This is a genomic window from Micromonospora sp. RHAY321 (assembly GCF_023896955.1).
Taxonomy (GTDB): Bacteria; Actinomycetota; Actinomycetes; order Mycobacteriales; family Micromonosporaceae; genus Micromonospora.
In genome coordinates, this window is sequence record NZ_JAMHIW010000023.1 from 1 (window position 1) to 57,671 (window position 57,671).

The window sequence follows — 57,671 nt, forward strand, 5'->3', positions numbered from 1 at the left end:
GAGCCGGCCCGCCGATCAGCCCGTCAGGGTGCCCCTCAGCAGGCTGTCGCCGGAGTGGGCAGGCTTGTTGTCGTACTGCTCGGCGGACACGTCGACCACCGAGTAGCTGCCCAGGTCGACGTTGGGGGGCAGGGGGAGCAGAGCGTCCGGACCGTCACCGAGGGTGCCGACCGAGAACATCTTCATCGTCGTCGGGTTGATGAGCCATACCTCGTAGTACCCCGCCACGCGCGGGAGATTCACCACATGCAGATGTAGTTGGCCGCCCTGGAACACCCGGGCGTCACCCGAGGCGTCCGGAGGCGTCGATCCGTACGCCGCCAGTGGCGCGCTGGCCACCACCGCCCGCGTCGGTGCGGGCGCCGGGTCGTCCGGCCGCAGCACGGCGACGGTGCCCACCACGCCGATCGCCGCGGCGGCGGCAGCGGTCGCCGCGGTGGCCGCCCAGCGGGACCAGCCACCGCGCCGGCGACCCCGGGACCGGCCCGTCGACCCCGGCCCGGTCGCCCCCGGGGCGGGCCGGACCGCGTCGTCGGTCGGCTCGGACGCCCGCTGCCGGACGGCCCCGGTCAGCGACGGCAGCTCCTCTGCCGCTCTGATCTGCGCCGTGATGCCCTGCCAGACGTGGTCCGGCGGGTCGGGCAGGTCACCCAGGCCCTGTGTCTCCACGCCGAGCCCGGCCACCTGCTGGAGGGTCTCCATCTCCAGCTGGCAGTGCGCGCAGGTGTCGAGGTGGGTGCTCTCCCCGTTGTCCGCCTCGCTCTCACCGAGCGCCAGAAAGACCAGCCTGTCGTGGTCCAGGTGCTGCACCGTCCACCTCCCATCTGCGTTTCAAGCTCGCCATGCCGCGCCGGATGTGACTCTTCACGGTGCCCAACGGCACGCCGGTCACCGTGGCTATCTGCTGGTGTGTCAGGTCGTCGTAGAAGGCCAGCTCCAGCATCCGTCGCTGGTCGTCGGGGAGGCGAGCCAGCTCGTCGGCGATCACCAGCCGGTCCACCACCCGGTCCGGGTCCGGACCGGTCTGCGCCGGCTCGGGCAGCTGCCGGACGGTCTCGACCGCCCGGGTCTCGCGGGCCGAGGCCCGCATCCGGTCGATCACCTTGCGTCGGCCGATGCCCAGCAGCCAGCCGACCAGCGACCCCTTGGCCGGGTCGAACGTGTCGCGCCCCAGCCAGGCGGCGACGAACGTCGCCTGGGTGACGTCCTCGGCGTCGCTGCGGTTGGCCAGCATGGAGGTCGCCAGGTGGAGCACGGCCCGACCGTACCGGTCGTACGCCTCGCGGAGCGCCACCTCGTCGCCGGCGCGGAACCGGGATGCGAGGTCGTCCACCGGTGGGTCCGGTTCCTGCGGTCTGGCCGTCATCGGGCGGATCGCCTTCGATGGGGCATGCCCGACTGTAGCTCCCACAGTCTCCGCCCCACTCTCCCCGGTCGATGTCATCTCACCAGCTCTTCGTTCCCCGGGCCCGTTCCGGATGCGGACCGCGGCGAAAAAGAAAGGTGGCGTCGGGGCGCATCCACCCGTCGCGGAGCCGGCGTAACCCGTTCTGCAAGCCAGCCTGACGAATCAGCACCAACCACCAGGAGGCAGACATGCAGCTCTCGTACTTCCGTCGGGTCGCGGCGGGCGGTGCCGTCGCCGCGCTGGCCTTCGCGGGCGTCGGCGCGCTCACCGCCACCCCGGCCTACGCCGCCACGTCGAAGGTCTCCGTCGTGCACGGGATCCCGGACACCCCGGTCGACGTCTACGTCAACGGCGAGAAGACGCTGGACAACTTCAAGCCCGGTGACGTGGCCGGTCCGCTGAACCTGGAGGAGGGCGAGTACGACATCGCGCTCACCAAGCCGGGCGAGCCGGTCGGCAGCGCGATCCTGAAGGTCGACAACGCCGCGGTGCCGGGCGGGGCGAACATCAGCATCGCCGCCCATCTCGACGCGGCCGGCCAGCCCAAGATCACTCCGTTCGTGAACGACGTGTCGAAGGTCGACGCCGGCAAGGCCCGGCTGATCGTCCGGCACACCGCCGCCGCCCCGGCGGTGGACGTGCGCGCCGGCGGCACCCCCGTGTTCGAGGAGCTGACCAACCCGAACGAGGCCAAGGGCGACGTCGACGCGGGCAGCGTGAAGGCCGACGTCGTGCTCGCCGGCACCGACACGGTGGCGATCGGCCCGGCCGACCTCGACCTCAGGGAGGGCACGGCGACGATCGTCTACGCCATCGGCTCCGCCGAGGGCAAGACCCTCGACGTGGTGGCCCAGACCATCACCGGCCTGCACTCCGCCCCGGGCGGCGTGCCGAGCGGTGACGGTGGTCAGGCCGGCACCGGCGTGGGCACCTGGTGGTACGTGCTCGCCGGCGCCGGCGTCCTGCTGCTGCTCGGCGGCGGGGCGCGGGTGGCCACCGCCCGGACTCCTCGCCGGTGACGGTGCGCAACCGCGGCGCGCTGGCGGCCATGGCCGCCGGCGCTGCCGCGCTCACCGTCGCCGCCCTGGTGGCGTGCGGCTCCCAGCCGGCCGGGAACGTCGGCGCGGAGGAGGCGAGCACACTGGCCAGCCCCACCTCGGCCCCACCGGCCGCCGCCCCGTCGGTCCCGGTGACCGCCGGGGAGCTGCCGGCCGGTGCCGAGATCGTCCCGCCGGTCCGGCTGGTGATCCCGGAGATCGACGTCACCGCCACGGTCAACGCCGTCGGCATCAACGAGCGGACCAACGAGTTCGAGGTGCCGCCGAGCGTCGACCAGATCGGCTGGTACCGGTACGGCCCCGGCCTGGAGGCGGGCGCCGGCTCGGTGGTGATCGCCGGCCACGTGGACAGCGCCACGCAGGGCAGGGGAGCGTTCTTCCGGCTGCGGGAGCTGGACCAGGGCGACACCCTGACCGCGACCGGCAGCGACGGCACGGCCAGGCGGTACCGGGTCGTCGCCCGGGAGGAGTACGCCAAGACCAGGATCCCGCTGGACCGGTACTTCGCCCGGGACGGCAAGCCGCGGCTGACCCTGATCACCTGCGGTGGGCCGTTCGATGCCAAGGCCCGCAGGTACCGCGACAACATCGTCGTCACGGCGGTGCCCGCCTGAGCCGCCGGGCTGGGCTCACCCAGGAGCGGGCGTCGGGCCGGGGTGGGAAGGGAGGCCTTCCCGCCCCGGCCGTTCACCGGGGTCCCCTCCGCCATCCGGCCCCCGATCAGTCGGCCGTACGCTGAACGGTGATGGCTTACCTGGATCACGCGGCGACCACTCCGATGCTCGACGAGGCACTGGAGGCGTACGTCGCCACCGCCCGCGAGGTTGGCAACGCGTCCTCTCTGCACGCGGCGGGTCGTCGTGCCCGCCGCCGGGTCGAGGAGTCCCGCGAGCGGGTGGCGGCCGTCCTGGGCGCCCGGCCGTCCGAGGTCATCTTCACCGGTGGTGGCACCGAGAGTGACAACCTCGCGGTCAAGGGCATCTTCTGGGCCCGCCGGGGAGCCGACGCCGACCGCCGGCGGGTGGTCTCCAGTGCCGTCGAGCACCACGCCGTGCTGGACGCGGTGGACTGGCTGGCCGAACACGAGGGCGCCGAGGTCGGGTGGCTGCCGGTGGACGCCGCCGGCCGGCTCGACCCGGAGGCCCTGCGCGCCGAACTGGCCGCGCACGCCGACCGGGTCGCCGTGGTCACCGCGATGTGGGCCAACAACGAGGTGGGCACCGTCCAACCGGTGGCCGAGCTGGCCGCCGTCGCCGCCGAGCACGGCGTGCCGTTCCACACCGACGCCATCCAGGCCGTCGGTCAGGTGCCGGTCGACTTCGGCGCCAGCGGGGTCGCCGCGCTGACCGTCACCGGGCACAAACTGGGCGGCCCGACCGGGGTGGGCGCGCTGCTGCTGGCCCGGGACGTGGCCGCGACGCCGCTGCTGCACGGCGGCGGCCAGGAACGCGACGTACGCTCCGGCACCCTGGACACCGCCGGCATCGTCGCCTTCGCGGTCGCCGTCGAGTCGGCGGTCAAGGGCCAGCAGGAGTACGCGGCCCGGGTGGCCGCGCTGCGCGACGACCTGATCGAGCGGGTCCGTCAGGCGGTGCCCGAGGTGATCTACAACGGTGACCCGGTCGACCGGTTGCCCGGCAACGCCCACTTCTCCTTCCCCGGATGTGAGGGCGACGCCCTGCTGCTCCTGCTGGACGCCCAGGGCATCGCCTGCTCGACGGGCTCGGCCTGCTCGGCAGGGGTGGCCCAACCCTCGCACGTGCTGCTGGCGATGGGCGCCGACGACGACCGCGCCCGCTCCTCGCTGCGTTTCACCCTCGGTCACAGCAGCACGCAGGCCGAGATCGACGCGCTCGTCGCCGCCCTCCCGGCGGCTGTCGACCGCGCCCGCCGAGCCGCCGCCCCCCGCACCCCCCGCTGAAACCCCGAGTCCCCACGCCCACCCCGCACCCGCGTAGACCGCAAGCCCTCACCCTCCTCGCGATCTTGCACTTTCGGTCTGCCATTCGCGGCTTTTGCGGCATACGTCGAGGCGGAAACTGCAAGATCGCGGCGGGCAGGGGCGGGCGGGGTGCGGGCGCGGGGGTTTGCGGGGTCGGGTGGATAGGGTGGTGTGGGGAAGGGAGTGGCTGGTGAGGGTGTTGGCGGCGATGTCGGGCGGGGTTGACTCGGCCGTGGCGGCGGCGCGGGCGGTGGCGGCCGGGCACGACGTGACCGGCGTGCACCTCGCGCTGGCCCGCAATCCACAGACCTACCGGACCGGGGCGCGCGGCTGCTGCACCCTGGAGGACTCCCGCGACGCCCGGCGGGCGGCCGACGTGATCGGCATCCCGTTCTACGTGTGGGACATGGCCGACCGGTTCCACGCCGACGTGGTGGACGACTTCGTCGCCGAGTACGCCGCCGGCCGTACGCCGAATCCGTGCCTGCGCTGCAACGAGAAGATCAAGTTCACCGCGGTGCTGGACCGGGCGGTGGCTCTGGGCTTCGACGCGGTCGTGACCGGCCACCACGCCCGGCTCGGCACCGACGGGCTGCTGCGGCGCAGCGTCGACGTGGCCAAGGACCAGTCGTACGTGCTGGCCGTGCTCACCCGTGAGCAGCTCGACCGGTCCATGTTCCCGCTCGGCGACTCCACCAAGGCGCAGGTCCGCGCGGAGGCCGCCGAGCGTGGCCTGGCGGTCGCCGACAAGCCCGACTCGCACGACATCTGCTTCATCGCCGACGGCGACACCCGTGGTTTCCTGGCCGGTCGGCTCGGTGCGGCACCGGGCGACGTGGTCGACGCGAGCACCGGCGCCGTCGTCGGCAGCCACACCGGCGCGTACGCGTACACGGTGGGCCAGCGTCGCGGGCTGCACCTGGACCGGCCCGCACCGGACGGACGGCCGCGCTACGTGCTCTCCATCACGCCGAAGACCAACACGGTGACGGTCGGCCCGGCCGAGGCGCTGGAGGTGTCCCAGGTGCACGCCGAGCGGCCGGTCTGGACCGGTGGCCCGCGCCCGGACGCGCCGGTCGAGTGCGACGTGCAGTTGCGGGCGCACGGCGAGGTCGTGCCGGCCACCGTGGCCCTCGACGGTGACCGGCTGCACGCCGAGCTGCGTCGGCCGGTGCGCGGCGTCGCCGCTGGTCAGGCCGTCGTGGCGTACCGGCCGGACCCGGCCGGTGACGTCGTCCTCGGCTCCGCCACCATCTCCGGCTGACCGGGCGGACGACCGGCTCGGCCGTCGCCGCCCGGGCGGTCGACGTACCGGATACCCTTCCGCCGTGACAGATCAGGCGTGGCCCTGGCCGGCCGGCGCGGCGACCGGCATCGGTTCGCTTCCCGGCACCGACATTGCCGAGGCGCAACGGGTGGTCCTCGGCGAGCTTCCCGCGCTGCCCCACCTACCCGAGCTGCCGGCCCGCGGCCCAGGGGCCGACCTCATCGGTCGCACCGCCGGGCTGCTGGTCGAGCTGCCCGTCGAGCTGTACACGGGTCGTTGGCGGGTCGCCCCACGGCCGGGCCGCGACCTGCGCCGCACCCGCGACCTGCTGGAACGCGACCTGGACCAACTCGCCGAGCAGGCCGAGGAGTACGCCGGCCCGATCAAGGTGCAGGCCGGCGGCCCGCTCACCCTGGCCGCCGCCCTGGAGCTGCCGATCGGCGGCCGGCTGCTGCGCGACCCCGGCGCGGTCCGTGACCTCACCGGCTCCCTCGCCGAAGGGCTGCGCGCGCACGTCGCGGCGGTCACCCGGCGACTGCCCCGCGCCTCGGTGCTGCTCCAACTGGACGAGCCGTCGCTGCCGACCGTGCTGGCCGGGCACGTGCCCACCGAGAGCGGGCTGGGCGCGTACCGGGCCATGGACTCGGTGGACGCCGCGGCGCTGCTGCGCACGGTGGTGGAGGCGGTCGGCGTACCGACCGTGGTGCACTGCTGCGCCCCCGACGTGCCGCTGGAGCTGATCCGCTCGACCGGCGCCGTCGCGGTCGCCCTCGACCTGGATCTGCTCACCGAACTGGACCCGCTGGGCGAGACGATCGACGCCGGCCTCGGGTTGCTGATCGGCGCCGCGCCGACCCGGCCGCCGTCGACCGGTCAGGCGCCGACCTCCGCACAGATCGCCGACCGGGTACGCCAGCTCTGGGACCGGCTCGGCTTCCCCCGTCGGCAGCTCGCCGAGCAGGTGGTCGTCACCCCGGCATGCGGCCTGGCCGGCGCCACCCCGGAGTACGCCCGGACGGTGCTGGCCGCCTGCCGCGACGCCGGCCGGCGCCTCGTCGAGGACTGACGTTTCCTGTCGTACCCGCTGGGCAGGATGACGGTCATGATTGGACAGCTACGTTCAGTGGTGATCGACTGCCCGGATCCGCGCGCGCTGGCGGCGTTCTACTCGGAGTTGCTCGGCGTGCCTCTGGTCGAGGGTGCCTCCGACGACGAGTGGGTGGTGCTCGGTGGCCCTCCCGGGCACCAGCCGCGGCTGGCGTTCCAGCGGGCACTCAACCTGCGTCCGCCGGCCTGGCCCGATCCGGAGCGCCCGCAGCAGTTCCACCTCGACGTGACGGTGGACGACATCGAGGCCGCCGAGAAGGCGGCACTCGCGCTCGGCGCCCGCCGGCTGCCGGGCGAGGGCGAGGGCTTCCGGGTCTACGCCGACCCCGTCGGCCACCCGTTCTGCCTCTGCTGGGACTGAGCTGGCGTGGATCACGGTGGCCGGGCACGATGGCCGCCGTGATCCACCACCCTCCACTGCGCGCGTCCGGCTCGCTCTTCGGTCTCGCCTACGGCGACGCGTTGGGCAAGCCGACCGAGTTCCTGTCCGTCTCGGAGATCGTGCGCCGGTACGGCCCGACCGGTCCGCGTGAGCTGTCCGGTCAGCCGGCGATGGTCACCGACGACACCCAGATGGCGTTGGCGGTGGGCTGGGCGCTGCACGAGGCGCCGTCGTTCACCCCGGAGGCTGTGGAGCCGCTGCTGCGGCGGCGCTTCCTGGCCTGGGCGGTCAGTCCGGACAACAACCGTGCCCCGGGCATGACCTGCCTGCGCGCCTGCGGGGAGCTGGGTCGCGGGCTCCGCTGGCAGGAGGCGACGGTGAGCGGGTCGAAGGGGTGCGGGGCCAACATGCGGGTGACGCCGGTCGGGTTGCTCGACGTGGACCTGGACACGCTGGCAGGGCTGGCCCAGTTGCAGGCCGGGTTGACCCACGGGCACCCGACCGGGCTGGCTGCCAGCGAGCTCACCGCGTACGCGGTCTTCGCACTGCGCGGGGGCGCGACGCTGGCCGAGCTTCCGGAGATTCTCACCGAGCGGGCGCAGGCCCAGCGCCGGGTGTACCGGGAGCAGTGGCTGGGTGACCTCTGGCAGCGCCCCGGGGCCCGCACCCCGGAGGACTTCATCGCCCAGGGATGGGACGAGTGCCTGACGGTGCTGGGCCGCCTGACGAACGCCCTGGGCCAGCCCGATGATGGCGGTGACCCGTGCCGGGTCACCGGCGAGGGCTGGGTGGCCGAGGAGGCGTTGGCCACAGCACTGCTCTGCGCGGTACGGCACGCCGACGACCCGGTCGCCGCGCTGGCGCGCGGTGCGACCACCGCGGGGGACTCCGACTCGATCGCCGCCCTGGCCGGCGCCTTCGTGGGTGCGGCCCTCGGCATGACCGCCTGGCCGTCGGGCTGGGTCGACCAGATCGAGTACGCCGACCAGCTCGCCGTGCTCGGCGTGGCCTGGGACTGATCGCACTGCCGGACCGGCAGGAGTGCGGACGGGCGCGGGCCGGTCAGGCGGTGGGCAGGTGGCGCAGGCTGCGGACCCGCCGCCACAGGTCGGCGTCGCACCTGCCGGCCCGGTCGGCGAAGGCCGCCGAGCTGATCCGGGTCGGTTCGGTGAGGCTCAGGTAGCTGTCGTGCTCGGCGTCGGGGTCCCATTCCCGGGTGGGGATGCGCACGTGGTCGTCCCGGTCGCTCTTGTCCTGGCTGGTGATCTTCAGGACGTCGGCGCCCCGGGAGTCGGCGCGCAGCACCAGACACGGCCGGACCTTGGACCCGCTGCCGTCGGCGTACGGCACGTCGGCCCACCAGATCTCGCCCGGTGCCGGCGTGCCCGTCGCACGGTCGGCGTCGCGCGGCCGCGGCTTGGCGGCCGGCCGGTCGCCGCCGCGCGGCCGGGGCGGTGCGGGCCTGCGGCCACCGGGGCGCGCCGTGGTGGCCCGACCCGGCCGACGGTTCGCCACCCGGTGCCGCCAGCTGTTCCACGCCCAGCCGGCGACCACCGCCAGCAGGATCGCCCCCGCCCAGAGCAGCACCTCGGGCATCGCGGACCTCCACCTCAGCGCGGCGCGCCGGCCGCACCGTCCGGCGATCCTCGCACGCCCGTCGCCGCGCCGCCCGCCGACCACACCGCAGCCCGGCCGGTCCTCGGCGAGGAGTCCCCTGATCACAGGGACGCGCGGGAGGCCGGCGCGGGTGGGCAGCGGATTGTCCGACCGGCCCGATACGGTGCCGGAGTAGCGTGATCAGGGGAGGTCGCAGGCGTGTCCGAAGGTGGCGGGGTGTCCGAGGAGCAGATCGGTCAGCAGGTCAGCCCGGCGCAGGAGGCGGCGGCCGGCGCCGAGCCGACGCCGCAGGCGCGTGAGCAGCACGCGACGCTGAGTCGCGAGTTGACCGAGCACCAGTACCGCTACTACGTGCTGGACGCGCCGATCATCGCCGACGCCGAGTTCGACCGGCAGTTGCGCGAGCTGGAGGCGCTGGAGGAGGAGTTCCCGGCGCTGCGTACGCCGGATTCGCCGACCCAACGGGTGGGTGGCACGTTCTCCACCGACTTCACCCCGGTCACGCACGCCGAGCGCATGCTCTCGCTGGACAATGCCTTCGCCGACGAGGAGCTGGCGGCCTGGGCCGAGCGGGTCGAGCGGGACGCCGGCGGCCCCGTGCCCTACCTCTGCGAGCTCAAGGTCGACGGGTTGGCGATCAACCTGACCTACGAGGCCGGTCGGCTGGTCCGGGCGGCCACCCGGGGTGACGGCCGCACCGGCGAGGACGTCATGGCCAACGTGCGCAGCATCCGCGACGTGCCCAGCCAGCTCACGCCGTCCGCCGAGTTCCCGGACATTCCCGAGCTGCTGGAGGTCCGGGGCGAGATCTACTTCCCGATCGCCGCGTTCGCCGACCTCAACGCCGGGCTAGTGGAGCAGGGCCGGGCTCCGTTCGCCAACCCGCGCAACGCCGCGGCCGGCAGTCTGCGGCAGAAGGACCCGAGGGTCACCGCCTCGCGGCCGCTGCGCCTGGTCGTGCACGGCATCGGTGCCCGCCGGGGGTTCCAGCCGGCGGCGCAGTCCGAGTCGTACACCGCGCTGAAGGCGTGGGGGCTGCCGACCAGCGACCGGTGGCGGGTGGTGCCGGATCTGGGCGGTGTGGCCGAGTACATCGCCTACTACGCCGAGCACCGGCACGACGTCGAGCACGAGATCGACGGCGTGGTGGTCAAGGTCGACCCGGTCTCGATCCAGGGCCGGCTCGGCTCGACCAGCCGCGCCCCGCGCTGGGCAATCGCCTTCAAGTACCCGCCGGAGGAGGTCACCACCAAGCTGCTCGACGTCGACGTCAACGTGGGCCGCACCGGCCGGGTCACCCCGTTCGCCGTTCTCGAACCGGTGCGGGTTGCCGGCTCCACCGTCGCGCTCGCCACCCTGCACAACGCCCGGGAGGTGGAGCGCAAGGGTGTGCTGATCGGCGACACGGTGGTGCTGCGCAAGGCCGGTGACGTGATTCCCGAGGTGCTCGGCCCGGTGGTCGAGCTGCGCCCGCCCGACGCCCGGCCGTTCGTCATGCCCACCACCTGCCCGGCGTGCGGCACCCCCCTCGCGCCGTCCAAGGAGGGCGACGTCGACATCCGTTGCCCCAACACCCGCAGCTGCCCGGCGCAGCTACGCGAGCGGGTGTTCCACCTCGCGGGTCGCGGCGCGTTCGACATCGAGGTGCTCGGCTACAAGGGTGCCGCGGCGTTGCTGGACGCGCAGATCATCACCGACGAGGGTGACCTGTTCCAGCTCGACGCCGAGCAGCTGTCCCGGTCCCCGTTCTTCGTCAACAAGGACGGCAGCCTCGGCTCCAACGCCACCAAGTTGCTGGACAATCTGGCGGTCGCCCGTGAGCGCGACCTGTGGCGGGTGCTGGTGGCGCTCTCCATCCGGCACGTCGGCCCCACGGCGGCCCAGGCGCTCGCCCGGCACTTCCGCTCCATGGAGGCCATCGACGCGGCCAGCGAGGAGGAACTCTCCTCGGTCGACGGGGTCGGGCCGACCATCGCGGCCAGCATCCGGGAGTGGTTCGCCGTGGACTGGCACCGCGAGGTGGTCCGCAAGTGGGCCGAGGCGGGCGTACGGATGGCGGAGGAGGCGGTCGACGAGGGGCCGCGCCCGTTGGAGGGGCTGACCGTGGTGGTGACCGGCACGCTCGCCGGTTTCTCCCGGGACCAGGCCGCCGAGGCGGTGCAGAGCCGGGGCGGCAAGGTGAGCGGGTCGGTGTCCAAGAAGACGAGTTTCGTCGTGGTGGGCGACAACCCGGGTTCCAAGGCCGACAAGGCGGCCGGCCTCAAGGTGCCGGTGCTCGACGAGGACGGGTTCCGGCTGCTGCTGGACGAGGGTCCGGACGCCGCGCGGGGGGCCGCCCGGGTGGAGGGCTGACCGCCACCGGTGGCCGGCGCGCCGGCTGCCCGCGTATACCAACTTAATTACGACTACGACCGATTCGTGACTGTCATACCGGGAAACCGGGGGCCGAGGGCGTTTCATAGGGTCACGGCGTGCGCACCGCACGCCGACCGTCGGTCGGGAGGTGTGATGGAGGTCGCCGACCCGCGCAACTTCGTCCCTCCCGGACGGGCGGCGCCGTTCGCCGGCTTCGTCATCGGCATCCTGGCGGTCGCCGCCCTGACCGCCGCCGGTCCACTCGCGACACTGCCCGGCGAGCTGTCCCGGCTGCCGGTGGCGTTCTGGACGATGGCCGCGCTCGCCGTGGTCTGCGACGCCCGTCCGTTCGTCCCGCCGGGGCGCCGACAGTCCTCCGCCGTCTTCCCGTCCACCTGCTTCACCTTCGCGATCCTGCTCGGGTGGGGGCTCGGTCCGGCCGTCGCCGTGCAGGCGGTGGGGGTGGTCGTGTCGGGCTGGCGGATGCGGCACGCCGCGTGGCGGACCGCGTTCAACGTCGGCCAGTACGCCTGCGCCCTCGCCGCCGCGTACGCGGTCATCCAGCTCGGGCCGGGCACCATCTTCTCGGGCGGCCGGTTGCACTGGACCGACGTGGCCGCCGTCGGCGGCGCCACGATGGCCTGGTTCGTGGTCAACTACGGGCTGGTGAGCTGGGCGGTGCGGCTGCGCTTCGGCGGTCGGTGGTGGCCCACCGTCCGGCAGGGCCTCGGCTTCGAACTGCTCTCCACCGGCTCGCTGCTGCTGCTCGCACCGGTGCTGGTCGCTGCCGCGCGTGTCAGCGCGGCCCTCATCCCGCTGGTGCTGGTGCCGCTCTTCGCCGTCTACCGGATGGCCCGGCTCACCGTGGAGCAGCAGCACCTCGCCGCCGCCGACCCGCTCACCGGGCTGCCCAACCGCAAGGCGCTGCTGACCGAGGTGGCGGAGCAGGTGCACCTGCACGCCGAGCGGACCGCGCGCGGCGAACCCGACGGGCACCTGGCGTTGCTGCTGATCGACCTGGACCGCTTCAAGAACGTCAACGACGCGCTCGGGCACGCCGTGGGCGACCGGCTGCTGGTCGAGGTCAGCGCCCGGCTCACCGACGTGGAACCCCGACCGCAGATGGTCGCCCGGCTCGGCGGGGACGAGTTCGCCATCGTGATGACCGGGCTGACCGACGCGAGTCAGGCGCGGGACCTGGCCGACCGCGTGGTCGCGGCGCTGGCCGAGCCGGTCCCGCTGGACGGGTTGCCCTTGGACGTGGGCGGTTCGATCGGGATCGCCCTCTTCCCCGAGCACGGCGAGGACTTCGCCACCCTGATGCGCCACGCCGACGTGGCGATGTACGACGCCAAGCACCGCAACGACACGGTGGCGCTGTACGCCCCGGAGTCCGACCACAACTCCGCCGAGCGGCTCGGCCTCCTCGCCGACCTGCGCCGCGTGCTGGAGTCCGGCCCGTCGGCCGACGAGCGACTCGACTCCGGGCCTGCGGGGCAGGCTCACCCGGCGGGGCAGGCCGACGGGAACGGGCCGGCTGAGCCGGAGCCGGCCGTCGACGTACCCCTTCCGGTGTTGGCGGAGGTGCGCGGCGGGGACGGTGCGGCCCTGCCCGACGGTGACCTGGCCGCCGAGGCCGCGCCGCACGCGGGTGCGGCCCCGGTGATCGCCGCCGCGCCGCGCGTCGGCGGCCGGTGGTGGGGTCGCCGGCCGCGGCCCGACGCCGGGTTGGTGCACGCTGACGAGCTGATCAACCGGATCGCCACCGGAGCGGACCCGATCCGTGGCCGCAACACCCGCGCCACGGTGGCCGGCGCCCGCACCGGTCCGGCCCGGGACCGGCACTCCGGGGGTGGGCGGGGGCGTCGTTCGCCGAACGGAAGCACGTTGCCGGCCCTCGTGCCGAGCGACGGAGGCCCCGGCCCCCGGCGTGACGTCGGGCCGGGCCTCGGGGGGCAACCGGTCGAGTCGACCGGGTGGGCGCACCACGGCGGCGAGCCGGCCGACGATGCCGGCGAGATCACCATGTACTACCAGCCGCAGATCGCCATCGCGACCGGCGAGGTGGTCGGCGTCGAGGCCCTGCTGCGGTGGCGGCACCCGCGCCGGGGCATGGTCGACCCGGAGGAGCTGATCCGGGTCGCCGAGCAGAGCGCGGTGATGCGGCTGCTCACCCGGCGGGTGGTCGACGACGTGGTGGAGCAGCTCGCCAAGTGGTCGGCGGCCGGCATCGGGCTGCGCGCGGCGTTGAACGTGAGCGTGCGCGACCTGCACACCGGTGAGATCGCCGACCAGATCGCCGACCGGCTGGCCCGCTACGGGGTGCCGGCCGAGCGACTGCAACTGGAGATCACCGAGGGTGCCCTGATGGCCGACCCGCGTCGGGTGCTGGCGACGATCTCCCGGCTGCACGGCATCGGGGTGGCCATCGCCCTGGACGACTTCGGCACCGGGTATTCCTCCCTGCAACACCTGCGTCGGCTACCGCTGTCGGAGGTGAAGGTGGACCGGTCGTTCGTACTCGGCATGGCCGACGACGCCGACGACGCGGCGATCGTCCGATCGATGATCGAGCTGGCCGGCGCGCTGGGCCTGCGGGTGGTCGCCGAGGGCGTCGAGGACGAGCGAACCTGGCGGATGCTGCACGCCGCGGGCTGCGACGCCGCGCAGGGCTGGTTCTACGCCCGACCGATGCCCGCCGAGGAACTGGTCACGTGGCTGGCCCGGTACCGGCCGGTCCGCCCTACCGGTGGCCCGGAACCGGACGGCGGCCGTCGTCCCACCCGTTGACCCGGCGGAGGGGGAGTCGGGGACGCGGCACGGGAGCGGAACAATAGACTCGCTCCGGTCACCGCGCGTCACGCTCCACCCGTCGCGCGGCCGGCACACCGCCCGACCAGCAGGACATCAGAAGGGGGCACGGATGGCCGCCATCTCCCGCGAGGAGGTCGCGCACCTGGCGCGCCTGTCGCGGCTCGCCGTCACCGAGGAGGAGCTGGACACCTTCGCCGGCCAGCTCGACGTGATCCTCCAGGCGGTCGCCCAGGTCGGCGAGGTCGCCGCGGCGGACATCCCGCCGACCTCGCACTCGGTGCCGCTGACCAACATCTTCCGCGAGGACGTGGTCACGCCGTGCCTGACCCCGGAGGAAGTGCTGTCGGGCGCGCCGGACGCCGAGGACCAGCGGTTCCGCGTACCGCGGATCCTGACCGAGGATGTGGCCTCATGAGCGAGCGCCAGCGAGCGAATCAGCGTTGCAGCGCGGTGGTGCCTCATGGCGTCACGGAGCGAAGCGGAGTGACGGCATGAGCGACTTGACCAGAATGACCGCGACGGAGATCGCCGCGCTGGTCGCCGGCGGTGAGACCTCCGCCGTCGAGGTGACCCGGGCACACCTGGACCGGATCGCCGCCGTGGACGACCGGGTGCACGCCTTCCTGCACGTCGACACCGACGGCGCGCTCGCCGCGGCCCGCTCGGTCGACGAGCGCCGGGCCGCCGGCGAGGAGCTGGGCCCGCTGGCCGGGGTGCCGGTCGCGGTGAAGGACGTGCTCGCCACCCGTGGCGTGCCGACCACCGTGGGGTCGAAGATCCTGGAGGGCTGGCGCCCGCCGTACGACGCGACGATCGTGCAGCGGTTGCGCGACGCCGGCACGGTGATGCTCGGCAAGACGAACATGGACGAGTTCGCCATGGGCTCCTCCACCGAGTACTCGGCCTACGGCCCCACGCACAACCCGTGGGACCTGAGCCGGATCCCGGGCGGCTCCGGTGGCGGCAGCGCCGCCGCGCTGGCCGCGTACGAGGCGCCGCTGGCCATCGGCTCGGACACCGGCGGCTCGATCCGCCAGCCCGGCGCGGTCACCGGCACCGTCGGCGTGAAGCCCACCTACGGCGGCACCTCCCGCTACGGGCTGGTCGCCTTCTCCTCGTCGCTGGACACTCCCGGCCCGTGCGCCCGTACGGTGCTCGACGCGGCCCTGCTGCACCAGGTGATCGGCGGGCACGACCCGCGCGACTCCACCTCGATCCCCCAGCCGGTGCCGGACGTGGTGGCGGCGGCGAAGCTCGGCGCGACCGGCGACCTGACCGGCGTACGGCTCGGCATCGTCAGCGAGTTCGTCGGCGAGGGTGCCGAGCCGGGCGTGATGGCGGCGTTCCGGGAGTCGGTGGACGCCCTCGCGAAGCTGGGTGCGGAGATCGTCGAGGTGTCCTGCCCGACGTTCGCCTACGCGCTGCCGGCGTACTACCTGATCGCGCCGAGCGAGTGCTCCTCCAACCTGGCCCGGTTCGACGGCGTCCGGTTCGGCCTGCGGGTCGGGGACGACGGAAACCGGTCGCTGGAGGAGGTCATGTCGCTGACCCGGGAGGCCGGTTTCGGCCCGGAGGTCAAGCGGCGCATCATGATCGGCACGTACGCGCTGTCCTCGGGTTACTACGACGCGTACTACGGGCAGGCGCAGAAGGTCCGGACGCTCATCACCCGGGACTTCACCACCGCCTTCGAGCGGGTCGACGCGCTGATCTCGCCGACCACCCCGTCGGTGGCGTTCCCGATGGGCGCGCGCACCGCCGACCCGTACCAGATGTACCTGGCCGACCTGTTCACCATCCCGACCAACCTGTACGGCGGGCCGGGCATCTCGGTGCCCTGCGGCCTCTCCGAGGGGCTGCCCGTCGGCCTGCAGGTGATGGCCCCGACGATGGCCGACGACCGGATGTACCGGGTCGCCGCCGCGCTGGAGTCCGCGGTCGGCACGTTCACCCCACCGGCACTGTGAGGCAGGAGCCCAGATGACGACGACGCTGCCCGCGTACGACGAGGTCGTCGCGCGCTACGAACCGGTGATCGGCTTGGAGACTCACGTCGAGCTGGGCACGAACACCAAGATGTTCTGCGGCTGCCCGACCGACTTCGGTGGCGAGCCCAACACCCGGGTCTGCCCGGTGTGCCTGGGCCTGCCCGGTTCGCTGCCGGTGGCCAACAAGGCGGCCATCGAGGCGATCATCCGGATCGGCCTGGCGCTGAACTGCTCGATCGCCGAGTGGTGCCGGTTCGCCCGGAAGAACTACTTCTACCCGGACATGCCGAAGAACTTCCAGATCAGCCAGTACGACGAGCCGATCTGCGTCGACGGCTACCTGGACGTCGAGGTCGGCGGCGAGACGGTGCGGATCGAGATCGAGCGGGTGCACCTGGAGGAGGACACCGGCAAGACGCTGCACGTCGGCGGCGCCACCGGGCGCATCCACGGTGCCACCGAGTCGCTGGTCGACTACAACCGGGCGGGCATCCCGCTGGTCGAGATCGTGACCAAGCCCATCGCGGGCACCGGCTCGCTCGCCCCCGACGTGGCCCGGGCGTACGTCGCCGAGCTGCGGGACGTGATCCGCACCCTCGGCGTCTCGGACGTGCGGATGGAGGAGGGTTCGCTGCGCTGCGACGTGAACACCTCGCTCAACCTGCCGGGGCAGGAGTGGGGCACCCGCACCGAGACCAAGAACGTCAACTCGCTGCGTTCGGTGGAGCGGGCGGTCCGCTCGGAGATGCTGCGCCAGGCCTCGGTGCTGGACGCCGGCGGCCGGATCACCCAGGAGACCCGGCACTTCCACGAGGACACCGGCGACACCACCCCGGGTCGCTCGAAGGAGACCGCCACCGACTACCGGTACTTCCCGGAGCCGGATCTGGTGCCGATCGCGCCGGACCCCGCCTGGGTGGCCGAGTTGAAGGCCGCCCTGCCGGAGCTGCCCCGGGTGCACCGGCGTCGGCTCCAGCAGCAGTGGGGGCTCTCCGACCTGGACATGCAGTCGGTGCTGAACGCCGGTGCCGTCGAGCTGATCGAGGCCACCGTCGCCGCCGGCACCACCCCGGCCGCCGCGCGCAAGTGGTGGCTGGGTGAGCTGTCCCGCCGGGCCAACGAGAGCGGCGTGGAGCTGGCCGACATCGGCGCCACCCCGAAGCAGGTCGCCGAGCTGCAGGGCCTGGTCGACGCCGGCAAGCTCAACGACAAGCTGGCCCGTGCGGTCCTGGAGGGCGTGGTCGACGGCGAGGGCTCGCCCACCGAGATCATGACCAACCGGGGCCTGGAGGTCGTGTCGGACACCGGCGCGCTCACCGCCGCAGTGGACGAGGCGATCGCCGCCAACCCCGGCATCGCCGACAAGATCCGCAGCGGCAAGGTCGCCGCCGCCGGCGCGCTGGTCGGCGCGGTCATGAAGACCACGCGCGGCCAGGCCGACGCGAAGACCGTCCGCGAACTGGTCCTGGAGCGCCTCGGCGTCCAGGGCTGAGACCCACCCGGAGCAGGCCGTCGCCGTGACCCGGCGGCGGCCTGCCACCCCTGTCGCGTACGCGGCCACCCCGCGTCCCCCTCGCGAGGGCGTCAACGGCGACGCCCGGATGGAGTCACCGTGAACCACCACGACCTCGACGTGCTCGACGAGATCCAGCGGCGGGTGCTCTGGCTCGCCACCCGGATCGTGGACGCCGCCAACCACGACCGGGCCACCGGTGACGGGGTGAAGGTCGGCGGTCACCAGGCGTCCAGCGCCTCGCTGGTCACGGCGATGACCGCGCTCTGGTTCGCGCACCTGGACGCCGAGGACCGGGTGGCCGTCAAGCCGCACGCCTCCCCGGTCTTCCACGCCATCCAGTACCTGCTGGGCAACCTGGACCGCTCGTACCTGCCCCGGTTGCGGGCCCGCGGTGGCCTCCAGTCGTACCCGTCACGCACCAAGGACCCCGACGAGGTGGACTTCTCCACCGGCTCGGTGGGTCTCGGCGCGGCGGCACCGCTCTTCGCCGCCGCCACCCGCCGCTACGTCGACGCGCACTTCGGCGCCCGGCCGCACTCCCGGTTCGTCGCGCTGATCGGCGACGCCGAGCTGGACGAGGGCAACATCTGGGAGGCGGTCGCCGACCCCGCCACCACCGGCCTGGGCAACGTCATGTGGCTGGTGGACTTCAACCGGCAGTCGCTGGACCGGGTGGTGCCGGGCATCCGGATCAACCAGTGGCGCGGCCAGTTCGAGGCGGCCGGCTGGCACGTCGTGGAGGTCAAGTACGGCCGCCGGCTCGCCGAGGCGTACGCCCGGCCGGGTGGCGCGGTGCTGCGCGACTGGATCGACGCGATGCCCAACGAGCAGTACCAGTCGCTGTTCGGGCTGGCCGGCCCGGCGCTGCGCAAGCAGTTCCTGGACGGCGCGCCGGCCGAGGTGGGCGCCTTCGTGGAGGGCGTCGACGACGAGGAGCTGGGGCCGCTCGTCACCGACCTCGGCGGGCACGACCTGCAGGCGATGCTCGACGCGTACGCCCAGTGCGACGCGGTCACCGACCGGCCCAGCGTCGTCTTCGCGTACACGGTCAAGGGGTGGGGGTTGCCCATCGCCGGCAACCCGCGCAACCACTCGGCGCTGCTCAGCACTGAGCAGGTCGACGCGTTGCGTGCCGCGCAGGGGTTGACCGCCGAGACCGAGTGGGACCGCCTCGACCCGGCGTCACCGGCCGGCATCCGGGCCGGCGCCCGCCGGGAGGCGCTGTCCCGCGCGCCCCGCGAGCGGGCGCTGGGGGTCACCGTCCCGGAGAGCACGGGAGTACGCGCCAACAAGCCGATCTCCACGCAGGAGGTCTTCGGCCGGGTGCTGGTGGACCTGGCCCGGGACCGGGAGGTCGGCCGCTACCTGGTCACCACCGCGCCGGACGTGGCCACCTCCACCAACCTGGCCGGGTTCATCAACAAGACCGGGGTTTTCGCCCCCACCGAGCAGCGTTCCTGGACCGAGGACCGGATGCTGCGCTGGACCGAGAGCCCCGCCGGGCAGCACATCGAGCTGGGCATCTCCGAGATGAACCTGTTCCTGCTGCTCGGCCAGCTCGGCCTGTCGTGGGACCTGTCGGGGCAGCCGCTGCTGCCGGTGGGCACCGTCTACGACCCGTTCGTGCTGCGGGGCCTGGACGCGTTCCTGTACGGCACCTACTCCGGCTCCCGGTTCGTGGTCGCGGGCACCCCGTCGGGCATCACCCTGGCCCCGGAGGGCGGCGCGCACCAGTCCACCATCACCGCCTCCGTCGGCCTGGAGCTGCCCGGGGTGACCTTCCTCGAACCGGCGTACGCGGCCAGCCTGGACTGGCTGCTCTGTGACGCGCTCGGGCAGATCGCCGGCGGTTCCGCCCCGGCCGCGACCGCCGCACCCACCGAGGACGGGGCGTACTACTTCCGGTTGAGCACCCGGCCGCTGGACCAGGCGCCGTTCGAGGCCGCCCGGGCCCGGCTCGGTGACGCGGTGCTGCGCCGGCAGGTGGTCGCCGGGGCGTACCGGTTGGTCGACGCGCATCAGGCGTACCCGCACCTGGCCGACGCCCCGGTGGTGCAGCTGGCCGCCTCCGGCGCGGTGCTGCCCGAGGTGCTGGCTGCCGCGGCCGAGTTGGCCGAGGAGGGCGTCGCCGCGCACGTGGTGGACGTGACCTCGCTGGACCGGCTCTACCGGGCGTGGCAGCGCACCCTGCGTCAGGGCGTGCGGACGGCCACGGTCCCCAGCGTGCCGGGCGCGCTGCGGTCCGCGTTCGCCGACCGGGTGCCGGTGGTGACCGTGCACGACGCCGCGTCGCACGCGATGGCCTGGCTCGGTTCGGCGCTGGGCGCGCCGGCGGTGCCGCTGGGGGTGGACGAGTTCGGCCAGTCCGGCAGCGTGGCCGAGCTGTACGAGCTGCACGACCTGCTGCCCGGCAGCATCGTCAACGCCGCTCTGGCCGCCCTCGCCCTGCGCTGACGTGCACGCTCCCGACGCCGCGACGTCAACCCTCGGGGCTCAGCGGGTCGGGGTGGGGGTGACCGAGGGGGACGGCCCGGCGGTCGGCCCCTCCACCACGTGCCGTTCCAGGTTCACCTGGGCCTGCCCGGTGCCGCCGACGGTGATGTCGTCGTACGCCTGGAGCATCTTCTGCTGGTCGAAGTAGAGCACGCTCATCGACAGCGGGGTCGGCTTCTCACCCTCCAGGCCGCGCAGCCCGGCACCGCCGGTGGAGCCCTCCACCATGAGCGTGGTGGGCTGCTGACCGGGTTCCTGGGGCAGCTTGGAGACCTGCCGGGAATGGGTGTGCCCGGCCAGCACCAGCGGGCACGTGCCGGCGAGCGGCCCCGCCGACGCCGGATCGTGCACTAGCGCGATGTTCACCGGCTGCGGCGAGCGGCGCACCGTGGTGGCGAGCTGCTCGCCGGCCCCGATCACCTGGTCGGCCACCTGCTGGGTCAGGCCGCTGCCCGCCGGAGAGGTGTTCTTGTCCGGGGTGAAGCGGGGGTCGCCGATGCCGGCGATGGTCAGTCCGGCCACCGTGGTCGTCGTGTTGTTCAGCACGATCGCGTTCGGCTGCCGGGCCACCGCAGCACCGGTGCGGCCCGAGTCGTGGTTGCCCCGGATGAAGACGTACGGCTTCTTCAGCAGGCCGATCGACCCGACGAAGGAGGCTTCCGGCTCGCTGCCCCAGTCGGTGATGTCCCCGGTGTCGATCACCACGTCGATGCCGAACTGCTCCACCACCGTCCGGATCAGCTGCCAGCCGGTCGGGTTGAGGTGCATGTCGGAGACGTGCAGCACCCGGGTCGTGCCCGGCGCCGGCTCGTACACCGGCAGCGCCGACACGGTCGTGTAGAGCTGGCTGACGTTGCCGACGATGCGTTGCAGCTGCTCGGCGTACTTGGTGTAGTCGTTGGCGATGCGCCGGGCGTCGCCCACGATCGCCGGGGCGTTGACCAGCAGCCCCTCGTAGCGCGGCTCCTCGATCGCCTGCGGTCGCAGGGTGGCCGCCGCCGTGCCGAGGCTGCCGGCGGTGACCAGCAGGGCGAGCCCACCCGCCCAGGCCGTCCGCCGGGTGTCGCGGAAGATCAGCCCGGCCAGGATCAGGGTGACCAGCACCGCCGAGGCCAGAGTCCGCAGGCCGAGTCGCATCACCCCGGACCGGACGTCCTCGACGGCGCTCTGGCTGGCCCGGCTGATGCTGGCCGGGTCGTCGAGCAGCGCCTCCGTGCGCCCCTGGTCCAGCGCGCCCAGCCGCACCGTGAGGTGCGTCGGCCCGTCGTGGCTGTCCAGCAGCAGGGCGCCGAGCGGAGGCACGTCGACGGTGGTGCCGCCGTCGCTGGCGGGGGAGAGGCTGAGGTTGGCCCGGAACGGCCCGATGTCGGTGGCCACCCGGCCGCCGGCCAGCACCCCGAGCACCGCCCCGGCCAGCGCCACGGCGACTACGGCGAGGATCACGCCGGTGCGGCGCACCGGACCCGGCCGGCCGCCACGAGCCGAGCGACGCGTCTCGCCACCGGTCACCGGGTCGTCCCGGTCACCGGCGTCGTCGTGCTGCTCGTCGTGCTGCCCGTCCATGCTGAGATTCTGACCTGCCCGTCGGAGGATCTTGGCAAACCTGAACGGATGGTGACGAAGGTCAGCTCCGGCCGCCGTCGCCGCCGGCGAATACCACCCGTAGGAGGCGGTCGTCGTCGGCCGCGGGGTTGCCGCGCCCGTCGTGGTTGGAGGTGCTCACCCAGAGCGATCCGTCCGGCGCGGCGGCCACCGCGCGCAGCCGGCCGTACCGGTTGGTGAGCAGCTCGCTGGGCTGACCGAGCAGCGTGCCCGTGTCGGTCAACTCCATCACCCACAGTCGCTTGCCACGCAGGCAGCCGGTGACCAGCAGCCGGTCCGTGGCGGCCAGCCCGGAGCAGGAGGCGTCCGAGGTCCCCCACTGGGTGATCGGGTCGCTGTACTTCCGGTCGCCGGCCCGCCCCTCGACCTGCGGCCAACCGTAGTTGCCGCCCTTGGTGATCTGGTTGATCTCGTCCCAGGTGTTCTGGCCGAACTCCACGGCGTACATCCGCTTGGCGGCGTCCCAGGTGAAGCCCTGCACGTTGCGGTGCCCCAGCGACCAGACCGGGGACCCGGGGTACGGGTTGCCGGCGGAGGGCTTGCCGTCCGGCGTGATCCGCAGGATCTTGCCGCCGAGGCTCTTCGCGTCCTGGGCGAGGGGGCGCTCGCCGGCGTCGCCCGTGCTCACGTAGAGCTGCCCGTCCGGCCCGAAGCCCAGCCCTCCGCCGTTGTGGACGTTCGCCTTGGGGATGCCGGTGAGGATCGGGGTGGGCTGCCCGCCGAGTTGCAGCCGGACGACCCGGTTGTCCTGCTCGGACGTGTAGTAGACGAAGAGCGTGCGGTCCTTGGCGTAGCCGGGGGAGACGGCGATGCCGAGCAGGCCGCCCTCGCCCGCCGCCGCCACGTCGGTGATCGTCTGCACCACCCGGACCCGTAGCCCGTCCGGCCCGGACTCCGGGCCGACCTGGAGGATCCGGCCGCTGTCCCGCTCGGTGACCAGCGCGCCGCCGTCGGGCAGGAAGCCGATCGCCCAGGGCACGCGCAGGCCCTTGGCGAGCACGGTCGCCACCGCCTGCTGGCCGGCGCCGCCAGCGCTTGCCGACGCCGACGGGGTGGGCAGGTTGGGCGGCTCACCGGCCGGGTCCGGCTCCGGCTCGCCGAAGCTGCAACCGGCGGCGAACAGCAGCGCCGCGCAGGACGCCGCGAGGGCCGCGCGGAGACGGCGGCTGCGGGAGTACGGGGGACGGGCGCTCACCCGGCCCAGGGTAGCCCGCCGGAGCACCCGGCCGTGCCCGACGCGATCCGACAGTCGCCGGTCGCAGCCACCGGGCGGCCCCGCTGGAGGACTCAGTGGGCCCGTACGGCCAGCAGCGCGGTGTCGTCCTCACGGTGTTGGATCGAGGCGAGCAGCAGGTCGCACAACTCGTCGAGGGGCAGCGTGTCGCTGCCGGCCAGCCGGCTCCGCAGCTCGGACAGGCCGTCGTCGATGGATTGGTCCCGCCGCTCGACCAGCCCGTCGGTGTAGAGCAGCAGGGTGTCGCCGACGGCCAGACCGGTCGAGTGGCTGGTCCGCCGTACCGGCCGGGCCAGGCCGAGCAACGCCTCCGGCGGCGCCTCGAGGCTCTCCACCGTGCCGCCGGCGCGGATCACCAGCGCCGGCGGGTGGCCGGCGTTGCACCAGGTCACCTCCCGGACGCCGGAGGACCGGGGACGGATGCGGACGAGCGTCGCGGTGGCCGCGATCGGGAGCCGCAGGCCGCGGATGGCGCCGTCCAGGTGCGTCATCAGCTCGCCGACCGCGTCCTGCCGGCCGAACGCGTTGCCGCGCACCAGGTTGCGCAGCTGGCCCATGGTCGCCGCCGCCTCGATGTCGTGCCCGGCCACGTCCCCGATCGCCGCGATCAGGTCACCGTCGGGCTGGACGAAGGCGTCGTACCAGTCGCCGCCCACCTCCACCCGGTCGGCCGCGGGCTGGTAGCGGGCCGCCAGCTCCAGCTCGGGTACGAGGGGCAGCCGCGGCAGCATGCTGTGTTGCAGGACCTCGGCGACGTGTCGTTGCTCGCCGTACATCGAGCTGTTGCCGATCGCCTGCCCGGCCCGGCGGCCGATGTCCACCGCCGTGAGCAGGTCGCGGTCGTCGAACTGCTGGCGCTGCGGGCCGTTGACCAGGGTGATCGCCCCCAACACGGTGCCACCGGCGGCCGACACCGGCACGCTGAGGTAGGAGGCGATGCCGAGGCGTCGGGCGATCGCTGCCATCTCCGGATCCGTGGTGCCCCGTGCCACGTCGGCCACCGACGCCACGCCACCGAGCCGGGGCTGGCCGGTCCGCAGCACCGCCCGGATGACCGAGTCGCTGCTCAGCCCGGTACGCAGCAGCTCGGCGAAGCGGTCCACGTCCGCCGTCCGGGCCGGGTCGCAGTGCACCGCGACCACCTCGCGGGGCAGGCCGGTCGGCCCGACCAGGGTGAGCAGGCACCAGTCGGCGAGCAGCGGCACCATCGTGGCGGCGAGCCGGCGCAGAGCGATGCCCACGTCCAGCGTGCCGCCCAGCGTCTCGCTCACCCCGGCGAGCAGTTCCAGTCGCTCGTGCGCCTGCACGGCACGTCGGCCCGCCTCCTGCGCCCCGTCCAGCGCGATCCGTAGCCGCAGCTCCGACGAGCAGGCGGCGGCGAGGTCGGCCAGCGTCCGCAGCTGCCCCGCACTCCAGGCCCGGGGCTTGCTGTCGATGGCGCAGAGCGCGCCGAGCACCCGGCCGGACAGGTCGGTCAGCGGCATCCCGGCGTACGCGACCACACCGAGGTCGGCGATGGCCAGGTTGTCGCGCACCCGGGGGTAGAGCCGGGCGTCCGGCAGCACCATCGGCACCTCGATGTCGACCACGTGCTGGCAGAACGAGTGGCTCAGCGGGGTCTGCCGGCGTTCCGCCCAGGGTTCGGGCAACCCGACCGCTCCGGGAAAGAACTGCCGGTCGGCGGAGACCAGGGAGACCAGCGCGACCGGCACGTCCAGCAGGTCGCTGACCAGGCGGGCGAACCGGTCGAACGCCTCGTCCGGGGCGGCGTCCAGCCCGGTGTCGGCGAGCGCCCGCAGCCGTGCGGGGTCGCCGAGCGCCGGGGGTGGGGCGGTCGCGCGTCGGGGGCGCGCGGTTGAGCCGTCGGTCATCAAGCACCTGTCTGCGGGAGCGGAGGCCGAGCGGCCGCCGACCCTTCGTTATACCTTCTCCGTGCCCGAGCCGAACCTCGGTGTGCCGAGTCTCGCCTGCCCCGACGCCGCGCGCCACCCGGCGGTTGCCGCCGTGCCCGCACCGGCCGTCACGTTGGGGGCTATCGTCGGCGGACGTGAAGGTATGGATCCCGCACCAGGCCGGCCTGGACCTCATCGGCGAACTGCCCCAGGACGTGACGGTGGAGGTCGTCGAGCACGCCGACCGGCTGCCCTCGCCGGTGGCCGGCGTGCGGTTCTGGGTACCGCCGTTCCTGGCCGGTTCGGACGCGACCGCACTGCTGCACGAGCTGCCCGACCTGGCGGCGGTGCAGCTGCTCTCCGCCGGCGCGGACGCCTGGGCGGGCCGGACACCGCCCGGTGTCACGTTGTGCGACGCCCGTGGCGTGCACGACCCGTCCACCGCCGAGTGGGTCGTCACCGCGATCCTCACCCAGCTGCGGGCGTTCCCGGCGTTCGTACGGGCTCAGGCCGACCGTCGGTGGGCGTTCGGCGAGTTCGCCCCGACCGACGAGTTGACCGGCAAGCGGGTGCTCATCGTCGGTGCCGGCTCGATCGGCACCGCGGTGCGGGACCGGCTCGCCCCGTTCGAGGTGAGCTTCACCCTGGTCGCCCGCACGGCCCGGCCGGAGCAGGGGGTGCACGGCGTCGAGGACCTGCCCCGGTTGCTGCCCGAGGCCGACGTGGTGGTGGTGCTGGTCCCGCTCACCGACGCGACGCGCGGCCTGATCGACAAGGAGTTCCTGGCCGCGATGCCGGACGGTGCGCTGCTGGTCAACGCGGCCCGGGGGCCGGTGGCCCGTACCGAGGCGCTCGTGGCCGAGCTGAGCACCGGGCGGATCTCGGCGGCGCTCGACGTCACCGACCCGGAGCCGCTGCCCGCGGACTCCCCGCTGTGGACGATGCCGAACGTGCTGCTCACTCCGCACGTGGCCGGGTCGGTGCGGGGTCTGCTGCCGCGCGCCTACCGGTTGGTCGGCGATCAGGTGCGGCGGTTCGCCGCCGGCCAGCCGTTGATCAACACGGTGGTCGACGGCTACTGATCGGGTGGCTCAGCCGGTCGCGCCGGGCAGCGTCTGGCCGGTGGCCGCGACGAGCCGGGGCAGGTCGGTCCCGCGTACCGCCGGCAGGACGACCTGCTGGCCGTCGTCGAGCCGGGCGACCGCCCGCCCGCGCGGGTCGGTGGCCAGCTCGACGACCTGGTCCCAGGCGATGCGGCGCTGCCCGGCCAGGGCCCGCAGGCGCAGCTCCCGGGCGTCGGCGTCGGTGCCGGCCCGCCAGGCCCACAGGCCGACGGCGAGCGGGATGAGCAGCACCGGCAGCAGGTACCCCCGGGCGTTGGCCAGCGGGAGGGCACCGATGAAGGCGATGACCGCCGCGGCCAGGATGGCTTGGTTGTACCGGAAGCGGACGGTGTCGGGCGTACTCACCCTCCGATGATCCCACCCCCGGCCTGTCCGGGTCGCGGCGGGCGGTGCCCGGTCGGCCCGGCACACCGTACAGTGACACGGGTCACTGCCTCCTCCGGGTGACCGGCGCGTAACCGATTTGGCCGCCGATCGTTCTCGACTGTTGGGCAGCGGACCCGCAACGTCCGATGCCCGCACCGCCGCACCGCCCCGTGCCCCCTCACGAAGGCGACCGCCGTGCTCCTCGCGTACCCGTTCCGCGTCCTCGTCCCCCGCCGAGCGGCGCCGGAGGCCGCCGTGTCCACGGCGGTGGCGCTGCTTGTCATCGCTGGCGCCGCCGATCTGGTCCCGACCTCGGTGGTGATCGCGCTGGCCGGTGGCGCGGGCGCCACCCTCGCCGGGTTACGGCTCTCCCGCCTGGCAACGCGGCGATCCACCGATCCGCCGCCCACCGATCCGCCGCCCACCGAGCCATCATCCGCCGATCCCTCGCCGCGTGCGGCGGGGGTGCTGCTCGACGCGGCGGTGGTGGCGGCCGGTCTCAGCGCCGCCGTGCTCCCGCTGGTCGACACCGGGCACCGGGTCGCCGCGCTGGTCGGGTCGCTCGTCGTGGCGGCACTGTCCGCGGCCGGGCTGCTCCAGCTCCCGGGCCGGACGGCACCACCGGCCCGAGCCACGGCGCGCTCGTTGGTCGAGGCGGCCGTCCCGGCGATCGGGCTGGCCCTCGCCGGCTGGCTGCTGCTGCCCCGCGACACGCTGCCGGTACCCGGCCGGCTGGTCGCCGCGCTGGTGCTGGGCGTGCTGGGCATGGCCGCGCTCAGCGCGTTCACCGGCCCGTACCGGCGTGCGCCCGGCGCAATCTGCCGGGGTGGCGTCCTGCTCACCCTGGTCGGGTTGGCGCTGCTGGCCACCCTGCCGCCCGCGCCGACCGGCCGGGCGGCCCTGCTGGCCGTGCCGCCGCTGGTGCTCGGCATGCTGCTCACCGCGCTCGGCGCGGGCGACGCGGTGGCCGGAGCCGGCGAGGAGCCGGGGCCGGTCGCCGCGGCCTGGCCCCGGGCGGTGCTCCCGGCAGCGGTGCTGCTGCTGGCGGCCGGCCTGCACCTGGGCGCCGGCCGGGCGCCGGACCGGACGAGCGTGCTGCTGGCTCTGGCGGCGGTGCCGCCACTGGCGCTGCGTGAGCTGCTGCGCGCCGGTGACGCGGCCGTCCCCGAACGGCGTGCCGCCCACCGGCGGTCCAGCGGCCGGGCGGTCCGGCACCGCCGAGCGGGCCAGCCACGCCGGCTCGGGGCGCCGACCGGCAGGACCGCCGACGCGCCGGCCAGCTCCGACGGCGTCGGCTCGAGCTGGCCGCCCGACAGCGGTGCGACCTGGTCGGGGCTCGGCGGCCGGCCCGCTCCGGTCGGTGGCGGCGTTCCCGGAGACCGGGCGGCCCTGCTGGACGCCCTCGCCGCGATCGGTGACGTGCCGGCGCCGACCGGCGCGCTGCTGCTCGTGGACCTGCACGGGGCCGACGGGGTCGGGCCGACGGGCCGCGAGGACGTGCTGGCCGAGGCGGTCCGCCGGACTCGCGCGGTCATCGCACCCGATGACCTGGTCACCGGGTGCACGAGTGCCGGCTTCGCCGTGGTCACGGCGGCGGGCCCGGTGGTGGCGTACGCGCTGGGCACCCGGCTGCTGACCGCGCTCGCCCCGCCGTACGACCTGGCCGGGGCTGTGCTGCGGGTGCAGTCGAGCATCGGGCTGGCCGAGGTCAGCGGCGCCGGGCCGGCCGACGTGCTCCGCCAGGCCGAGTTGGCCCGGCGGCGGGCCGTGCAACTGGGCCGGGACCGGGTCGAGTGGTACGACGCGTTCCTGGAGGAGCAGCTCGTCCGCCGGCTCGACCTGGAACGGGAACTGCCCGGAGCGGTGGCCCGCGGTGAGCTGGACCTCGTCTACCAGCCGGTGCTCGACCTGGCCGACCGGCAGCCGGTGGGCGCCGAGGCGCTGCTGCGCTGGCGCAGCCCGGTGCTCGGCACGGTGCTCCCGGCCGAGCTGCTGCCGGTCGCCGAGGACCTGGACCTGGTCGGCGAACTGGAGTGGTGGGTGCTGGACCGGTCCTGCCGCCAGTTGGCCGACTGGTCGGCGGGCAACCGGGAGTTGTGGATGGCGGTCAACGTCACCACCCGGGAGTTGACGACCCCCGACTTCGTGCAGCGTGCCGCGGCCGTGCTGGCCGCGTACGGGGTGTCGCCGGAGCGGCTGGTGGTGGAGGTGGCCGAGCCGAGGGTCGCCGCCGACCTGTCGACGGTGGTGGCCCGGTTGGCCGGCCTGCGGTCGCTGGGCGTCCGCACCGCCCTGGACGACTTCCGGGCCGAGCACGCCTCGCTGGCCCAGCTCCGACGGCTCCCGATCGACCTGCTCAAGGTCGGCCCGGAGCTGGTGGGCGCCCGGCCGGACGGGCAGCCGCCGCTGATCGACGTGGTGGTCAACGTCGGCGAGCGGCTGGGCGTGGAGATCGTCGCCGAGGAGTTGGAGTCAGCGGCTCAGGTCGAGGGGGCGCACCGGGCCGGCTGCCGGTACGGGCAGGGCTTCGCGCTGGCCCGGCCGGCGACGGCCGAGCGGGTCGAGGCGTACTTCGAGGAGTTTCCCTCGGCGTCCCGCTGACCCGCCCTCGGGGTGAACCGGTTCACCTGTTTCGGGGCGGCGCGGTGCTGCCGCGCGGGGTGAGGTGCGGCGTCTCGTCCTGCACGCGGGTCGCGGGCTGCCCGGCGATGACGGCGAGCAGTTGCCGGGCGGCGCGTGCGCCGTACGCCGGGATGTCACGGCCCAGCGCGGTCAGCGGTGGGTGCACCAGCCGGCAGAGCGGCGAGTCGTCCCAGGCCACGATGGACAGGTCCCCCGGCACGGTGAGCCCCATCTCCTGGGCGACGGAGAGCCCGGCGATGGCCATCACGTCGTTGTCGTAGATGACCGCGGTGGGCCGCTGCGCGGAGCTGAGCAGTCGCCGGGTGGCTCGGCCGCCCTCCTCGCCGGTGTAGTCCGACCAGACCGTGACCGCGTCGACCAGGCCGAGCCGCTGGCACACCGCCGCGAAGGCCTCGGTGCGGATCTCGGTGTGCCGCAGGTCGGGCAGGCCACCGACCCGGGCGATCCGCCGGTGCCCGAGCGCGACGAGGTACTCCACCGCCTCGGTGAGCGCGGCCGCGTCGTCGGACCAGAGGCTGGCCAGGTCGCCGGTGCCACCCGGCCCGCCGATCACCACCGCCGGCAGTTGAAGCTGTTCCAGCGCGGGGATGCGGCGATCGTCGGTGCGGAGGTCGCAGACGAGCACCCCGTCGACCCGGCGCTCGCCCCACCAGCGTCGGTAGACCGCGATCTCGGCGTCGTGGTCGGCCACCACCTGGAGGGTGAGCGCGTACGAGCGGGCGGAGAGTTCGGCCTCGACGCCGCTGATCAGCTCCATGAAGAACGGCTCGATGCCCAGTATCCGGGCGGGCCGGCAGAGGGCCAGGCCGACCGCCTCGGCGGTGGCGGCGGAGAGGGCGCGGGCGGCGCTGCTCGGGCTGAACCCGATCTCCTGGGCGATGGCCAGGATGCGCTGGCGGGTGGCCTCGGAGACGCCGGGTTGCCCGTTCAGCGCGTACGACACGGCGCCCTTGGACACCCCGGCGCGTCGGGCGACGTCGGCGATGGTCGGCCGCTTCACCGGCGTGCTCCTCCACTCTCCGCCCACGGGGGTCGGGTCGCTTCCCTGCCGCGGTCACGCGTGGTGCTTCGGCGGCCTCAACCTAGCGCAACCGACGCCGACGGCCACCGGCCGACCGTCCAGGGTCGACCTCGACCGGCGTACTTGCCCGGTTCAGCGTACCGGTGCGGGGTCGGTACCTGAGCGCCGCCAGGTGCGCGGAGCAGCGAGAGAAAGCGCTCCACCACGCCTGTTTGCGCTCCCACGGGCACCACCTTGGCGGTGGTCGTGCGCCTTCTTAACAGGCCGTTGACACTCCCGGAACCGGGCCGTACGGTGACGGCACTTATCCGGTTCAGTCAACGTCTCTCGATGTCGGGAGCGTTCCCACTTGCTCGGAGGATGCCATGAAACGCTCCTGGACCCGGTGGGCCCGCGCGGTCACCGTGGGCACGGTCGGTCTCGCCCTGGTCGCCGCGTGCAGCGGCAAGAGCGGGCAGGATTCCGGTGCGGCGGACGGACAGGTCACCCTGAAAATCAACTTCTGGGGCGACTTCGGCCTGCAGGACCTCAAGACGACGTACGAGGCGGCCAACCCCAACGTCAAGATCCAGCTGAACTCCGGGGAGTACAACGCCCAGCACGAGGACCTGCAGAAGAAGCTGGTCGCCGGCTCCGGCGCGCCGGACATCGCCGCCATCGACGAGGGCTTCATGGTGCAGTTCCGCAGTCAGTCGGACAAGTTCGTCAACCTGCTCGACAAGGGCGCCGGGGGCTACGAGAGCAAGTACCTGCCGTGGAAGTGGAAGCAGTCGCTGTCGGCCGATGGCAAGACCCAGATCGGCCTCGGCACCGATGTCGGCGGCCTGGCCATGTGCTACCGCACCGACCTGTTCAAGGCCGCCGGGCTGCCCACCGAGCCTGACCAGGTCTCCGCCCTCTGGCCCACCTGGGACCGGTTCATCGAGGTCGGCCAGGAGTACACCGGTAGGAGCAACAAGAAGTTCATCGACGCAGGCAGCAACCTGTTCAACCCGATCCTCGGCCAGCAGCCGGTCGGCTTCTACGACCAGCAGGACCAGCTCCGGATGGAGCAGGGCCCGAAGATCGCCTTCGACTACACGATCAAGGCGATCGAGGCCGGCCTCTCCGCCAACCTGGCCACCTTCCAGGCCGACTGGGACAAGGGCTTCACCAGCGGCTCCTTCGCGGTACTCGCCTGCCCGGCCTGGATGCTCGGGCACATCAAGGACACCGCTCCCGGCACCCAGGGCAAGTGGGACATCGCCGCGGTGCCCGGTGGGGGTGGCAACTGGGGTGGCTCCTTCCTGACGATTCCCAAGCAGAGCCGGCACGCCGACGAGGCGTACAAGCTGCTGGAGTGGCTGGTCCAGCCGGAGCAGCAGATCGAGATCTTCAAGAAGGTCGGCAACCTGCCGTCGCAGCCGGCCCTCTACAGCGACCCGGCCATCGCCGACTTCAAGAACCCGTTCTTCAGTGACGCGCCGGTCGGCCAGATCTTCCCGAAGATGGCGCAGGGGCTGACCCCGCAGTACCTGGGCAAGAAGAACGGCCCGACCCGGGTGGCCGTGGAGAACGTGCTGATCCGGGTGCAGAACAAGACGCTGAAGCCCGAGGCCGCCTGGGCCGAGGCGGTCAAGGAAGCCGAGAAGGCCAGCACCTCCTGAGCCCACCGACGCGGGGGCGGGCCGAACAGCGGGCCGCCCCCGCGCCGCCCGCGCGTACCCCCGTCTCTTCGGCCCTGGAGTGTCCCGATGTCCACCACCCGCGCCGCGCCCGCGTCGTCGGGCCGCCGTGCCGCCGCCGGGCGGCACGGCCCCGGCACCGACCCGGACGACCGCCGGCTCAGCTGGCGCGACCGGCTGTACCGGTTCGACATGCGCTACATGCCGTACGTGCTGATCGCGCCGTTCTTCCTGATCTTCCTGGTCTTCGGCCTGTTCCCGCTGGTCTTCAACGGCGTCGTCGCCCTGCGGAACTACCGGCTGGACGATCCGACGCTGACCGGCTGGGCCGGCCTGGCCAACTTCCGCCAGCTCTTCGGCGACGAGGACTTCTGGAACGCGCTCTACAACACCTTCGGCATCTTCCTGCTCTCCTCGGTGCCGCAGCTGCTGCTCGCGCTGATCGTGGCGTCGCTGCTCAACCGCCGGTTGCGGGCGCAGACCTGGTGGCGGGTGGGCGTCCTGCTGCCGTACGTCACCCCGATCGTCGCCTCGACCATGGTGTTCAGCGTCTTCTTCTCCCGCGACTTCGGGATGGCCAACTGGGTGCTCGGCCTGTTCGGCATCGGCGACGGCGAGCCGATCAACTGGCGGGCCGACAAGCTGCACGCCTGGATCGCGATCGCCACGATGGTCAACTGGAAGTGGATCGGCTACAACGCCCTGCTCTACCTCGCGGCCATGCAGTCGATCCCGCGCGACGTCTACGAGGCCGCCGCGGTCGACGGGGCCGGCCCGTGGCGTCAGCTCTGGCGGATCACCGTGCCGATGATCCAGCCGGTGATCGTGTTCACCGTCATCCTCTCCACCATCGGCGGGTTCCAGCTCTTCATCGAGCCGATGCTCTTCGACCTCAACGCCCAGGCCGCCACCGGGGGACCCGACGGCGAGTGGCAGACCATCGCCCAACTGATCTACAAGGTCGGCTGGAAGGACCTCAACCTCGGCTACGCGGCCGCGATGAGCTGGGCACTCTTCCTCATCATCCTGGTCGTGGCCGGGATCAACACGCTGCTGACCAACCGACTCTCCGGAGGGCGATCCAGGTGAGCGCCGTCGACACCGCACCGCCCCGGCCGGCGGCAACCAGGACCCGCCGCCGTCGGGCCGCCCTGATGGGCCGCGCCCCGCAGGACACCCCGGCCGGCATCGGGACGTACCTGCTGCTGGCCACCACCATGCTGTTCGCGGCGTTCCCGCTGTACTGGATGTTCGTCATCGCTACCAGCAACGACGAGGCACTGGCCCAGATCCCGCCGGCCGTCACCCCCGGCAACCGCTTCCTGGTCAACCTGGACGAGGTCTTCTCCCTCCAGGACGTCTACTTCGCCGCCTCGCTGATCAACAGCGTCATCGTGTCGACCGTGGTGACCGTCTCGATGCTGTTCTTCTGCTCGCTGGCCGGGTTCGCCTTCGCCAAGCTGCGCTTCGCCGGCAGCCGGTGGCTGATGCTGTTCGTGGTGCTCACCCTCACCGTGCCCAACCAGCTCGGCGTCGTCGCGCTGTACATCGTGATGGGCAAGCTGGGCTGGAACGGCACCCTGCTGGCGGTCATCGTGCCCGGCCTGGTCACCGCGTTCGGCGTCTTCTACATGCGGCAGTTCATCCTCAACACCGTCCCCGACGAGCTGATCGAGTCCGCCCGGATGGACGGCGCGACCACCATGCGGGTCTACCGGTCCATCGTCCTGCCGGCGATCCGGCCGGCCCTCGCGGTGCTCGGCCTGCTCACGTTCGTGGCGACCTGGAACGACTTCCAGTGGCCGCTGATCACGCTGGGCGGCACCGACTACCCGACCTCGATGGTGGCCATCTCCGACCTGGCCAGCGGCAACTACGTCATCTACCGTCGGGTGCTCGCCGGCGCGTTCGTGGCTACCATCCCCCTGCTGATCATGCTGTTCATCGGTGGACGCCAGATCGTCCGCGGAATCATGGAAGGTGCGGTGAAGTCTTGAGCCGACAGGCAATTCACGACGGCTGGACCCTGCGGGCGACGCCCGGGGCGCAGGTGCCGGCCGGGATCGCCGGGTTGGACGTGCCCGCCACCGTGCCCGGTTGCGTGCACACCGACCTGCTCGACGCCGGGCTGATCGGAGACCCCTACCTCGACGACAACGAGCTGGCACTGGCCTGGATCGGGCGCACCGACTGGAGCTACCGGACGAGCTTCCGGCGCCCGGCGGGCGATCACGACCGGGTCGACCTGGTCTGCGCCGGCCTGGACACCGTCGCCACGGTCACCGTCAACGGCGTCGAGGTCGGCCGCACCGAGAACATGCACCGTGGCTACCGGTTCGACGTCCGGTCGCTGCTGCGCGACGGCGACAACGACCTGGTTGTCACCTTCGACTCGGCCTACCGCTACGCCGAGGCGCAGCAGCAGCGGCTCGGTGACCGGCCCAACGCCTACCCGGAGCCGTTCCACTTCATCCGCAAGATGGCCTGCAACTTCGGCTGGGACTGGGGGCCCACGCTGGTCACCGCGGGCATCTGGCAGGAGATCGGCCTGCACGCCTGGTCCACGGCCCGGCTGGCCACCGTCCGCCCGCTGGTCACCCTGGCCGGCCGGGACGGGCAGGTGGAGCTGCACGTCGAGGTCGAGCGGGTCGCGGACGTCCCGATGACCGTCCGGGCCGCCGTCGCGGGCGCCGACGCCGAGGTGGTCGTCCCGGCCGGGCAGCGCACGGCCGTGCTGACCCTCACCGCCCGCGAGCCCGCACTGTGGTGGCCCCGGGGGTACGGCGAGCAGGCGCGCCACCTGATGGAGGTGACGCTGCACGCGCCGGACGGCGAAACCCTGGACAGCTGGTCCCGGCTCATCGGCTTCCGCTCGGTACGCCTGGACACCACCCCCGACGAGCACGGCACCCCCTTCGCGTTGTCGGTCAACGACGTCCCGGTCTTCGTGCGCGGGGTCAACTGGATCCCCGACGACGTGTTTCCCAACCGGGTCACCCGGGAGCGGCTGGCCGGGCGGTTCGACCAGGCCGCCGAGGCCAACATCAACCTGCTGCGGGTCTGGGGCGGTGGCCGGTACGAGTCGACCGACTTCTACGACCTCGCCGACGAGCGCGGGCTGCTGGTCCAGCAGGACTTCCTGTTCGCCTGCGCCGCGTACCCCGAGGAGGAGCCGTTCGGCAGCGAGGTGGCCGCCGAGGCCACCGAGCAGGTGACCCGGCTGGCGCCGCACCCGTCGCTGGTGCTCTGGACCGGCAACAACGAGAACATCTGGGGCTGGCACGACTGGGACTGGCAGGAGCCGCTGGCCGGGCGCACCTGGGGTCGCGGCTACTACCTGGACGTGCTGCCCCGCATCGTCGGCGAGCTGGACCCGACCCGCCCGTACTGGCCGGGCAGCCCCTGGTCGGGCACCGAGGACATCCACCCGAACGATCCGGCGCACGGCACCACGCACATCTGGGACGTCTGGAACACCGACGACTACACGAAGTACCGGGAGTACGTGCCCCGCTTCGTCGCCGAGTTCGGCTACCAGGGGCCGCCCGCGTACGCCACGCTGCGGCGGGCGCTGAGCGACGAACCCCTCGCCCACGACTCACCCGGCATGGCGCACCACCAGAAGGCGACCGGCGGCGACGCCAAGCTCCAGCGTGGACTGGACGCCCACCTGCCCGCCCCGGCGGACTTCGACGACTGGCACTACCTGACGCAACTCAACCAGGCCCGGGCCATCCAGCTCGGCGTGGAGCACTTCCGCTCGCACCGGAGCGTGTGCGCGGGCACCATCGTCTGGCAGCTCAACGACTGCTGGCCGGTCACCTCCTGGTCCGCCGTCGACGGCGACGGCCGGCGCAAGCCACTGTGGTACGCGCTGCGCCACGCGTACGCCGACCGGCTGCTCACCGTGCAGCCCCGCGACGGCGGCCTCGCCCTGGTCGCGGTGAACGACGGTGGCACGCCGTGGCGGGCGTCGGCGTCCGTGACGCGGCTGACCCTCGCCGGTGAACCTCGGGCGAAGACCACGATGGAGCTGGAGGTCCCCGCGTACTCGGCGGTGACGCTGGCGCTGCCGGCGGAGCTGGCGCGGCCGGACGAGGCCCGGCGGGAGCTGCTGGTCGCCGAGGCGGGGGAGAGCGCCGAGCGGGCACTGTGGTTCTTCGCCGAGGACCGCGACGTCGACTGGCCGGCGGCGGCCTGGGACGCGACGGTCGAGCCGGTCGACGGTGGGCAGCGGGTCCGGGTCACCGCCCGCACGGTGCTGCGTGACCTGACCCTCTACCCGGACCGGCTGGACCCGTCCGCCGAGGTGGACGAGGCACTGGTCACCCTGCTGCCCGGCGAGTCGGTGACCCTCACGGTGCGCGCCGACGCGGCGTTGGACCCGGCCCTGCTGACCGTCCGACCGGTGCTGCGCTGCGTGAACGACCTGGCGAAGAGTTAGCCCTCCGGGAACTCGCGGCCGCCGGCCGCCTCTGCCGGAGCACGCAGTCGGACGAGCGTGATACCTCAGCGGCATTTTTATACCTCTGAGGTATCACGCTCGAGCGGTCCGTCGATCACGTGCCACGACCGGGGCTCCGCAGGCCGCCGTTGTCGCATAGCGGATAGCAGAGGCCCTGCCGGCCGGGCACGAGCGGTTCAATGACAGGTATGCGGGGGATCAGCGGCACGGCGACGGCGAAGGCACTCATCCTGGCGGCCATCCCGGCGGGCGCCGGTGGCTTCCTCGTCAGCGGCCGGTGGGCGATCGTCGCGATCGCCGCCAACCTCGTGCTGCTCGCCGCCGGCGGTGGCCTGTGGTGGTTCGAGGTCCGCTGGGCACGGCGCTGGCCCCGCCTGAACCGGGTCGGCGTACCCGACGACGTCCCGGAGCCCGAGGGCGACGGTGCCTACCGCGGCGCCGTCGACCACGGGGATCCCGAGTCGGTGGTGTTGGCCTCGCGGCGGGTCCGCAGGCATCAGCTGACGGTGTCGCCGACCAGCCGGGTCCGCCGGGCGGGCCTGCGGCGGTCGGTCACGGAAGAGTCGGCCGGTGGCGCCGGGGACCTGACGATGGTGGCGAGCACGTTGAGCCAGGTTCAGAGCGTGATCCAGTCGGCGCAGCGGACCGCCCGGTGGGAGCAGCTGTGGTGGTTGGTCGCGGGGCTCGCGGCGTCCATTCCGATCGGTGTGGCCATCAACCTCGCCACCGGGTAGGTGGATCGGGCGCGCACCGGACCGGCCCGGCGACGGCGCGAGCGAGCGGTGGACCTGAAGGGACATTCCTCCAGGTCCACCGCTGGTCAGAAGCGCGGGATGTTCAGGCCCGGGCGGCGGCGAGCACCTGCCCGACCAGCGCCCCGGACGTGCCGGACCGCTCGTACTCGGGCCGGTGCAGGGTGCCGCCCATCAGCGGTGCCGGGTTGCGGTGCACCGCCGGGCTGTCCGAGCTGACGAGCGCCGCGAAGTGGTACTCGTCGGCGCCGGTCGCCTCAACGATCCGGGCGATGTTGCGGGGGGTGATGCCGCCGCCCGGCATGATGATGATCCGCCCGGCGGCCCGGCGGACCAGGTCGGCGATGAGCGGGGCACCCTCCAGCACGCTGACCTCCTGGCCCGAGGTGAGCACGCGGTGCACACCCAGCTCGACCAGTTGCTCCAGCGCCGCGTACGGGTCGCGCACCATGTCGAACGCGCGGTGGAAGGTGATGCTGGCGTCGCCGGCGGCGGCGATCAGCCGGCGGGTGGTCGGCACGTCGACGTCACCCTCGGCGGTCAGCGCGCCGATCACGATGCCGTGCGCGCCGGCGGCCACCGCGGCCCGTACGTCCCGCTCCATCGCCTCGATCTCCAGCGGCGAGTAGATGAAGTCGCCGGCACGCGGCCGGACGATCACGTGCACCCGGATCCGGGTGACGGTGCGCAGGGTCGTCTCGATGGTGCCCAGGCTGGGGGTCAACCCTCCGTCGAAGAGCGCGGAGCACAGCTCCACCCGGTCGGCGCCGGCCTCCTCGGCGGCGACGGCTCCCTCGACGCTGTCGATGCAGATCTCGAATGTGCTCATGATTCTTCCTTTTCGGTGCGAGACGGTGCCCTGGTCCAATCGATGGCGGCGGTGACGGCGCCGACCGGTTCGCCGCCACCGAGCACCGGCACCCGGCGCAGCGCGTCGGCCCCACCGACCGGTACGCCCACGGCATCCAGGGCGGCGAGCACGACGGCGGTGGTGGCTCGGGGCGAGCCGTCGACCACCTTCACGGCCACCGCGTGACCGTCCGGCGTGGCCACGGCGAGGACGCCCTCGGCCCCGCCCTTGGCGAGCACACCGGGCAGCGCCCGCATCAGGTCGGTGTTCGGGTGCCCGTGCCAGCCGCCCACGTACTCGGGGTGCTGGCGCATGGCCTGCGCGACCCGCTCCTCGTGGCTGCCGGCGGGCGCCGTGACCAGCGCCTGGAACGTGCGGGCCAGGCCGGTCAGCGGCAGACCGAACAGCGGTGCGCCGCAGCCGTCGACCGCCACGTGTGCGATGGGCGTGCCCGCCAGCCGGGCGACCGTGGCGGCGGTCTCCCGCTGGAGGGGGTGATCGGGGTCGAGGTAGTCGTGCGTGCTCCAGGACCGGGCCACGCAGGCGACGAGCATCGCGGCGTGCTTGCCGGAGCAGTTCATCCGGATCCGCTCGCGCTGCCCGCCGGCCCGGATCAGCCGGTCCCGGGTCGGCTCGTCCTCCGGCCAGTCCTCCGGGCAGCCGAGTGCGTCCTCGGTCAGGCCCGCGTCGGCGAGCATCGCCCGGACCACCTCGACGTGCCGGTCGTCACCGGTGTGGCTGCCGGCGGCGAGGGCCAGCGCCGGACCGGTCAGCCGGTCGCCGCCGCCGAGCCCTCCGGCCGCCGCGACGCTGCAGGCCAGCGCCTGCACCGGCTTGAGGGTGGAGCGGGGAAGCACCGGCTCGTCGGGCACACCGGCGGCGCGGGCGACCGTGCCGTCCGGGGCGAGCACCACGACGCTGCCGTAGTGCCGGCTCTCGACGAAGCCGTTGCGGACGACCCGGGCCAGTTCGGCGTAACGGGGAATGGTCACCGGATGGTGTTCCCTTCGATGAGCGGCGGCGGCAGATCCCTGGTTCGTCGTCCGCGCCGCCCGGTGAGCCGGCCGTTGCGGGCCTGGAGTACGCGGGCGAACTTCGACAGCGACGCGTTGACCACCAGGTAGATGAGCGCCACCACCAGGAATGTCTGGATCAGCAGATGGGTGTACGAGGAGAGCACCTGCCCGCTGTAGAGCAGCTCGGTGTAGCTGACCACGAAGCCGAGCGAGGTGTCCTTGAGCAGCCCGACCAGTTGGCTGACCAGGGACGGGGCGAGCTGGAGCAGCGCCTGCGGCAGAACCACCAGCGCCATGACCTGTCCCCGGCGCAGCCCGACCGCGAGGCCGGCCTCGGTCTGCCCCCGGTCCAGGGCCAGGATGCCGGCCCGGAAGATCTCCGCGAACGCCGCCGAGTTGGAGACCACCAGCGGCACCACGAGCTTCCAGAACAGCGGGAAGTTCAGTCCGTACTGCGGCAGCGCGAACAGCGTCACGTAGATGAGCAGAAGCGCGGGCACGGTGCGGAAGATCTCCACGTACGCGCCGGCCGCCCAGCGGAGCGGTCGGTGTACCGACAGCCGGCCGAGTGCCAGCAGCAACCCGAGGGCGGAGCTGAGTACGGCGGTCGCTGCGGCGGCGCGGACGGTGGCCCAGAGCCCGGTGAGCAGGTACCGCCAGATCGGCCAGGTGGTGAACGGCTGCCAGCGCTCGGCGGCGAGTTCACCGTGGCTGGCGAACTGGTGCACCGCCGCCACGATGGCGCCGACCAGGACGAGCGCGCCCAGCACGGTGGCGATCCGGATGCGCCGCCGAGCGCGGGGGCCCGGCTCGTCGAAGAGGATCTGTCGGGTCTGGTTCATCGGACGATCGCCAGCCTTCGCTCGAGCAGGCCGGTGACCTGACCGATGATCAACGCCAGCAGCATGTAGGCGAGGCCCGCGCCGGTGAAGACGGCGATCGGCTGGGCCTCGAGGAGGTTCACGTTGTTGGCGGCCTGGGTCAACTCGACCACCCCGACGGCGGCGGCCAGCGAGGTGTTCATCAGCAGCGCGATGCAGATGTTGCCGATCGGCTGGATCACCGCCCGCAGTCCCTGCGGCAGGATCACGTGCCGCAGGGACTGGCCGAAGGTGAGCCCGATGGCGCGTGCCGCCTCGGCCTGGCCCACGCCGACCGTGTTGATCCCGGCCCGGATCGCCTCGGCCAGGTACGCCCCCTCGTAGGCGGCGATGACGATGGCGGCGGAGGTGAACAGCGGGAACGAGATGCCGATGGTCGGCAGCGCGAAGACGAAGAGCACCAGCAGCGCCAGCAGTGGCAGGTTCTGGAGCACCTCCACGTACGCCGTGCCGATGGCGCGCAGCAGCGGTACGGGGGCGATCCGCAGGGTGGCCACGATGATGCCGAGCAGCATCGCCCCGACGGTGGTCACGACGGTCAGTTCGACCGTCGTGACCAGGCCGTGGCCGAGTTCGCTCAGGTGGGCGGTGAGGGCGTCCATCGGCGTGGGAGGCTGCTCAGGATCCGTCGGCGGAACCGAGGGCCGGCGGGGTGGGCGCCCCGCCCTCGACCACCGAGCCGAGGGTGCCCTCCCAGACCTTCGCCCAGGTGCCGTCGGCCTGGATCTTCTTCAGCCAGTTGTTGATGAACTCCTTGAACTGCGCGTCATCCCGGTTCAGGCCGATGCCGTACGACTCGGTGGTGAAGGGCTCCCCGACCACCTTCATGCCCGGGTTGGCCTTGGCGTTGGAGGCGAGCAGGGTGAAGTCCTGCACGTACGCCTCGCCGCGGTTCTGCAGCAGCGCCTGCACCGCCTGCGGGTCGGTGCCGAACGCGACCTGCTTGGAGCCGGGGGCGGCGCTGGGCAGCGCGGTGACGGCGGGGGTGTTCGCCCCGACGATGACCGTCTTGCCGGCGAGGTCCTTGACGCTCTTGATAGTGGTGTCGTCCTTGCGGACCGCGACCGCCAGACCGGAGGTCAGGTAGGGCCCGGCGAACGCGATCTGGGTGGCCCGCTGCGGGGTGATGGTGTACGTCTGGAAGACGACGTCCACCGACTTGGCCTGGAGCATCGCCTCCCGGGTCTGGGTGCCGATGGTCGTGGTCTTCACCTCGGGCTTGCCGGTGATGTACTTCGCCAGCAGCTTGGCCATGTCGGCGTCGAAGCCTTCGATGGTGCCGGTGACCGGGTTCTGCTGGGACAGCAGCGGGGCGTCCAGGGAGCCGCCGACGGTCAGGTAGCCGCGCTTGCGGATCGCGTCCATGGTGGAGCCGGCGGGGATGTCCGCGTCGGTTGCCACCGGAGCGGCGTCGTACACCGACTGGGCGACGACGCCGTCGCCTCCCAGGCCGGGGTTGCCGGGCAGGGCCGGTGCGCTGCCGCCGTCGCCGCCGCAACCGGCGGCGGCGAGGGCCACCGCCACCGCGGTGGCGCCCAGCGCGAGCGAGCGACGCCTGGTGAAGCTCGTCTTGAGGATTGACATGCCACCCTCCCGTTGGGGGCTAGTGCTGGAGGATCTTGGACAGGAAGTCGCGGGCCCGCTCGGTGCGGGGGGCTGCGAAGAAGTCGTCGGGTGCGCCGGATTCGACGATCCGGCCGTCGTCCATGAAGACGACCCGGTCGGCGGCGCGGCGGGCGAAGCCCATCTCGTGGGTGACCACGATCATGGTCATGCCCTCGGCGGCGAGGGAGACCATCACGTCGAGTACCTCGTTGACCATTTCCGGGTCGAGTGCCGAGGTCGGCTCGTCGAAGAGCAGCACCTTCGGTCGCATGGCCAGCGCCCGGGCGATGGCGGCGCGCTGCTGCTGCCCGCCGGAGAGCTGGGCCGGGTAGTGGTCCGCCTTGTCGGCGATGCCGACCCGCTCCAGCAACGTCATGGCCTGCTGGCGCGCCTCGGCGCGGGAGATCCGGCGGACCCGCGTGGGGCCGAGGGTGATGTTGTCCAGCACCGTCTTGTGACCGAAGAGGTTGAAGGACTGGAAGACCATGCCGACGTCGGCGCGCAGCCGGGCCAGCGCGCGGCCCTCGGCCGGTAGCGGCTGACCGTCGATCTCGACGCTGCCCTGGCCGATGGCCTCCAGCCGGTTGAGGCATCGGCACAGGGTCGACTTGCCGGAGCCGGACGGCCCGACCACGACGACCACCTCGCCGGCTGCCACCGTGAGGTCGATGTCCTTGAGCACGTGCAGCGGCCCGAACCATTTGTGCAGGCCACGGACCGACACCATCGGTCGGTCCGGTCCTGTCGACCCGGCTCGGCCGGCGAGGTCGGACGCCGTCGTCGCTGCCACCACACGCCTACTTTCTTCGACTACAAAAGTAAGTTTGCTTCGGATCGAAGCAACAGCGTCATCTAAAGGTAGACAGCAAACGAAGTCAACAGGTTGCCGGAACAAACTCCGGATGCTAAGAACCTGACGTGACGATTGACGACGCGCCGCGCGACGCCCTCCGGGGCGGCCCCCGGGAGCTGCTGCGGTGGGTGGCCAGCGGAGCGGCCGTCAGTCGTGCCGACCTGGCCCGGCTCTCCGGGCTGTCCCCCTCGACGGTCTCCCAGCGCGTGGAGGCCCTGATCAGCCAGGGTCTGCTGGAGGAGGCCGGCGCCGGCCGGTCCCGGGGCGGCCGACGACCGCGCCAGCTCGCGGTGCCGACCGGCGGTGCCGTGGTCGGCGCCATCGACCTGGGCGCCCATCACGCGCGGGTCGGCACGCTGGATCTCTCCGGCCGGGTGGTCCGGGCCCGCACCCTGCCGGTGCGCATCGAGGACGGTCCGGAGGAGGTGCTCGGCGCGCTGCTCGCCGAGGTCTCCGCGCTGGTGGCCGCGCACACGGGACCGGACCGCGAGGCGGTCGACGGCGCGCCGGCGGTGGCCGCCCTGCGCGGCATCGGCATCGGCATCCCCGGCCCGGTGCAGCACGCCACCGGCCGCATCGTCAGCCCGTCCCGGATGCCCGGCTGGAACGGCTTCGACGTCACCGCCTTCTGCGGCCAGCGGGTCGAGGTACCGGTCATCGTCGACAACGACGCCAACCTCATGGCACTCGGCGCGCACCGCACGGCACACCCCGACCTGGACCACGCCGTCTACATCAAGGCCGGCACCGGCATCGGCTCCGGCGTGATCTCCGACGGGCGGCTGCACCGAGGGGCGCAGGGATCGGCCGGGGACATCAGCCACTGCCGCGTGGTGGCTGATCCCGCACCGCCGTGCAGTTGCGGCAACGCCGGCTGCCTGGAGGCGGTGGCCAGCGGCGCGGCCCTGGTCACGGCGCTACGCGACCAGGGCGTACCGGTCGCCGACCTGACCGGCGTGATCCGCCTGATCGACGACGGCGACCGGCACGCCACCGCGCTCGCCCGGCAGGCCGGCCGCGCCATCGGCGAGATCCTGGCCGTGGTGGTCAACTTCTTCAACCCGCAGGTGGTGGCCATCGGCGGTCGGCTCGCCGACTGCGAACCGCTGCTGGCCAGCATGCGGGCCACCCTCTACGAGCGGTGCCTGCCGCTGGCCACGCAGACCCTGCTGATCGAACGGGTCACCGCTGGCCAGGACGTCGGCATCACGGGTGCCGCCCACCTGGTGATCGACCACGTCGTGGCAACCAGCTGACCCACCTGTCCGGCTTCTGGAATGGCACTGCCCGGCCGGTGATCACCTCGCCGACCGGGCAGCATCGCGGCTCTGGTCAGCTGCCGGCCGCCAGGCCCTTCAGCATCTCGGCGAAGTCGGCGGTCTCCGCCGGCGGCGGCGTCTCGATGGTCGCCGCCTTGCCGTAGTCGGTGTAGTCGACCACCATGTCGCCCATCTTGCCCATGACAATGCCCGCCCGGCGTGGCCGGTACTGCTCGTCGACCCACAGGTCGATCTTCAGCTCCTTGACGCCCTGCTTGGCCATCTCCTTCTCGACGCCCGCCCGCAGCTTGGCGTCGACCTGTCCGAGGTAGGTCGCCACGGGGGTGGTGACGGTGTAGTGGACGGTAGGCGCCCCGTTCACCGTCTCCTGCCCGACGACCGTCACACCCTCGGTGGCGAGCAGCGTCTTGACCTGCTTGATCGGGTCGACGTCCTCGAACTGCTTGGTGAAGTCCATGCCCGCCTGCTCGCCCAGGGCGGTCAGGTCCATCTTCATCCAGCGCTTCCCGCCCACGCTCCCGCGGTCCTCGGCCGGAACCTCGACGTAGACCACGGCGCCGATCATCCGGACGGTGGTCGTGGTGCCGTCCGGGTCCGCCGTCGTCATCTCGGCCTTGAGTGGGCTTCCCAGGTCGACGACACCCTGCATCGAGACCTTCTCGCCGCCCGCCGTGCCCTTCATCGTCACGGTCACCGATTCGGTCTTGTCGGTGGCCTCGACCGTCTTCTGCAGCGACCCCTTGAGATCACTGGCGAGCAGCTCCAGGACGCTGGGCTGCTTGGGCGCCTCGGACGAGCCGGACTTCGCACCGCAGGCGGAGACAGCGAGCGCGGTGAGCGCCGAGACCGCCACAACCGCGGTCTTCTTCCAAAGTGACACGTGAGCTTCTTTCCCGTGAGGATTCTGGGATCTCCCCAGATAGACCGACGACACGCTAGCGGACGCTGCCAGCCTGGGGGCACCCGTTTCCGCCGGCCTACCCTCTCCCCAGCCCGCGACGGCGCCACGGTCCACAAGGGATCGCTGATCTCGTGTTGATCACGCGAGCGCAGCCGCGGGACCGCTCAGGCAGGCCGGGCGGGACTCCGACGCTCACTCCGGGACGCGGCGGTAGGCGCCGTCGCTGGCCGAGGTGGCCATCGAGGCGTACGCGCGCAGCGCCGCCGACACCGGTCGCTGCCGATCGGTCGGGCTGTACGGCTTGTCGCGCTTCTCCTCGGCCACCCGGCGCGCCTCCAGCTCGTCGGAGGGCACGTTCAACTCGATCGAGCGGCTCGGGATGTCGATGACGATCTCGTCGCCGTCACGAACCAGGGCGATCAGGCCGCCGGAGGCCGCCTCGGGGGAGACGTGCCCGATGGAGAGTCCCGAGGTGCCGCCGGAGAAGCGACCATCGGTGAGCAGCGCACAGGAGCGGCCCAGCCCGCGACCCTTGAGGAACGAGGTGGGGTAGAGCATCTCCTGCATGCCGGGGCCGCCCTTGGGCCCCTCGTACCGGATCACCACGACGTCCCCGGCGACCACCTGCTTGGCGAGGATCGCGGTCACCGCGTCGTCCTGCGACTCGTAGACCTTCGCCGGGCCGCGGAAGGTCAGGCAGTCGTCCGGCACACCGGCGGTCTTCACCACACTGCCGTCCGGTGCCAGGTTTCCGTGCAGGATGGCCAGCCCGCCGTCGGCGGAGTACGCGTGCTCGCGGTCGCGGATGCAGCCGCCGGCCGCGTCGGTGTCCAGCGAGGACCAGCGGTTGGTGGTGGAGAACGGCTCGGTGGTGCGCACCCCGCCCGGCGCGGCGTGGAACAGCTCGACCGCCGTCGGTGTCGGCGAACCCCCGCGCACGTCCCAGTCGGTCAGCCACTGCGCCAGCGAGGGGGAGTGCACGGCGTGCACGTCCCGGTTGAGCTGCCCGGCCCGGTCCAGCTCGCCGAGGATCGCGGGGATGCCACCGGCCCGGTGCACGTCCTCCATGTGGTAGTTCGGCGAGTTCGGTGCGACCTTGGCCAGGCACGGCACCCGCCGGGAGATCGCGTCGATGTCGGCGACGCCGAAGTCCAGCTCCGCCTCGCGGGCGGCGGCGAGCAGGTGCAGCACCGTGTTGGTGGATCCGCCCATCGCCACGTCCAGGGCCACCGCGTTCTCGAACGCGGCCTTGGAGGCGACCGTGCGGGGCAGCACCGAGTCGTCGTCGCCGTCGTACCAGCGCTTGGAGATCTCCACGATGGTGCGGCCGGCCTCGACGAAGAGCGACCGGCGCGCGGCGTGGGTGGCCAGCGTCGAGCCGTTGCCGGGCAGTGCCAGCCCGATGGCCTCGGTGAGGCAGTTCATCGAGTTGGCGGTGAACATCCCGGAGCAGGAGCCGCAGGTGGGGCAGGCGGAGCGCTCGATCTCGCCGAGCTGCTCGTCGGTGACCGCCTCGTTCGAGGAGGCGATCATCGCGTCGATCAGGTCGATCTTGCTGTGCACGACGCCCTCGATCGCCATCGTCTTGCCGGCCTCCATCGGGCCGCCGGAGACGAAGACGGTCGGGATGTTGAGCCGCAGCGCGGCCAGCAGCATCCCCGGGGTGATCTTGTCGCAGTTGGAGATGCAGACCAGGGCGTCCGCGCAGTGCGCGTTGACCATGTACTCCACCGCGTCGGCGATCAGCTCGCGGCTGGGCAGCGAGTAGAGCATGCCGCCGTGGCCCATCGCGATGCCGTCGTCGACGGCGATGGTGTTGAACTCCCGACCCACCCCGCCGGCCTCGGCCACCGCGTCGGCCACCAGGCCGCCCATGTCCTTGAGGTGTACGTGACCCGGCACGAACTGGGTGAAACTGTTGGCGATGGCGACGATCGGCTTACCGAAATCGTCGTCGGTCATCCCGGTGGCCCGCCAGAGGGCCCGGGCGCCGGCCATCGTCCGACCGTGCGTGGAGGTCTTCGACCGCAGCTCAGGCATGCATACCAGCATGACACCGCCGGCGCGCCGGCCGTACGGAGTGTGCGCGTGTCCCAACAGATGCACATCCGGTCCCCCACGACGAGCGCTCATCCGGCACTCTTGAGGGCGTGCACTTCCCCCCGGGCATGGTGGCCGTCTCGGCGCTGAGCGGGCTCGTCGCCGCTGCGGCTGCCGTGCTGCTGGCCGTGGTCGCCCGCCGGCGCACCGGGGCGCACCGGCCGGCGCACGTGCTGCTCGCCGTGGCCGCCGGGGCCGCCCTGCTCAGCCTGTTGGGCGGGGTGGGGGCCGCACTCGCCGCGAACGAGCACTGGGCACACGAGCAGGGGCAACGCACCGGCTGGGCCACGCTGGTCGCGATCGGCACGGCGGTGAGCGGGCTGGCCTTCGCCGCCGGCCTGCTCCGGTTGCCCGGGGTGGCCGCCACGGCGGCGGGGACCACCCGGCTGGCCCTGGACGGCTCGATCATGGCCGCCGCGCTGTGGTTCGTCGGCTGGGTGCTCTTCTCCGAGCCGACCCGGTTGCTCGGCGCCGCCACCCCGATGGCCTGCCCGGCGATCCTGTTGGCCACGGTGGCCGCCGCGCTCGGTGCAGGGCTCGCCGTGATCGTCGTCTTCCGGGCCGTCGCCCCGCGCGGGCGGCTGGCCGCGCTCGGCGCCGGCATCAGCGCGGTGACCTTCGGTGGGCTGGGTCTGGCCGCCGGGCTCTGCCAGGCCGGGCCGACCATGGCGCTGACCGGCGCGGCGGTGCTCGCCGCCGGCCTGCTCACCGTCGCGCTCGCGATGTACCGGGCCGACCGGCCGGGGCAGGTCGAGCTGGACCTGATCGGTCGCGACGGCGAGTACGCCATCGCCCCGATGCTGGCCATGGCCGCCTCGGCGATGTACCACCTCCTCCAGGACGGCCGGTTCACCGCGGCCGGCATCGTGGCCGGCAGTGTGGAGGGCTTCGCCCTGGTGGCCCGGCAGTACCTCACCCTCAAGGACGTGCGCGACTACGCCGGTCGGCTGGCCGAGCGGGAGGCGCACTTCCGCGAGCTGGCACACACCGATCCGCTGACCACGCTGGCCAACCGGCGGGGCCTGCTGCGCGCGCTGCACGACGGCGCGGCGGCGGGCACCCCGTGTGTGCTGCTCGGTCTCGACCTGGACGGCTTCAAGAACGTCAACGACATGCGCGGCCACGACGTGGGCGACGCGGTGCTGGCCGAGGTGGGCCGTCGGCTGCGCGGCAACCTGCGCCCCGGCGATGTGGCGGCCCGGCTCGGCGGCGACGAGTTCGCCGTGCTCATGCCGGGCCGACCCGCCGACGCGGACCGGGTCGCCGAACGGCTGCTCGGCGTGCTCAACCGCCCGTACGACCAGCCCGAAGGGCCGGTCTTCCTGTCGGTGAGCATCGGGGTGGCCGGGTGGGCCGGCGAGCCGGACGTGGAGCTGCTGCTGCGCCACGCCGACCTGGCCCTGCGCTACGCCAAGCAGCGCGGCAAGAACCGGATCGAGCGCTACGACGCCACGTACGACCAGCTGCTGCGCCGGCGCACCACGCTGGAGCACGAGCTGCGCGGCGCCATCGAGCGCGACGAGCTGCGGTTGGCCTTCCAGCCGGTGGCGTCGCTGCCGTCGGTGCGGCCGGTCGGCGCCGAGGCGCTGCTCCGCTGGCACCACCCCGAGCTGGGCAACGTCCGTCCGGACGAGTTCATCCCGCTGGCCGAGGAGTGCGGCATGATCGCCACGCTCGGCGCCTGGGTGCTGCACCAGGCCTGCTACCAGCTCTCCCGCTGGCTGGCGGACGGGCACGACGTCTGGGTCTCGGTGAACGTGTCCCCGCGCGAGCTGCACGCCCCGGAGTACGTGGTCCAGGTCGCCGAGGCACTGCGCGCCCACCACGTGCCGCCGCAGCGGCTGGTGCTGGAGGTCACCGAGCACGCGGTCGCCACCGACCTCGACGAGCTGATCCGACGGCTGACCGCGCTGCGGCTGACCGGCGTACGGATCGCGCTGGACGACTTCGGCGCCGGCTACTCCTCGCTGGGGCAGCTGCGCCGGCTGCCGATCGACATCCTGAAGATCGACCACAGCCTGGTCGCCGAGCACGAGCCGGTCCGCCCGGTCGGCAAGGACGGCCCGGCGTTCGCGCCGATGGTCGACATCGTCATGCGCCTGGGCCACCAGCTCGGGCTGGAGGTGATCGCCGAGGGGGTGACCACGCCGACCGAGTTGGCCGCCGTGGTGGCGGCCGGCTGCCGCTTCGGTCAGGGCGCGCTCTTCGGCTGGGGTGTGCCGGCCGAGCACCTGGAGGCGATGTTGGAGGCAGCCACCTCACCGGGTGCGCGGCCCGCGCCACTGCCCGCGCCGCGCCGGGTTTCGGGTGGGTCCGGGCAGGTCATCCCGGTTGCCGAGGGCGCGTCGCAGGGCGACGCGCCGCAGTCCGTTAACCAACATGTGGGATCAGTTGACTCATCGCGTGAGATGCGTCAGGCTTAGCCCCATGTCGTCCCGGTCGCTGCGAGTACTTACCTGAGCGCACTCTCCCTCATCGAGAGTGCGCTGGCCCCGTGCATCTGCACGAGGGCCGTTTTTATTGCCATCGGAACCTGTCGGGGCGGGCCCCGCCCGCGTCGCAACGCTTGACAAGCCCCAGCCACTCCAGCCGAAGGCCAGAACCGCCATGACGAGACCCACGCCCGAGACCCTCGCCCACACCGCCCGGCGGGCCCGCGCGGCCACCGAGCCGGCCGCCGACGCCGCGCGTACCCCGGCCACCCCGGCCGTTCCGGCGGTACGGACACCCGCTCCGGCCCAGGTCTCCGGTGCTGGTTCGCTCGTGCGGTCCCTTGAGGCGCTCGGCGTCGACGTCGTCTTCGGCATCCCGGGCGGCGCCATCCTGCCGGCGTACGACCCGCTCTACGACTCCAGCGTCCGGCACATCCTGGTCCGGCACGAGCAGGGCGCCGGGCACGCGGCGACCGGGTACGCGCAGGCCACCGGCAAGGTCGGTGTCTGCATGGCCACCTCCGGCCCGGGTGCCACGAACCTGGTGACCCCGATCGCCGACGCGTACATGGACTCGGTGGCGATGGTGGCGATCACCGGTCAGGTGGCGCGCCCGTCGATCGGCACCGACGCCTTCCAGGAGGCGGACATCCAGGGCATCACCCTGCCGATCACCAAGCACAACTTCCTCGTGCAGTCTCCCGAGGAGATCCCGCAGGTGCTGGCCGAGGCGTTCCACCTGGCCAGCAGCGGCCGGCCCGGCCCGGTGCTGGTCGACATCCCCAAGGACGTGCTCCAGGCGTCGACCACCTTCACCTGGCCGCCGACCCTGGACCTGCCCGGCTACCGGCCGACCCTGCACCCGCACGGCAAGCAGATCCGGGAGGCGGCCCGGCTGATGGCCGCCGCCCGCCGGCCCGTGCTCTACGTGGGCGGCGGGGTGCTCAAGGCCGGTGCGACCGACGGGCTGCGCCGGTTGGCCGAGGAGACCGGCATCCCGGTGGTCACCACGCTGATGGCGCTCGGCGCGTTCCCCGACTCGCATCCGCAGCACCTGGGGATGCCGGGAATGCACGGCACCGTCGCCGCGGTCTACGGGTTGCAGAAGGCGGATCTGATCGTCGCCCTGGGCGCCCGGTTCGACGACCGGGTGACCGGCAAGCTGGACTCGTTCGCCCCGGACGCCACCGTGGTGCACGCCGACATCGACCCGGCCGAGATCGGCAAGAACCGGCACGCGGACGTGCCGATCGTGGGCGACGCCCGGCACGTCATCGACGAGCTGATCGCCGCGGTGACCGCCGAGCGGTCGGCCGGGCACAGCACCGACCTGGGCGACTGGTGGACCCAGCTGGACGACCTGCGCAACCGCTACCCGCTGGGCTACGACGAGCCGGCCGACGGCACGCTCTCACCGCAGTACGTGATCAAGCGGCTGGGTGAGATCGTCGGCCCGGACGGGATCTTCGTGGCCGGCGTGGGCCAGCACCAGATGTGGGCGTCCCAGTTCATCTCGTACGAGAAGCCGCACACCTGGCTGAACTCCGGTGGCCTCGGCACGATGGGCTACGCGGTGCCGGCGGCGATGGGCGCCAAGGTCGGCAGGCCGGACACGGTGGTCTGGGCGGTGGACGGCGACGGCTGCTTCCAGATGACCAACCAGGAGTTGGCCACCTGCGCGTTGGAGGGCATCCCGGTCAAGATCGCCGTGATCAACAACGGCAACCTCGGGATGGTCCGGCAGTGGCAGACGCTGTTCTACAACGAGCGGTACTCCAACACCGACCTCGGCACCCACAAGCACCGCATCCCCGACTTCGTCAAGCTCGCCGAGGCGCTGGGCTGCGTCGGGCTGCGCTGCGAGAACGCGGACGACGTCGACAAGACCATCGCCGCGGCCATGGAGATCAACGACGCCCCGGTGGTGATCGACTTCGTGGTCGGCAAGGACGCCATGGTCTGGCCGATGGTCGCCGCCGGCACCAGCAACGACGAGATCATGTTCGCCCGGGGCGTCCGCCCGGCCTTCGACGAGGATGACATCTGACATGACTATGCACACGCTTTCGGTGCTGGTGGAGAACAAGCCCGGCGTGCTCGCCCGGGTCTCCGGCCTCTTCTCGCGGCGCGGCTTCAACATCGACAGCCTCGCCGTGGGCGAGACCGAGAACCCGGACGTCTCCCGGATCACCATCGTGGTCAACGCGGAGTCGTCCCCGCTGGAACAGGTCACCAAGCAGCTCAACAAGCTGGTGAACGTGCTCAAGATCGTGGAACTGGACCCGCAGGTCTCGGTCGCCCGGGAGTTGCTGCTGGTGAAGGTGCGCGCCGACCGGTCCGCGCGGACCCAGGTGCTGGAGACGGTCAACCTGTTCCGCGCCCGGGTGGTCGACGTCGCGCCGGACACGCTGACCATCGAGGCCACCGGCACCCCGGACAAGCTCGACGCGCTGCTGCGCGACCTCGAGCCCTTCGGCATCAAGGAAATGGTCCAGTCCGGGCTGGTGGCGATCGGGCGCGGCTCGCGTTCGATCACCGCCGGTCCCTCGCTGCGGGCCGCCTGACCCATCCACAAAGACCACGACGGGCCGCCCCGGCCGTCGTACGAAAGGGAAGCTCCAATGAGTGTTGAGGTGTACTACGACGACGACGCCGACCTCGGCCTGATCCAGGCCAAGAAGGTCGCGGTGATCGGCTACGGCAGCCAGGGCCACGCGCACGCGCTGTCGCTGCGCGACTCCGGCGTCGACGTGGTGATCGGTCTGCCGGAGGGCTCGAAGAGCCGCCCCAAGGCCGAGGAGCAGGGCCTGCGGGTGGTCACGCCGGCACAGGCCGCGGCCGAGGCCGACGTGATCATGGTGCTCGCGCCGGACACCGCCCAGCGTGCTCTCTACACCGAGTCGATCGCGCCGCACCTCGCCCCGGGCAAGGCGATCTTCTTCGGTCACGGCTTCAACATCCGGTACGGGCTGATCAAGCCGCCGGCCGAGGTGGACGTGGCGATGGTCGCGCCGAAGGGCCCCGGCCACCTGGTGCGCCGCCAGTACGCCGACGGCAAGGGCGTGCCCTGCCTGGTCGCCGTCGAGCAGGACGCCAGCGGCAAAGCCCTCGCGCTCGCCCTCGCGTACGCCAAGGGGATCGGCGGCACCCGCGCCGGCGCGATCCGGACCACCTTCACCGAGGAGACCGAGACCGACCTCTTCGGCGAGCAGGCGGTGCTCTGCGGCGGCGCGGCGGCGCTGGTGCAGACCGGTTTCGAGGTGCTCACCGAGGCCGGCTACGCCCCGGAGGTCGCCTACTTCGAGTGCCTGCACGAGCTGAAGCTGATCGTCGACCTGATGTACGAGGGTGGCATCGCGAAGATGCGGTACAGCATCTCCGACACCGCCGAGTACGGCGACCTCTCCCGCGGCCCGCGAGTCATCGACTCCCGCGTCAAGGACGAGATGCGCAAGATCCTCTCCGAGATCCAGTCCGGCGAGTTCGCCCGCGAGTGGGTGGCCGAGGACGAGGCGGGCCGGCCCAACTTCACCAAGTGGCAGGCCGAGGGTGCGGCGCACCCGATCGAGGAGACCGGCCGGAAGCTGCGCGGCATGATGAGCTGGGTGGACCGTCCGATCACCGAGACCGCCTGACCGTACGACAGTCACCGACGGCCCTGGGCCGGCGCCCGCACCGGTGCCGGTCCCGGGCCGATCGGTGCATCCGTGGCCGGTGCCGGCCCGGCTGCGCGTTCCGGTCTGCGGCGCAGGGCCACCGCCGTACGCCCAGTCCCTGGGACCGGGTGACCAACGCCTCGGCCAGCGTTCACCGTGGTGTCGAACATCGAGCCCGGTCAGCCGGCGCAGCGGTGCGACGCGCGCGGCGAGCGGCACGTGAGGGTCCTCCCGCAGGGCTGCTGCCTCCGGTCACGGGTGACCGGAGCAACCATGTCGGGCAGGTGAACGGGCCATGTCCGTCGTCCGACCCGGCGTGTGAGGGCCCTCACCCCGAAGACCGGAACATGCCGGCCAACGAGGCCCCTACGATCGCGGGTAGGTGCGCAGCCGGCACCTGACGGCCACGGCACGGATCAGCGCAGGGCGCAGTGCGGCGCCTTGCCGCCCCCGGCCGATCGCAAACACGACCTCTACGAGGACCGATGAATCCTGTCGTACTGATCGCCGAAGAACTCGCCCCCGCCGCCATCGAGGTGCTCGCCCACGACTTCGACGTCCGTCACGTCGACGGCACCGACCGTCCGGCCCTGCTCTCGGCGCTCTCCGAGGCCGACGCCGTCATCGTGCGCAGCGCGACCCAGATCGACGCCGAGGCGGTCGCCGCCGCGCCGCGACTCAAGGTCGTCGCCCGGGCGGGCGTCGGGCTGGACAACGTCGAGGTGCCGGCCGCCACCGCGCGGGGCGTCATGGTCGTCAACGCCCCCACCTCGAACATCGTCTCCGCCGCCGAGCAGGCCGTCGCGCTGCTCCTCGCCGTGGCCCGCAACACCGCCAGCGCCAGCGCCGCGCTGAAGGCGGGGGAGTGGAAGCGGTCGAAGTACACCGGCGTCGAGGTACAGGGCAAGACCGTCGGCGTGGTCGGGCTCGGCCGCATCGGGGTGCTCTTCGCGTCCCGCATCGCGGCGTTCGGCACCCGGCTGATCGCGTACGACCCGTACATCCAGCCGGCCCGCGCGGCGCAGCTCGGCGTACGCCTGGTCGGGCTGGAGGAGCTGCTGCGGGAGAGCGACTTCATCTCCATCCACCTGCCGAAGACCCCGGAGACCGTGGGCCTGATCGGTGAGAAGGAGCTGGCGATCGTCAAGCCCGGCGTGCGGATCATCAACGCCGCCCGTGGTGGTCTCGTCGACGAGCAGGCCCTCGCGAACGCCATCGCCGAGGGTCGGGTCGCCGGTGCCGGCGTCGACGTGTACAGCAAGGAGCCCTGCACCTCCTCGCCGCTGTTCGCCTTCGACAACGTGGTGGCCACCCCGCACCTGGGTGCCTCCACGCACGAGGCGCAGGACAAGGCCGGCCTGGCGGTGGCCCGGAGCGTGAAGCTGGCGTTGCAGGGCGAGTTCGTCCCGGACGCGGTCAACGTGCAGGCCGGTGGCGTGGTCGCCGAGGACGTCCGGCCGCTGCTTCCGCTGGCCGAGAAGCTCGGCCGGGCCTTCACCGCGGTGGCCGGCGGGGTTGCCGCCAGCGTCACCGTCGAGGTCCGCGGCGAGATCGTCAGCCACGACGTGTCGGTGCTCAAGCTCGCCGCCACCAAGGGTCTGTTCAGCTCCGTGGTCGAGGAGCAGGTCACCTACGTCAACGCCCCGCACCTGGCCGCCGAGCGCGGCGTCGAGGTCACCCTGGCCAGCCTGGCCGAGACGGCTGAGCAGCCCACCCTGGTCACGGTGCGCGGTGCGCTGCCGGACGGCCGGACGGTCAGCGTCTCCGGCACGGTCACGCAGTCCGGTGCCCGCGACGTCCTGAAGCTCACCGAGGTGGACGGCTTCGACGTGGAGATCGGCGCGGAGGGCATTCTGCTCTTCCTGCGCTACGCCGACCGGCCCGGCGTCGTCGGCACCGTCGGCACCCTGCTCGGCGAGGCGGGCATCAACATCGCGGCCATGCAGGTGGCCCGGCGCGAGGCGGGCGGCGAGACGCTGATGACGCTCACCGTCGACCAGGCGCTCGGCGCCGACCTGCTCACGTCGGCGGCCGACTCGATCGGCGCGACGGCGGCCAGCGCGGCGGATCTGCGCGACGAGTAGTCGACGGCAGCATCACGGGGGGCCCGGCGACGCGCCGGGCCCCTCGTCGTTCCCGCCGTGGGTTGTCCTGCCGCCCGGTCAGCCGGGCAGCCGGGCCGGCGGCGGATAGACCGAGCCGTCCTGGGGGTCGAAGAGCATCAACCCGTGCTCGCCGGCCAGCCGCTCGATGTCCAGCAGCACCTGGTCCGCGCAGGTCGGGTGCAGGTTCAGCTCGACATGGTCGTGGGCGGCGTGCAGCGGCGCCACCGCCCACGGGCTGTCCGGGCCGGGGTGACGGTCCGGGTACGAGGCGGTGATCGCCCGGTAGAAGGCGACCACTCGCGGGTCCGGGTAACGGTCCACGTGCCGCCCCTGCCGGCAACCCTCGACCGCGCCCCGCACGTCCTCGGGCGTCGCCCCGTCCTCCAGGGCCCACACGCTCAGATCGAAACTCACGGCGGACAGCGTGCCATCCGTCGTTCACCATGTCGAAACTGCCTCGCCGCAGGCCAACCACTGATGTGCCAGAGTCCGCTCGCGACGGTCCGCTGTGGAGACTCTTGCGTCGAGTTGCGTCGATTCGCTAGCGTACCGACTGCGGTCACTGGCCGAGTTCGCGGCGCCGGCCCGTCTTCGGGTGGCGCGGTCGACGTCCGGCCCGACCGGTCCGCACCCCTCGATTGTGCGAGCCACGCGCACTCGTCGCTGACCGGCCCCCACGGCCGTTGCCGAGACCGTGGGGGCCGATCGCAGCCCGACCGGCCGGCCCGAGGGGCGGCCGAGGTGCGAATCGGGCTCCAGGAGACGCGCCGCAGCACCGCGGGGAGGCGGGCTCGGTGCGGCGACGTCCCGCTCAGCGACGGTGGGCGAAGAGCGCGCGGTAGTCGGAGCCGGCGCGGAACCAGGCCAGGCCGGTGGGGCCGGCGGCGTAGAGCGCGGTGGCGTAGGCGTCGGCGATCGCCAGGTCGGGGCCGACGACGGTGGCGGCGACAAGGTGGTTGGCCGGCTCACCGGTGTGCGGGTCCACCACGTGCCCCTGGCGCCCGGTCACCCCGGAGGTGCCGACCGCGCCGGCCGTCATCTCCAGCACCAGCGGTGCGCGTTCCGGTGCGGTGGGGTGGTGCACGGCCACCCGCCACGGCCCGCCGTGCGGCGCGCGGCCACGGACCACCAGGTCGGCGCCGGTGAGTACGGCGTAGTCATGGATGCCCGCCGCCCGCAACCGGGCGGCGGCCCGCTCGACCGCCCAACCGCCGAGCAGGCCGCCCGGATCGAAGCCGCCGGGCACCGCCCACGCGTCGAACCACCCGTCGGTGGCGGCCCGCATCGCCGTGCAGCGGTCGACCAGGTCGGCCAGCGGGGGGTACGAGTCGGGGCTGATCTCGCCTCGGCGCAGCCGGGAGACCAGGCTGTCCGGCCGGTTCGGGCCGTAGGTGAGGTCGATGGCCCGCAGCTCGGCGACGCTGTCCCGCAGTGCCTCGCCGACGCCCCGGCGGCCGAGCCACTCGGGCGCGTTGAGCAGCAGGGTGTATTCGGCGGTCGGGGTGCGCACCGTGTGCTGCACCGCGATCCGGCCCTCGGTGGCGCCGGCGGGGTCGATCCGCTGCCGCCGGCTGCCGAGCCGGAGGTCCGGCCGACGGTTCCGGAAGGCCGACGGGTCCGGCCAGCGGGTCCGCGGCTGCTCGTCGATGCGCATGGCACCTGCCCCCTCGCAGTTTGCGTCGCGTCGTCGGCGACCCCCGGTCGCGGGCCCCCGTTGACCCGCTGACCCCACGGTAGGCAGCGGAGATGACTGACTCATGGGTCCCACCTGAGAGGTGGCTGTGTATCGGCGTTTCCCATATTTTGGACGATCCGTACCGGGAGGCGGGACGGGGACGTACCGTTGCCCGGTACGGGGCAGTCGAAGACGAGGAGTGCGGGCGTGACGCGGATCGCGGTGGTGGCCGGGGATGGCATCGGGCCCGAGGTGGTCGCGCAGGCCCGCAAGGTCCTCGACGCCGTGCTGCCCGGCGTGCAGGCCACCGAGTACGACCTCGGAGCGGCCCGCTGGCACCGTACCGGAGAGGTGCTGCCCGACTCGGTGCTGGCCGAGCTGGCCGGGCACGACGCCATCCTGCTCGGCGCCGTCGGTGACCCGACGGTCCCCCCGGGCGTGCTGGAGCGGGGCCTGCTGCTCAAGCTCCGTTTCGCCTTCGACCAGTACGTCAACCTCCGTCCGTCCCGGCTCTGGCCCGGTGTCGCCGGCCCGTTGGGCAACGTGAAGCCCGGCGAGGTCGACCTGGTCGTGGTGCGCGAGGGCACCGAGGGCCTCTACGCCGGGGCCGGTGGCTCGCTGCACCGCGACACCCCCGCCGAGGTCGCCACCGAGGAGAGCCTGAACACCCGCCACGGCGTGGAGCGGGTCATCCGCGACGCGTTCGCCCGGGCCGGCCGCCGGGAGCGCCGCAAGGTCACCCTGGTGCACAAGACCAACGTGCTCACCCACGCCGGGTCGCTCTGGGCGCGTGCCTTCGACGCGGTCGCCGCCGAGCACCCGGACATCGCCACCGAGTACCAGCACGTCGACGCCGCCGCGATGTTCCTGGTCACCCAGCCGCAGCGCTACGACGTGGTGGTCACCGACAACCTGTTCGGCGACATCCTCACCGACATCGCCGCGGCGGTCACCGGCGGGATCGGGCTGGCCGCCAGCGGTTGCATCAACCCCGAGGGGGCGTACCCCTCGATGTTCGAGCCGGTACACGGCTCGGCGCCGGACATCGCCGGGCAGGGCGTCGCCGACCCGGTCGCCGCGGTGCTCTCCGCCGCGCTGCTGCTGGAGCAGCTCGGGCACGCCGAGGCCGCGACCCGGGTCAACGCGGCGGTCGCCGCCGAGCTCGCCGGCCGGACCTCGGGCGTGACGCTGCGTACCGACGAGGTCGGCGACCGGCTCGCCGCGCACGCCGTAGCCTGACCCGCCCCGGGCCACCGGCGGCGCGCCGGTCCGGTCCGACGCGGGCCCATTCGGGGTCCTCGATGACCCCGATCGGCGCTACCCGCTGAACGACCGTTCGGGGTAAGTTTCTGGCACAGCCATGTCGGTGTGCGATCCCGCATGCCGTTGTCCCGCAGGGAGGTCAGCGCGATGAGCGGTGGTGACAAGCTCGACTTCGAGATCCGTCCGAATCCCGCGCCGGTATCCGCCGCCGACCGGGCCGCCCTGCTGGCCAACCCGGGGTTCGGCCGGGTCTTCACCGACCACATGGTCACCGTCCGCTACGCCGACGGCAAGGGCTGGTACGACGCCCGGGTGGAGGCCCGCGGGCCGATCCCGATGGACCC

The 57,671-nt window shown here is 72.9% G+C and carries 46 protein-coding genes (1 of these 46 running past the window's edge); 28 read left to right on the forward strand and 18 right to left on the reverse strand.

The features are described from left to right. Positions 1 to 15: 15 nt before the first annotated feature. Both M8C17_RS29470 and M8C17_RS29475 read right to left on the reverse strand, forming a co-directional pair. Positions 16 to 810, reverse strand: a complete 795-nt coding sequence (locus M8C17_RS29470) for an anti-sigma factor (protein WP_252419843.1) — start codon at positions 808 to 810, stop codon at positions 16 to 18. Then, entirely contained in the window at positions 764 to 1,366 is a 603-nt protein-coding gene (locus M8C17_RS29475; protein WP_252419844.1) for an RNA polymerase sigma factor, read from the reverse strand. Before M8C17_RS29475 ends, M8C17_RS29470 begins: the two co-directional genes overlap by 47 nt. Before the next feature lie 230 nt (positions 1,367 to 1,596). On the opposite strand from M8C17_RS29475, the gene M8C17_RS29480 reads away from it, so the two are divergent. From M8C17_RS29480 to M8C17_RS29510, 7 genes are all read left to right on the forward strand, one after another. Further along, positions 1,597 to 2,427 (forward strand): DUF4397 domain-containing protein, encoded by an 831-nt coding sequence (locus tag M8C17_RS29480; RefSeq protein WP_252419845.1) that lies wholly within the window; start codon positions 1,597 to 1,599, stop codon positions 2,425 to 2,427. After that, positions 2,424 to 3,080 carry a class F sortase gene (locus M8C17_RS29485; protein ID WP_252419846.1) on the forward strand — a complete coding sequence of 219 codons (657 nt, stop codon included), beginning with the start codon at positions 2,424 to 2,426 and terminating at the stop codon, positions 3,078 to 3,080. The genes M8C17_RS29480 and M8C17_RS29485 overlap by 4 nt, the downstream gene beginning before the upstream one ends. A 131-nt stretch (positions 3,081 to 3,211) precedes the next feature. Next, the gene (locus tag M8C17_RS29490; RefSeq protein ID WP_252419847.1) at positions 3,212 to 4,387 is read left to right on the forward strand and encodes a cysteine desulfurase family protein; all 1,176 of its coding nucleotides are present in this window, start codon (positions 3,212 to 3,214) and stop codon (positions 4,385 to 4,387) included. Positions 4,388 to 4,598: 211 nt separating this feature from the next. Further along, on the forward strand, positions 4,599 to 5,672 hold the full coding sequence (gene mnmA, locus M8C17_RS29495) for a tRNA 2-thiouridine(34) synthase MnmA (RefSeq protein ID WP_252419848.1): 1,074 nt from the start codon (positions 4,599 to 4,601) through the stop codon (positions 5,670 to 5,672). A 64-nt stretch (positions 5,673 to 5,736) separates the two neighbouring features. Continuing rightward, positions 5,737 to 6,741 (forward strand): methionine synthase, encoded by a 1,005-nt coding sequence (locus M8C17_RS29500; protein WP_252419849.1) that lies wholly within the window; start codon positions 5,737 to 5,739, stop codon positions 6,739 to 6,741. Between the two features lie 36 nt (positions 6,742 to 6,777). Next, positions 6,778 to 7,143, forward strand: coding sequence for a VOC family protein (locus M8C17_RS29505; protein ID WP_252419850.1), 366 nt, complete (start codon positions 6,778 to 6,780; stop codon positions 7,141 to 7,143). Positions 7,144 to 7,172: 29 nt separating this feature from the next. Continuing rightward, positions 7,173 to 8,183: an ADP-ribosylglycohydrolase family protein gene (locus M8C17_RS29510; RefSeq protein ID WP_252419851.1), complete on the forward strand. Its 1,011-nt coding sequence runs from the start codon at positions 7,173 to 7,175 to the stop codon at positions 8,181 to 8,183. Between the two features lie 43 nt (positions 8,184 to 8,226). Here M8C17_RS29510 and M8C17_RS29515 read toward each other — a convergent pair whose 3' ends face one another. Further along, positions 8,227 to 8,760: a type II toxin-antitoxin system PemK/MazF family toxin gene (locus tag M8C17_RS29515; protein ID WP_252419852.1), complete on the reverse strand. Its 534-nt coding sequence runs from the start codon at positions 8,758 to 8,760 to the stop codon at positions 8,227 to 8,229. Between the two features lie 237 nt (positions 8,761 to 8,997). On the opposite strand from M8C17_RS29515, the gene ligA reads away from it, so the two are divergent. The 6 genes from ligA to M8C17_RS29545 all read left to right on the forward strand — a co-directional run bounded on the left by ligA (position 8,998) and on the right by M8C17_RS29545 (position 19,908). Next, positions 8,998 to 11,133, forward strand: a complete 2,136-nt coding sequence (gene ligA / locus M8C17_RS29520; protein ID WP_252419853.1) for an NAD-dependent DNA ligase LigA — start codon at positions 8,998 to 9,000, stop codon at positions 11,131 to 11,133. A gap of 156 nt (positions 11,134 to 11,289) precedes the next feature. Beyond that, complete coding sequence (locus tag M8C17_RS29525; protein WP_252419854.1) at positions 11,290 to 13,926, forward strand: bifunctional diguanylate cyclase/phosphodiesterase; 2,637 nt, start codon at positions 11,290 to 11,292, stop codon at positions 13,924 to 13,926. Positions 13,927 to 14,059: 133 nt separating this feature from the next. Next, positions 14,060 to 14,365, forward strand: coding sequence for an Asp-tRNA(Asn)/Glu-tRNA(Gln) amidotransferase subunit GatC (gene gatC / locus M8C17_RS29530; RefSeq protein WP_252419855.1), 306 nt, complete (start codon positions 14,060 to 14,062; stop codon positions 14,363 to 14,365). A gap of 76 nt (positions 14,366 to 14,441) precedes the next feature. Then, positions 14,442 to 15,917, forward strand: coding sequence for an Asp-tRNA(Asn)/Glu-tRNA(Gln) amidotransferase subunit GatA (gene gatA / locus M8C17_RS29535; RefSeq protein WP_252419856.1), 1,476 nt, complete (start codon positions 14,442 to 14,444; stop codon positions 15,915 to 15,917). A gap of 13 nt (positions 15,918 to 15,930) precedes the next feature. Further along, positions 15,931 to 17,430 carry an Asp-tRNA(Asn)/Glu-tRNA(Gln) amidotransferase subunit GatB gene (gene gatB, locus M8C17_RS29540; protein ID WP_252419857.1) on the forward strand — a complete coding sequence of 500 codons (1,500 nt, stop codon included), beginning with the start codon at positions 15,931 to 15,933 and terminating at the stop codon, positions 17,428 to 17,430. 120 nt (positions 17,431 to 17,550) lie between these two features. Then, positions 17,551 to 19,908: a pyruvate dehydrogenase gene (locus tag M8C17_RS29545; protein WP_252419858.1), complete on the forward strand. Its 2,358-nt coding sequence runs from the start codon at positions 17,551 to 17,553 to the stop codon at positions 19,906 to 19,908. A 39-nt stretch (positions 19,909 to 19,947) separates the two neighbouring features. On the opposite strand, the gene M8C17_RS29550 is transcribed toward M8C17_RS29545, so the two are convergent. From M8C17_RS29550 to M8C17_RS29560, 3 genes are all read right to left on the reverse strand, one after another. Continuing rightward, positions 19,948 to 21,510 carry a metallophosphoesterase gene (locus M8C17_RS29550; protein WP_252419859.1) on the reverse strand — a complete coding sequence of 521 codons (1,563 nt, stop codon included), beginning with the start codon at positions 21,508 to 21,510 and terminating at the stop codon, positions 19,948 to 19,950. 61 nt (positions 21,511 to 21,571) lie between these two features. Then, the gene (locus tag M8C17_RS29555) at positions 21,572 to 22,744 is read right to left on the reverse strand and encodes a sorbosone dehydrogenase family protein (protein ID WP_252419860.1); all 1,173 of its coding nucleotides are present in this window, start codon (positions 22,742 to 22,744) and stop codon (positions 21,572 to 21,574) included. 92 nt (positions 22,745 to 22,836) lie between these two features. Continuing rightward, entirely contained in the window at positions 22,837 to 24,654 is a 1,818-nt protein-coding gene (locus M8C17_RS29560; RefSeq protein WP_252419861.1) for a GAF domain-containing SpoIIE family protein phosphatase, read from the reverse strand. A gap of 176 nt (positions 24,655 to 24,830) precedes the next feature. On the opposite strand from M8C17_RS29560, the gene M8C17_RS29565 reads away from it, so the two are divergent. After that, positions 24,831 to 25,757, forward strand: coding sequence for a 2-hydroxyacid dehydrogenase (locus M8C17_RS29565; protein WP_252419862.1), 927 nt, complete (start codon positions 24,831 to 24,833; stop codon positions 25,755 to 25,757). A 9-nt stretch (positions 25,758 to 25,766) separates the two neighbouring features. Here the strand turns inward: M8C17_RS29565 and M8C17_RS29570 are convergent, their stop codons facing one another. Next, positions 25,767 to 26,144: a PH domain-containing protein gene (locus tag M8C17_RS29570; protein ID WP_252419863.1), complete on the reverse strand. Its 378-nt coding sequence runs from the start codon at positions 26,142 to 26,144 to the stop codon at positions 25,767 to 25,769. A gap of 216 nt (positions 26,145 to 26,360) precedes the next feature. On the opposite strand from M8C17_RS29570, the gene M8C17_RS29575 reads away from it, so the two are divergent. Next, on the forward strand, positions 26,361 to 28,766 hold the full coding sequence (locus M8C17_RS29575) for an EAL domain-containing protein (RefSeq protein WP_252419864.1): 2,406 nt from the start codon (positions 26,361 to 26,363) through the stop codon (positions 28,764 to 28,766). 22 nt (positions 28,767 to 28,788) lie between these two features. Here the strand turns inward: M8C17_RS29575 and M8C17_RS29580 are convergent, their stop codons facing one another. Continuing rightward, positions 28,789 to 29,808 (reverse strand): LacI family DNA-binding transcriptional regulator, encoded by a 1,020-nt coding sequence (locus M8C17_RS29580; RefSeq protein ID WP_252419865.1) that lies wholly within the window; start codon positions 29,806 to 29,808, stop codon positions 28,789 to 28,791. A gap of 386 nt (positions 29,809 to 30,194) precedes the next feature. On the opposite strand from M8C17_RS29580, the gene M8C17_RS29585 reads away from it, so the two are divergent. The 5 genes from M8C17_RS29585 (at position 30,195) to M8C17_RS29605 (ending at position 36,692) form a co-directional block, all read left to right on the forward strand. Then, positions 30,195 to 31,475, forward strand: coding sequence for an extracellular solute-binding protein (locus M8C17_RS29585; protein WP_252419866.1), 1,281 nt, complete (start codon positions 30,195 to 30,197; stop codon positions 31,473 to 31,475). 87 nt (positions 31,476 to 31,562) lie between these two features. After that, entirely contained in the window at positions 31,563 to 32,582 is a 1,020-nt protein-coding gene (locus tag M8C17_RS29590) for a carbohydrate ABC transporter permease (protein WP_252419867.1), read from the forward strand. A 65-nt stretch (positions 32,583 to 32,647) separates the two neighbouring features. Further along, the gene (locus M8C17_RS29595) at positions 32,648 to 33,490 is read left to right on the forward strand and encodes a carbohydrate ABC transporter permease (protein WP_252419903.1); all 843 of its coding nucleotides are present in this window, start codon (positions 32,648 to 32,650) and stop codon (positions 33,488 to 33,490) included. After that, positions 33,487 to 35,937: a glycoside hydrolase family 2 protein gene (locus M8C17_RS29600; protein WP_252419868.1), complete on the forward strand. Its 2,451-nt coding sequence runs from the start codon at positions 33,487 to 33,489 to the stop codon at positions 35,935 to 35,937. Before M8C17_RS29595 ends, M8C17_RS29600 begins: the two co-directional genes overlap by 4 nt. A 209-nt stretch (positions 35,938 to 36,146) precedes the next feature. Beyond that, positions 36,147 to 36,692, forward strand: coding sequence for a hypothetical protein (locus M8C17_RS29605; protein ID WP_252419869.1), 546 nt, complete (start codon positions 36,147 to 36,149; stop codon positions 36,690 to 36,692). Between the two features lie 103 nt (positions 36,693 to 36,795). On the opposite strand, the gene M8C17_RS29610 is transcribed toward M8C17_RS29605, so the two are convergent. The 6 genes from M8C17_RS29610 to M8C17_RS29635 are packed head-to-tail and all read right to left on the reverse strand — an operon-like array spanning position 36,796 to position 41,789. Beyond that, positions 36,796 to 37,539 carry a copper homeostasis protein CutC gene (locus tag M8C17_RS29610; protein WP_252419870.1) on the reverse strand — a complete coding sequence of 248 codons (744 nt, stop codon included), beginning with the start codon at positions 37,537 to 37,539 and terminating at the stop codon, positions 36,796 to 36,798. Beyond that, positions 37,536 to 38,552 carry an asparaginase gene (locus tag M8C17_RS29615; RefSeq protein ID WP_252419871.1) on the reverse strand — a complete coding sequence of 339 codons (1,017 nt, stop codon included), beginning with the start codon at positions 38,550 to 38,552 and terminating at the stop codon, positions 37,536 to 37,538. Before M8C17_RS29615 ends, M8C17_RS29610 begins: the two co-directional genes overlap by 4 nt. Further along, positions 38,549 to 39,418: an amino acid ABC transporter permease gene (locus tag M8C17_RS29620; RefSeq protein WP_252419872.1), complete on the reverse strand. Its 870-nt coding sequence runs from the start codon at positions 39,416 to 39,418 to the stop codon at positions 38,549 to 38,551. Before M8C17_RS29620 ends, M8C17_RS29615 begins: the two co-directional genes overlap by 4 nt. Further along, on the reverse strand, positions 39,415 to 40,059 hold the full coding sequence (locus tag M8C17_RS29625; protein ID WP_252419873.1) for an amino acid ABC transporter permease: 645 nt from the start codon (positions 40,057 to 40,059) through the stop codon (positions 39,415 to 39,417). The genes M8C17_RS29620 and M8C17_RS29625 overlap by 4 nt, the downstream gene beginning before the upstream one ends. A 16-nt stretch (positions 40,060 to 40,075) precedes the next feature. Then, entirely contained in the window at positions 40,076 to 41,041 is a 966-nt protein-coding gene (locus M8C17_RS29630) for a glutamate ABC transporter substrate-binding protein (RefSeq protein WP_252419874.1), read from the reverse strand. Between the two features lie 19 nt (positions 41,042 to 41,060). After that, positions 41,061 to 41,789, reverse strand: a complete 729-nt coding sequence (locus tag M8C17_RS29635) for an amino acid ABC transporter ATP-binding protein (protein WP_252419875.1) — start codon at positions 41,787 to 41,789, stop codon at positions 41,061 to 41,063. A gap of 191 nt (positions 41,790 to 41,980) precedes the next feature. On the opposite strand from M8C17_RS29635, the gene M8C17_RS29640 reads away from it, so the two are divergent. Next, the gene (locus tag M8C17_RS29640) at positions 41,981 to 43,171 is read left to right on the forward strand and encodes an ROK family transcriptional regulator (RefSeq protein WP_252419876.1); all 1,191 of its coding nucleotides are present in this window, start codon (positions 41,981 to 41,983) and stop codon (positions 43,169 to 43,171) included. A 76-nt stretch (positions 43,172 to 43,247) separates the two neighbouring features. Here the strand turns inward: M8C17_RS29640 and M8C17_RS29645 are convergent, their stop codons facing one another. Both M8C17_RS29645 and ilvD read right to left on the reverse strand, forming a co-directional pair. Next, positions 43,248 to 44,075, reverse strand: a complete 828-nt coding sequence (locus M8C17_RS29645; RefSeq protein WP_252419877.1) for a hypothetical protein — start codon at positions 44,073 to 44,075, stop codon at positions 43,248 to 43,250. Between the two features lie 213 nt (positions 44,076 to 44,288). Next, on the reverse strand, positions 44,289 to 46,136 hold the full coding sequence (gene ilvD / locus M8C17_RS29650; protein WP_252419878.1) for a dihydroxy-acid dehydratase: 1,848 nt from the start codon (positions 46,134 to 46,136) through the stop codon (positions 44,289 to 44,291). A 128-nt stretch (positions 46,137 to 46,264) separates the two neighbouring features. Between ilvD and M8C17_RS29655 the strand changes: the two genes are divergently transcribed. The 5 genes from M8C17_RS29655 to serA all read left to right on the forward strand — a co-directional run bounded on the left by M8C17_RS29655 (position 46,265) and on the right by serA (position 54,368). Continuing rightward, positions 46,265 to 48,619 carry an EAL domain-containing protein gene (locus M8C17_RS29655; protein ID WP_256483617.1) on the forward strand — a complete coding sequence of 785 codons (2,355 nt, stop codon included), beginning with the start codon at positions 46,265 to 46,267 and terminating at the stop codon, positions 48,617 to 48,619. Between the two features lie 184 nt (positions 48,620 to 48,803). Next, positions 48,804 to 50,675, forward strand: a complete 1,872-nt coding sequence (locus M8C17_RS29660; protein ID WP_252419880.1) for an acetolactate synthase large subunit — start codon at positions 48,804 to 48,806, stop codon at positions 50,673 to 50,675. 1 nt (position 50,676) lies between these two features. Next, positions 50,677 to 51,192, forward strand: a complete 516-nt coding sequence (ilvN, locus tag M8C17_RS29665) for an acetolactate synthase small subunit (RefSeq protein ID WP_252419881.1) — start codon at positions 50,677 to 50,679, stop codon at positions 51,190 to 51,192. A gap of 57 nt (positions 51,193 to 51,249) precedes the next feature. Continuing rightward, positions 51,250 to 52,263 carry a ketol-acid reductoisomerase gene (ilvC, locus tag M8C17_RS29670; RefSeq protein WP_252419882.1) on the forward strand — a complete coding sequence of 338 codons (1,014 nt, stop codon included), beginning with the start codon at positions 51,250 to 51,252 and terminating at the stop codon, positions 52,261 to 52,263. A gap of 506 nt (positions 52,264 to 52,769) precedes the next feature. Next, entirely contained in the window at positions 52,770 to 54,368 is a 1,599-nt protein-coding gene (gene serA / locus M8C17_RS29675; RefSeq protein ID WP_252419883.1) for a phosphoglycerate dehydrogenase, read from the forward strand. 78 nt (positions 54,369 to 54,446) lie between these two features. On the opposite strand, the gene M8C17_RS29680 is transcribed toward serA, so the two are convergent. Further along, entirely contained in the window at positions 54,447 to 54,803 is a 357-nt protein-coding gene (locus M8C17_RS29680; RefSeq protein WP_252419884.1) for a hypothetical protein, read from the reverse strand. A gap of 397 nt (positions 54,804 to 55,200) precedes the next feature. Next, complete coding sequence (locus M8C17_RS29685) at positions 55,201 to 56,043, reverse strand: FAD:protein FMN transferase (protein ID WP_252419885.1); 843 nt, start codon at positions 56,041 to 56,043, stop codon at positions 55,201 to 55,203. A 228-nt stretch (positions 56,044 to 56,271) separates the two neighbouring features. On the opposite strand from M8C17_RS29685, the gene M8C17_RS29690 reads away from it, so the two are divergent. Further along, a complete protein-coding gene (locus tag M8C17_RS29690) occupies positions 56,272 to 57,303 on the forward strand; it encodes a 3-isopropylmalate dehydrogenase (protein WP_252419886.1) in 1,032 nt (343 codons plus the stop codon). 171 nt (positions 57,304 to 57,474) lie between these two features. After that, on the forward strand, positions 57,475 to 57,671 hold the 5' portion of the coding sequence (locus tag M8C17_RS29695; RefSeq protein WP_252419887.1) for a branched-chain amino acid aminotransferase. The gene runs 901 nt beyond the window's last position; 197 of the gene's 1,098 nt are visible here — the first part of the coding sequence; the start codon lies at positions 57,475 to 57,477; its stop codon lies off the right edge, out of view.

Coding starts and splice junctions, on each gene's coding strand:
- M8C17_RS29635 (WP_252419875.1), bottom strand. CDS start 41,789: ATGGTGTCGGTCCGTGGCCTGCACAAATGGTTCGGGCCGCTGCACGTG.
- M8C17_RS29595 (WP_252419903.1), top strand. CDS start 32,648: ATGGGCCGCGCCCCGCAGGACACCCCGGCCGGCATCGGGACGTACCTG.
- M8C17_RS29510 (WP_252419851.1), top strand. CDS start 7,173: ATGGCCGCCGTGATCCACCACCCTCCACTGCGCGCGTCCGGCTCGCTC.
- M8C17_RS29525 (WP_252419854.1), top strand. CDS start 11,290: ATGGAGGTCGCCGACCCGCGCAACTTCGTCCCTCCCGGACGGGCGGCG.
- M8C17_RS29660 (WP_252419880.1), top strand. CDS start 48,804: ATGACGAGACCCACGCCCGAGACCCTCGCCCACACCGCCCGGCGGGCC.
- M8C17_RS29560 (WP_252419861.1), bottom strand. CDS start 24,654: ATGACCGACGGCTCAACCGCGCGCCCCCGACGCGCGACCGCCCCACCC.
- gatB (WP_252419857.1), top strand. CDS start 15,931: ATGACGACGACGCTGCCCGCGTACGACGAGGTCGTCGCGCGCTACGAA.
- ilvC (WP_252419882.1), top strand. CDS start 51,250: ATGAGTGTTGAGGTGTACTACGACGACGACGCCGACCTCGGCCTGATC.
- M8C17_RS29625 (WP_252419873.1), bottom strand. CDS start 40,059: ATGGACGCCCTCACCGCCCACCTGAGCGAACTCGGCCACGGCCTGGTC.
- M8C17_RS29685 (WP_252419885.1), bottom strand. CDS start 56,043: ATGCGCATCGACGAGCAGCCGCGGACCCGCTGGCCGGACCCGTCGGCC.
- M8C17_RS29630 (WP_252419874.1), bottom strand. CDS start 41,041: ATGTCAATCCTCAAGACGAGCTTCACCAGGCGTCGCTCGCTCGCGCTG.
- M8C17_RS29550 (WP_252419859.1), bottom strand. CDS start 21,510: ATGGACGGGCAGCACGACGAGCAGCACGACGACGCCGGTGACCGGGAC.
- serA (WP_252419883.1), top strand. CDS start 52,770: ATGAATCCTGTCGTACTGATCGCCGAAGAACTCGCCCCCGCCGCCATC.
- M8C17_RS29490 (WP_252419847.1), top strand. CDS start 3,212: ATGGCTTACCTGGATCACGCGGCGACCACTCCGATGCTCGACGAGGCA.
- ilvD (WP_252419878.1), bottom strand. CDS start 46,136: ATGCCTGAGCTGCGGTCGAAGACCTCCACGCACGGTCGGACGATGGCC.
- M8C17_RS29655 (WP_256483617.1), top strand. CDS start 46,265: ATGGTGGCCGTCTCGGCGCTGAGCGGGCTCGTCGCCGCTGCGGCTGCC.
- gatA (WP_252419856.1), top strand. CDS start 14,442: ATGAGCGACTTGACCAGAATGACCGCGACGGAGATCGCCGCGCTGGTC.
- M8C17_RS29585 (WP_252419866.1), top strand. CDS start 30,195: ATGAAACGCTCCTGGACCCGGTGGGCCCGCGCGGTCACCGTGGGCACG.
- M8C17_RS29475 (WP_252419844.1), bottom strand. CDS start 1,366: ATGACGGCCAGACCGCAGGAACCGGACCCACCGGTGGACGACCTCGCA.
- M8C17_RS29590 (WP_252419867.1), top strand. CDS start 31,563: ATGTCCACCACCCGCGCCGCGCCCGCGTCGTCGGGCCGCCGTGCCGCC.
- M8C17_RS29610 (WP_252419870.1), bottom strand. CDS start 37,539: ATGAGCACATTCGAGATCTGCATCGACAGCGTCGAGGGAGCCGTCGCC.
- M8C17_RS29620 (WP_252419872.1), bottom strand. CDS start 39,418: ATGAACCAGACCCGACAGATCCTCTTCGACGAGCCGGGCCCCCGCGCT.
- ilvN (WP_252419881.1), top strand. CDS start 50,677: ATGACTATGCACACGCTTTCGGTGCTGGTGGAGAACAAGCCCGGCGTG.
- M8C17_RS29605 (WP_252419869.1), top strand. CDS start 36,147: ATGCGGGGGATCAGCGGCACGGCGACGGCGAAGGCACTCATCCTGGCG.
- M8C17_RS29515 (WP_252419852.1), bottom strand. CDS start 8,760: ATGCCCGAGGTGCTGCTCTGGGCGGGGGCGATCCTGCTGGCGGTGGTC.
- M8C17_RS29505 (WP_252419850.1), top strand. CDS start 6,778: ATGATTGGACAGCTACGTTCAGTGGTGATCGACTGCCCGGATCCGCGC.
- gatC (WP_252419855.1), top strand. CDS start 14,060: ATGGCCGCCATCTCCCGCGAGGAGGTCGCGCACCTGGCGCGCCTGTCG.
- M8C17_RS29480 (WP_252419845.1), top strand. CDS start 1,597: ATGCAGCTCTCGTACTTCCGTCGGGTCGCGGCGGGCGGTGCCGTCGCC.